32 protein-coding genes (2 of these 32 cut by a window edge) are annotated in these 57,671 nt (G+C 41.9%); 3 read left to right on the top strand and 29 right to left on the bottom strand.

The features are described 5' to 3' along the window. Positions 1 to 734: the 3' portion of a GH36-type glycosyl hydrolase domain-containing protein gene (locus tag DBR40_RS19455; protein WP_124561414.1), read on the top strand. 559 nt of this gene lie to the left of the window's left edge; 734 of the gene's 1,293 nt are visible here — the last part of the coding sequence; the start codon falls outside the window, past its left edge; its stop codon occupies positions 732 to 734. A gap of 165 nt (positions 735 to 899) precedes the next feature. On the opposite strand, the gene DBR40_RS19450 is transcribed toward DBR40_RS19455, so the two are convergent. The 3 genes from DBR40_RS19450 to DBR40_RS19440 all read right to left on the bottom strand — a co-directional run bounded on the left by DBR40_RS19450 (position 900) and on the right by DBR40_RS19440 (position 6,560). Next, entirely contained in the window at positions 900 to 3,242 is a 2,343-nt protein-coding gene (locus DBR40_RS19450) for a GH92 family glycosyl hydrolase (protein WP_124561413.1), read from the bottom strand. A gap of 14 nt (positions 3,243 to 3,256) precedes the next feature. Then, positions 3,257 to 4,660 carry a sugar porter family MFS transporter gene (locus DBR40_RS19445; RefSeq protein ID WP_124561412.1) on the bottom strand — a complete coding sequence of 468 codons (1,404 nt, stop codon included), beginning with the start codon at positions 4,658 to 4,660 and terminating at the stop codon, positions 3,257 to 3,259. A gap of 73 nt (positions 4,661 to 4,733) precedes the next feature. Then, on the bottom strand, positions 4,734 to 6,560 hold the full coding sequence (locus DBR40_RS19440; RefSeq protein ID WP_124561411.1) for a class I mannose-6-phosphate isomerase: 1,827 nt from the start codon (positions 6,558 to 6,560) through the stop codon (positions 4,734 to 4,736). A 230-nt stretch (positions 6,561 to 6,790) separates the two neighbouring features. Here DBR40_RS19440 and DBR40_RS19435 point away from each other — a divergent pair, with 230 nt between their 5' ends. Then, a complete protein-coding gene (locus DBR40_RS19435) occupies positions 6,791 to 7,522 on the top strand; it encodes a GntR family transcriptional regulator (RefSeq protein WP_124561410.1) in 732 nt (243 codons plus the stop codon). A 61-nt stretch (positions 7,523 to 7,583) separates the two neighbouring features. Here the strand turns inward: DBR40_RS19435 and DBR40_RS19430 are convergent, their stop codons facing one another. The 21 genes from DBR40_RS19430 to DBR40_RS19330 all read right to left on the bottom strand — a co-directional run bounded on the left by DBR40_RS19430 (position 7,584) and on the right by DBR40_RS19330 (position 46,273). Continuing rightward, the gene (locus DBR40_RS19430; protein ID WP_124561409.1) at positions 7,584 to 9,749 is read right to left on the bottom strand and encodes an alpha-L-rhamnosidase C-terminal domain-containing protein; all 2,166 of its coding nucleotides are present in this window, start codon (positions 9,747 to 9,749) and stop codon (positions 7,584 to 7,586) included. A 69-nt stretch (positions 9,750 to 9,818) separates the two neighbouring features. Then, positions 9,819 to 11,408 carry a sodium:solute symporter family transporter gene (locus tag DBR40_RS19425; RefSeq protein WP_124561408.1) on the bottom strand — a complete coding sequence of 530 codons (1,590 nt, stop codon included), beginning with the start codon at positions 11,406 to 11,408 and terminating at the stop codon, positions 9,819 to 9,821. 172 nt (positions 11,409 to 11,580) lie between these two features. After that, entirely contained in the window at positions 11,581 to 12,666 is a 1,086-nt protein-coding gene (locus DBR40_RS19420; RefSeq protein WP_124561407.1) for a Gfo/Idh/MocA family protein, read from the bottom strand. Between the two features lie 54 nt (positions 12,667 to 12,720). Beyond that, positions 12,721 to 15,231 (bottom strand): right-handed parallel beta-helix repeat-containing protein, encoded by a 2,511-nt coding sequence (locus DBR40_RS19415; protein WP_124561406.1) that lies wholly within the window; start codon positions 15,229 to 15,231, stop codon positions 12,721 to 12,723. Between the two features lie 10 nt (positions 15,232 to 15,241). Continuing rightward, a complete protein-coding gene (locus DBR40_RS19410; protein WP_124561405.1) occupies positions 15,242 to 16,135 on the bottom strand; it encodes a sugar phosphate isomerase/epimerase family protein in 894 nt (297 codons plus the stop codon). Positions 16,136 to 16,138: 3 nt separating this feature from the next. Beyond that, complete coding sequence (locus tag DBR40_RS19405; protein ID WP_233603941.1) at positions 16,139 to 17,635, bottom strand: DUF4974 domain-containing protein; 1,497 nt, start codon at positions 17,633 to 17,635, stop codon at positions 16,139 to 16,141. Continuing rightward, complete coding sequence (locus tag DBR40_RS19400; protein WP_124561404.1) at positions 17,632 to 18,762, bottom strand: sialidase family protein; 1,131 nt, start codon at positions 18,760 to 18,762, stop codon at positions 17,632 to 17,634. Before DBR40_RS19400 ends, DBR40_RS19405 begins: the two co-directional genes overlap by 4 nt. 127 nt (positions 18,763 to 18,889) lie before the next feature. Then, positions 18,890 to 19,555 (bottom strand): DUF3826 domain-containing protein, encoded by a 666-nt coding sequence (locus DBR40_RS19395; protein WP_124561403.1) that lies wholly within the window; start codon positions 19,553 to 19,555, stop codon positions 18,890 to 18,892. A 254-nt stretch (positions 19,556 to 19,809) separates the two neighbouring features. After that, positions 19,810 to 22,551: an alpha-L-rhamnosidase gene (locus DBR40_RS19390; RefSeq protein WP_124561402.1), complete on the bottom strand. Its 2,742-nt coding sequence runs from the start codon at positions 22,549 to 22,551 to the stop codon at positions 19,810 to 19,812. A 138-nt stretch (positions 22,552 to 22,689) separates the two neighbouring features. Further along, positions 22,690 to 25,464: a glycoside hydrolase family 2 protein gene (locus DBR40_RS19385; RefSeq protein ID WP_124561401.1), complete on the bottom strand. Its 2,775-nt coding sequence runs from the start codon at positions 25,462 to 25,464 to the stop codon at positions 22,690 to 22,692. After that, the gene (locus DBR40_RS19380) at positions 25,464 to 27,026 is read right to left on the bottom strand and encodes a sialate O-acetylesterase (RefSeq protein ID WP_233603940.1); all 1,563 of its coding nucleotides are present in this window, start codon (positions 27,024 to 27,026) and stop codon (positions 25,464 to 25,466) included. The genes DBR40_RS19385 and DBR40_RS19380 overlap by 1 nt, the downstream gene beginning before the upstream one ends. Further along, positions 27,023 to 28,855: a six-hairpin glycosidase gene (locus DBR40_RS19375; RefSeq protein ID WP_124561400.1), complete on the bottom strand. Its 1,833-nt coding sequence runs from the start codon at positions 28,853 to 28,855 to the stop codon at positions 27,023 to 27,025. Before DBR40_RS19375 ends, DBR40_RS19380 begins: the two co-directional genes overlap by 4 nt. 87 nt (positions 28,856 to 28,942) lie before the next feature. Further along, positions 28,943 to 29,875: a glycoside hydrolase family 43 protein gene (locus DBR40_RS19370; RefSeq protein WP_233603939.1), complete on the bottom strand. Its 933-nt coding sequence runs from the start codon at positions 29,873 to 29,875 to the stop codon at positions 28,943 to 28,945. A 115-nt stretch (positions 29,876 to 29,990) separates the two neighbouring features. Further along, entirely contained in the window at positions 29,991 to 31,358 is a 1,368-nt protein-coding gene (locus DBR40_RS19365) for a glycoside hydrolase family 140 protein (protein ID WP_233603938.1), read from the bottom strand. 35 nt (positions 31,359 to 31,393) lie between these two features. Beyond that, positions 31,394 to 34,555 carry a DUF6298 domain-containing protein gene (locus tag DBR40_RS19360; protein WP_124561398.1) on the bottom strand — a complete coding sequence of 1,054 codons (3,162 nt, stop codon included), beginning with the start codon at positions 34,553 to 34,555 and terminating at the stop codon, positions 31,394 to 31,396. A 117-nt stretch (positions 34,556 to 34,672) separates the two neighbouring features. Further along, the gene (locus tag DBR40_RS19355) at positions 34,673 to 36,304 is read right to left on the bottom strand and encodes a polysaccharide lyase family 1 protein (protein WP_124561397.1); all 1,632 of its coding nucleotides are present in this window, start codon (positions 36,302 to 36,304) and stop codon (positions 34,673 to 34,675) included. Between the two features lies 1 nt (position 36,305). After that, positions 36,306 to 37,967 carry a polysaccharide lyase family 1 protein gene (locus DBR40_RS19350; RefSeq protein ID WP_124561396.1) on the bottom strand — a complete coding sequence of 554 codons (1,662 nt, stop codon included), beginning with the start codon at positions 37,965 to 37,967 and terminating at the stop codon, positions 36,306 to 36,308. Positions 37,968 to 38,364: 397 nt separating this feature from the next. Continuing rightward, positions 38,365 to 40,215 carry a RagB/SusD family nutrient uptake outer membrane protein gene (locus DBR40_RS19345; protein WP_124561395.1) on the bottom strand — a complete coding sequence of 617 codons (1,851 nt, stop codon included), beginning with the start codon at positions 40,213 to 40,215 and terminating at the stop codon, positions 38,365 to 38,367. Between the two features lie 11 nt (positions 40,216 to 40,226). Continuing rightward, the gene (locus tag DBR40_RS19340; protein WP_124561394.1) at positions 40,227 to 43,496 is read right to left on the bottom strand and encodes a SusC/RagA family TonB-linked outer membrane protein; all 3,270 of its coding nucleotides are present in this window, start codon (positions 43,494 to 43,496) and stop codon (positions 40,227 to 40,229) included. Positions 43,497 to 43,955: 459 nt separating this feature from the next. Then, the gene (locus DBR40_RS19335; protein ID WP_124561393.1) at positions 43,956 to 44,624 is read right to left on the bottom strand and encodes a DUF3826 domain-containing protein; all 669 of its coding nucleotides are present in this window, start codon (positions 44,622 to 44,624) and stop codon (positions 43,956 to 43,958) included. Positions 44,625 to 44,635: 11 nt separating this feature from the next. Beyond that, complete coding sequence (locus tag DBR40_RS19330; RefSeq protein WP_124561392.1) at positions 44,636 to 46,273, bottom strand: fucose isomerase; 1,638 nt, start codon at positions 46,271 to 46,273, stop codon at positions 44,636 to 44,638. 226 nt (positions 46,274 to 46,499) lie between these two features. Here DBR40_RS19330 and DBR40_RS19325 point away from each other — a divergent pair, with 226 nt between their 5' ends. Then, positions 46,500 to 47,369 (top strand): AraC family transcriptional regulator, encoded by an 870-nt coding sequence (locus DBR40_RS19325; protein ID WP_124561391.1) that lies wholly within the window; start codon positions 46,500 to 46,502, stop codon positions 47,367 to 47,369. A 51-nt stretch (positions 47,370 to 47,420) separates the two neighbouring features. Here DBR40_RS19325 and DBR40_RS19320 read toward each other — a convergent pair whose 3' ends face one another. From DBR40_RS19320 to DBR40_RS19300, 5 genes are all read right to left on the bottom strand, one after another. Next, complete coding sequence (locus tag DBR40_RS19320) at positions 47,421 to 48,353, bottom strand: dihydrodipicolinate synthase family protein (RefSeq protein WP_124561390.1); 933 nt, start codon at positions 48,351 to 48,353, stop codon at positions 47,421 to 47,423. Positions 48,354 to 48,393: 40 nt separating this feature from the next. Next, positions 48,394 to 49,980: a sodium:solute symporter gene (locus DBR40_RS19315; protein ID WP_124561389.1), complete on the bottom strand. Its 1,587-nt coding sequence runs from the start codon at positions 49,978 to 49,980 to the stop codon at positions 48,394 to 48,396. 98 nt (positions 49,981 to 50,078) lie between these two features. Continuing rightward, positions 50,079 to 53,546 (bottom strand): malectin domain-containing carbohydrate-binding protein, encoded by a 3,468-nt coding sequence (locus DBR40_RS19310; protein WP_124561388.1) that lies wholly within the window; start codon positions 53,544 to 53,546, stop codon positions 50,079 to 50,081. 104 nt (positions 53,547 to 53,650) lie between these two features. After that, positions 53,651 to 56,467, bottom strand: a complete 2,817-nt coding sequence (locus tag DBR40_RS19305) for a glycosyl hydrolase family 95 catalytic domain-containing protein (RefSeq protein WP_124561387.1) — start codon at positions 56,465 to 56,467, stop codon at positions 53,651 to 53,653. Position 56,468: 1 nt separating this feature from the next. After that, a protein-coding gene (locus DBR40_RS19300) for a glycoside hydrolase family 28 protein (RefSeq protein WP_124561386.1) crosses the window boundary here: on the bottom strand, positions 56,469 to 57,671 show its 3' portion. 375 nt of this gene lie beyond the right edge of the window; the window shows 1,203 of its 1,578 coding nt (coding positions 376–1,578); its start codon lies off the right edge, out of view — the gene reads right to left on this strand; the stop codon is at positions 56,469 to 56,471.

Genomic DNA, 57,671 nt, shown 5'->3' with positions numbered 1-57,671 from the left:
ATGGCTTGATTTGGGGTGCCACTACTGCCGATTGGGGCGATGTACAACCCGAGCAAGGCTGGGGCGTGGTAATTGACGAGAATACCCATAGGGCGATTGATATTTACGATAATGCCATGTTTTTAATTGCGATAAACGATTTTATTGCGGTTGGCGATTTAAATCCTGCAGAGATTACCAAATGGAAAGGCATTTACAAAAGCGTTCGCCAGAATATCAACAAGTATTTATGGGATGATAAAGCCCAGAAATATATCCCGCATCTTTATTTAAATGGCTCCCCTTTTCCGGCTTCGTTCGATGAATCGAAAGTTTACTATCACGGTGGTACAGCGGTTGCCATTGAAGCGGGTTTGCTAAGCAAAAAACAGGTAAAGGAAGCTTATGAAAAAATGCAGAAAAACGTAAAAGACGCCAATGCTGCAACCATCGGCCTTACACTCTACCCTGTTTACCCGGCCGGTACCTTTCAAAATAAAGTAATGGGGCCATATTCTTACCAAAATGGTGGCGATTGGACCTGGTTTGGAGGCAGAATGGTTACCCAGCTAATCAGGTATAATTTATTGGCAGAAGCCAAGGAAGCACTAGACCCGATGCTGGCCCGTGTAATCAGCAATAATGGATTTTACGAATGGTATACACCCGACAATAAACCAAAAGGTTCATCAAGTTTTAGGGGCGAAGCCGGCGTATTGTGGACCGCAATAACAGCACTGGAGAAAAAGAAGTAGTTTCTAAGTAAAAGCTGAAAAAGGGATAGTAAACCAGGTGTTTGCTATCCCTTTTTTTGAGGGATCGTCATTCCCGCGCAGGCGGGAATCTTAAAACGATTACTAATTGAAATTAAATTGATGCTAATGAATTCTCCCTCGAAATGACGATCCCGGAGTAAAAGATCAATACGTATCTTTTGGTTCTTTACCCAGCTTTACTACTAACTTCCCGCCATTTTGGATATCTTTAAGTTTCATAAATGGAGCTTTTAAAGCATTGCCATTCAGTGTAAAAGACTGTACATACCGGTTTTCGCTATTATTATTAAGGGTTATAATTTCGAAATCTTTACCGCTGAAATATTTCTTATTGCCTTTGATTCTGATCGTATTGAAAACTGGCGCGGAGAGGCCTGTTTCTGGCGAGGCATCGGTAAAGCCCTTTACATCAAAAATACCCATCGAAGCCATTACATACCAGGCACCAAGCTGCCCCTGGTCTTCATCTTGCCCGTATCCGTAACCGTGAATACCTTCGGTGCCATAAAATTCATCCATAATTTTTCTTACCCATTTTTGCGTAAGCGATGGTTTGCCTGAAAAATTAAAGAGCCATGAAGTGTGCAGGTTGGGTTGATTACCGTGGTTGTAAAGCCCTTCAAGTCCCGAAAAAGCATCTAATGTTGTGCCACCTCCAAATTTATTTTTTTCAGATACGGTGAAAATGCTATCCAGTCTGCTGTTAAAATCAGCTTTACCAATGGCTGCAATCAAAGCATCCGGGTTTTGGGGAACGTAAAAAGTATATTGCCATGCATTTCCTTCCTGAAAACCTCTCCAGGCCTGTTTAGGATTGAAGTTGGATATAAAATGGCCATGCTCATCTTTTGGTCTGATGAATTTGGTTGCAGGATCTAAAATGGTTTTCCAGGCATTGGAAAGTGTAGTTAACTTCTGGTAATCGGCTGTTTTATTTAAAAGTTTTGCCCATTGGCCAACTGCGTAGCAGCTGAATGCATACTCTAAGGTATGCGAGGCCGAAAACTGCCAGCGTTCGCTGGCACCACTACCGCTATCCAAATGATTAACGTAACCATATTTCAAAAACCGATCTAAATCGGGCTTTCCTGCACCAAATGGCCGGTTTTGAAACGTTAATTCATTTTTGAGCGCAGCCTGATAAGCAGTTTTGATATCAAAATCGCGGATTCCTGAGTTGTATGCTGCTGCCATCGCTAAGCTCACGAAGTTGGTACCCACGCCTGATACATAGCGGCTATTGGCAATCCCGTCAGATAGCCAGCCCGAATCTTTATACACCAGCAACTGACTTTTAACCCAATCTGAATAATACTCAGGATAAGCTACAGCCCACAGCTGGGTTAAATTCCAGAAAGCGCCCCAAATTGCATCGGTATTGTAATGGTTATGTAGCGGAACATGGTTCTTATCCAGCGGAATCTGACCAATCCCTCCATCATTTTTAGGATAAGCCCCATTTACATCGCTGGCCAAACCACGTCCCGATAAGGCATGGTATAATCCGGTATAAAACTTCGTCAGATCTGCTTTATTTGCCGAAGTTACCCTGATTCTTCCCAGGTAGCTGGCCCATGTATTTAAGGCCTGTGCCTTAGCCTGATCAAAAGAAAGGTTTGAAGCTTCTTTAGCCAGGTTTAGCCTAGCGTTTGCGATTGATGTATACGAAAGCCCGGCTTTTAAGGTAATGCTTTCCTGCTCTTTTGTAGCAAAAGTAAGATATAAGCCAGCTCCTTTGCCACTGGTACTTTTGTTTCCTGTGGTAATTTCGCCACCGTTAAATGTGCCAAATTTTAAAGGCTTTTTACTGGCTACAGCAGAGAAGTACATTTTTACGTCGGCACCGGGCTGATATTTTTGTACATATACCGGCCTCGTAATTACATAACCTTCAATTCTGCCATCACTGGTGAGGTAAACCCTTGCATCACTTACCTCTCCGCTCTCTCCCTGCTGGTGGCCGATATCGAAAAGGATGTGTGCTTCGGTTGATTTTGGAAAAGTATAGCGATGAAAAGCCACCCTTTTAGTAGCCGTTAATTCGGCTTTAATGCCATAATCTTTCAACAACACCGAATAATAGCCGGGTGTGGCAGTTTCGTCTTTATGATCGAAAGCAGAACGGTAACCGGTTTCGGGATGTTCCAAAGCTCCTGCCAGGGTTTGCAGTTTTCCGGTGGATGGTGCAAAAACAACCCCGCCAATCTGAAATTCGTGAAAATTGGCAAAACCTTCGATAGAAGTATGCCTTTGGTCGTATCCTACAGCTTCCCAGCCACTTTTATTGCCATAAGAGCCGTTGGTTGATGGTGCGGCTTTAGCCATCCCAAAGGGAACTGCCCCGGGTGTAAAATAAAACCAGCGGCTGTGCGCTGTACCAATGCGTGGATCGGCATAAGCCAGCAAATCGTGGTCTGACTGTGCTTTAATCGGTTTGTAAAATAAATTAAGCAGCAGTAAAACAGCAAGTTTGTGCTTTAAATTCATAGGTGGAGTTCTTTTTAGTGAAAAAAAACAGGCTTATCGGCTTCCTCTTTCCAGTCATTTTCTATCTCTTCAAGCGATTTACCTTTGGTTTCTGGAAGCAATTTATAAACTGCAATAAAGGCTACGATACAGAAGAAGGCAAAAAACCAGAAAGTACCCGCGCTACCCAGTTCGTTTAGCAAGATTGGTGTAATTTGCCCTACGATGGTATCGGCTACCCACATAACCATAATGCTGATGGCCAATGCCCTTCCGCGGATGGCTCCGGGAAATATCTCAGCCGCAACCACGAATTTTAAGGGGCCAATTGAGCAGGCAAAAAAGGCAAGGAAAGCCAAAACGCATACCAAAAGCCAAATGCTTGAAGTTGCGTTAAAATAAAAGCATATACCGGTTAAGATCAGTGAAATCGCAGCTCCGGCAGTTCCGTATAAATAAAGTGGCCTTCTGCCCCAGCTATCCACTTTCCAGATGGCGAACAGGGTAAAAAGTACGTTGGCCAGACCAAAAATAACCTGGCTGATAAGCGAATTACTTAACGAAATGCCCGCATTACCGAGTATTCTTGGTCCGTAATATATAATGGCATTAATGCCGCTAAACTGCGAAAATAAGGGCAATAAGATGCCGATTAACAAGGCTTTACGCATTGTTGGTGCAAATAATTCTTTATATGAATTTTTAGTGCCGTTGTTTTCAGTTGCAAACTGATTGGGATCAATTTCTGAAGGCGCTTGTCGGTTAATTTTACTGATAATTAAGGTGCCTGCGGCGATATGGCCTTTTTGTATCAGCCAGCGTGGACTCTCCGGAATGAGCAATAATCCAAATAAAAATAAAACAGCAGGCAGCACACCCATACCCAACATACCCCGCCAAGCTTCCTGATTGAAAAGCTTGCTCCAGGCAGAAGTATCAGTGAGAGCCGTCGAAGCACCGCTTAATAAAGCCGCATTACTGAGGTAAGCCACCAGGATACCCAGTGTAACTGCAAACTGATAGTAGGTAACTAAACGGCCTCTAATGTGTGCAGGTGCGATTTCAGAAATGTATAATGGCACTACATTGGAGGCAATGCCGATGCCAATACCGCCTAACAGTCGGAATGCGATAACGCCCGGCAGATTGGGAAGTAATGCACAACCCAGGGCCGATGCAACAAAAAGGATAGCGGTTAAAATCAGCGGTTTTTTCCTTCCAAACCTGTCGCTCAGTTCGCCCGAAAGGGCTACCCCGATGATGCAGCCCAACAAGGCCGAAGATACAAACCATCCTTCCTGAGAGGCACTTAATGCAAACTGCTTTTGTACCAGCGGTAAAACTCCTGATATAACGGCCATATCGAAGCCGAATAAAAAGCCGCCCAGCGATGCTACCAGCGTTATTAAAAAAACACGGCTTCTTTTTTGCTCACTCATAATTTCTATTTTGGTTAAAAATTTAATTCGTTTGACAATGGATTACAAATCCACATCAAATCTGACCGCTGTTTTATAAAGTTACAGCAGTCAGATCATCTTTTACAAATGCTTTAATTACTTTAGCCTTTCCACTCCCCGTATTAATCAGCGTATAACTTTCGGCTGCAGCCGGAACAACAAAAGTTTCGGCATAATGGAATTCACTAAGCTGGCCATCTGTATTTTTTAATTTGATGGTTGTACCTTCCACCAGCATCAAAATATGGCAGGCATTATTGGTTTTTACCGTGATTTCAGTGTCAAACTCCATGCGGTGAATATCATAAAAATGTTCGCGGTGTGTTGGCAGATGGATCAACTCCCAATCCTCTCCTTTTTCAATTACCGATGGTTTCGAAATCAGCTCGTTGGTTACCACCTTCCCTTTTCTGTTAAAGTCAAGGTTTTTAAAAGCATGTTCAATGTTAATTGGCCGGGGCTGACCATCCAGACCTAAACGAACCCAATCGTACATTTTAAAGGTAAAAATATACGGTGTTGCACTGATTTCGAGTACCATGTTGTTGGCACCGGCACTGTGCACCGTACGGTTTGGAATTAAAAAAAGATCATGTTTCTGCGCATCGTGTACCTGCACAAAATCTTCAATGTTTATTTCTTGTCTTAGCTGCTGACTTTTAACTAAAGCCTGATTAAATTCGATTGGATTGATATCTTCCTGAAAACCCAGGTAAACTTTCGCATCCTCCTTACATTCAAGAATATAATAAGTTTCATCCTGCGTAATGTTTTCGCCAAATTCTTCGCGGATGTATTTCAATGAAGGGTGACATTGGATGGAAAGATTTCCACCACTCATCGTATCGAGAAAATCAAACCTGATCGGAAATTCGGTGCCAAAAACCGAAGCATGTTTGCCCAATACAGCCTGATTTTCGCTAAACATCAGAAAATCAAAAGCAACCTCTAACAGGTTCCCGTTACTTTCGAATACTATGCCGTTTTCGGGAACAATCATTTCGAAAGACCAGGCATAATTTACTTCATCTTTATTTAAACCTTTAATGTTTTCCTGCAACCAGTGACCGCCCCATGCGCCTGCTTCGAACCATGGCCTAACCCGAAATACCGACTGGCTGATGTGTTTTAAGCCTTTCTTCAGTTCATTTGCCGCGATCCACTTTACCGATGATTTGTGCTGGGCATCTGCAACGATACTAATGCGGTTTAAAATTTCCGCTTTGTGTTTATTCAGCACTTCCCAATCTACAAAATAAAAGCGCTTATACATTTCGAAAGCACTCGCAGTAGTAGTAGCTCCCAGGTTAGTTACCGAGCCCGCACGCATGCGGTACTGGATTTCATTTTTAGGGATATCGAGGTAAATGATAGGTGCATCCCAATTCACTAATGAGGCACCCATTCCAATTACAATATTTATTTCACAAGCAGTATCGGGTTGGCTTTGGGTGAATCCGGGTTCGAAAAAATCGGCAAGCTTAAGCGTAGTTTTTTTACCCCAAACACTTTTAGCTTCGCCCAGAAAAGGATTTACCGATTCTTGTACCACATCTGCACTTTTCATTTGGCTTGTTGTACGCAGCCAGTTAACTTTTAGATTCTTATTGGTAAAGATTTGTTGTAAAGCCAGTTCTGTTTCGCGCCAGAAAACACCAACATAACCATCTATAATTACTGTTCTTTTTTCAATAATCCACGAGGCCAATGCAGCATAACCATCAAATATTTTTCCCTCACCCAAAGCATGTACCGGGTACAGGTTATAACCATCTGCAGGCTGATTGAAATGATTGATATTTTCTGGTAAAATCTTTTCTCCACTTTGTCTCCATTGTTCAGTGGTGCGTGTTTCCTGAGGATTATTTTTTACTTCCATAAACGGGCTACTATCTTATTAAAGAACAAATGTATGTATGTATGTACATTTATCCTAATGTTTTATTCAATTTCTTTTATCCAGATTGAATAATAACCTTTTAACTACCATCAGTTACTTTAAATGGAAATAAGGATGCATACATGTGTTGTTGTTTGTACATGCTTTTTCTATCTTTGTTTCAACAGCATAAGCATAATTGTAGTACTTAAAGCATTGCTGCATAAAAAATGAAATTTTCAATCGATCATAAAAGCCCTGTGCCTTTGCACATTCAGGCAGAAGAATTATTGCGGAATCTGATTAAAGATCCTGAATATGCCACTAAATTTCTGCCTAATGAAGTGGATATGGCTAAGCAGCTGGCCATATCGAGAACAACGCTGCGCCAGGCCTTAAACAAATTGGTTTATGAAGGCTTGCTGATCCGTAAAAAAGGTATAGGTACTAAGGTTGCTGAGGTTTCGGTTAGTTCGAAAGCGAGTAACTGGTTAAGTTTTTCGCAAGAAATGCAGGCAAGAGGCATTCCGATTAAAAATTTCGAACTTCACATCAGCTGGGTATATGCAGATGAGAAACTGGCCCATTTCTTTGATATTGGTACGGATAAAAAGGTTCTTAAACTGGAGCGTTTAAGGGGAAAAGAGGAAGGCCCTTTTGTTTATTTCATCTCTTACTTTCACCCCAGGATTGGCCTAACGGGTGATGAAGATTTTAAACGCCCTTTGTATGAAATCCTGGAAAGAGACCATTCGATAATTGCGAATTTATCGAAAGAGGAAATTAGCGCCAAAGCTGCTGATAAATTTATGGCCTCTAAACTGGATGTTGAGGTTGGGAGTCCCCTGCTTTTTAGAAAACGTTATGTTTTTGATCAGGGAGAACGGCCAATTGAATATAATTTAGGCTATTACCATGCCGATAGTTTTGTGTACACTGTAGAAAGCAGACGGGATAGTTAAGCTGATATTAACCGGGAACGATCAACATCAATTGATGGTTCCCGGTAATTTTAAATGCACACTAGTAATTGTAGCGAACGCTATAGTTTCTACCCTTTTCTATTGTGATTTCGTACAAGTTATTTCCTATTGATTTAATTTCTGCTCCACTTGCCACAGGTTTAGACTTGCTTTTAACCCTTAACTTTCCGGTACCAACAGCAGCATTTACCCTGATTTCCTTTTTGTTCATGTAAACCGCGATATCGCCATTTGCAGTAGGTACTTTGCCTTCCATCCAAGCCAAACCGCCTAAGTTGGGCTCGATGGTGTAGGTTTTGTAACCTGGTGAATCAGGACTAACGCCTAGATAATATTTGCCCAGTAAATAAATCGGGCTTGCACCCCAGGCATGACAAAGGCTTTTTCCGAAAGGCCGGCCATACATGGCCAAATGCTCGGTTCCTTTCTTGTTGGGATCGTATTCTTCCCAGAAAGAAGTAGCACCCAGTTTAAGCATGCCACCCCAATAGTTTTTCATCTCTTTTAATACGTATGATTGTTCGCCCATTGCACAAAGTGCTTCCAGCTCGTAAAAACGCATGTATGGCGTGGTAATTTTATTGATGCTGTCGTTCAGCAAAACATGTTCTTTTACCGCCAGCTTTTGTTCAGGCGTATAATAATCGAAAAAGATGCCGAACATATTGGCGTAACGGGTCACATTTTCTGTCGGTTTACCTGCCACCCTGCTGTGTACCAAAGCGTGTTTGTTCTGGTTCCAGTACAAATCAAATATTTTGGCTTTCAGTACTTTGGCCTGTTCTTCATATCTGGCTGCACTTTCGGTATCGTTGGCGAGTTTCGCGCATATTGCCATGGTTTCTAAGCTACGGGCATAAAGCAGTTGTTCGAAACTTACTTCGCCATCTTTACTCAACTTATCGGCCCAATCAATGAAAATCCAGTCGCCCGGCATCCATTCCAATAAGCCATTTTTGTTTTTCCGCCCATCGATGTAGGTCATTAAGGATTGCATCCTGGGATAAATGTCCTGCACAAATTTTTTGTCGCCAGTAAATTTATAGTAATCGTAAATGCCCAAAAACCAATAGAAAGAGTAATCCATAATGGTATTGATATGTGCTGTAACCGGATCTTTGCCACGTTGGGCCAAAAGGGTTCTTTTTACCGTTGGTGCATCAAAAAACGAGTAATAGTTCATCAGGTAACTCTGGTAGGCATCGCCGCTCCACACCCATCTGTCGCGTTTAATCCCGTCGATAAAAAACTCGCGGGTATTGAGGTGGAAGGTATATTTGGCAACATCGTAAATCTTGTTCAGCTCCGCATCTGAGGATTTAAAACTTCCTCTTTCGCTAACCGGCGCATACTCATAAAGCATAGAAATAGAATCTGCAGAAACACCGCTACCGGGCTGAAAGTTAACATAGCGGAAGGCTTTGGAGAGCGGCATTACCGAATCTTTTTTACTGGCCAGATCAATATCCAGGTAATCGAGCGTTTCGCATTTATCGGTTGATAAAGCTTCTTCTTTCGATTCGCCATAATAGATACTGAGTTTGCCTTTACCTTTTAAACCGTGTATTTTTATAAAGCCAAAGGTTTCTTTGCCAAAATCGGCTACATAACCGGCTCCGGCTTTATCCGTTTTTACGGAAGCTTGTGCAACAACAGGTAATTTAAACGCAGATGGTAAGCTTTTAGGGTCGGTTAAGCCCCATGAACCCGCCGAAACAAAGGTAGTACCCGATTTATCGGAAGTTTTCCCGCTCGCATCAATCCATTCTTTATCTTCGAAAGTGGCTAGCCAGCTTTCATCTGATACAACAGTTTTACCCTGCACAAAAATGGCGGGTACTGTAGCCTGACTATATACTTTCAGGCTAAGTTTATGCTTCCCGGCAGGAATCTGGATGGATTTAGGGAAACCGGTAATGGCCTGTCCGTCTATTTTAACGTTATAAGTGCCTTCTACAAAGAGTTTAACCTCCTCGGGTTGGCTAAGTGTAAATTCTTTATGGAAATCGACCAGCACATAATGGCTATCCATTTTCCAGAATACAGGAAAAAACGAACCACGTTCTGTTCGCCGGTTCTGCATCACATTGCTCATGTAAATATCAAAATCGCCTGGATACCAGATCCACGATGCTTTTTGCGCAAAAGCCGGCATTACCATTGCCTGGAGCAAGGTAATGAAGAGTATTTTTTTTAGGTTTTTCATATTTTTTATTTTGGTTCGTCATCTCGACTGAAGCGCAGCGAAATGGAGAGATCTATGCTAGTTAGATTTCTAGTGCCCGTTAAAGAAAATATATAGTGCAAGCATTACAACGGCCAGGGCAATCCACGAAATCCAAACCATTCGGTCGGGTTTTTCGATATTGGCTTCGTGTGCTTCGTTAGCCGTATAAACGCTGGGTGTTCTATCTAAAAGTGAAATCAATATGGCGATAACCAATAAGCCTGCAAAAATCAGGAAAGACAACATCAGGTAATGCGGCCAGAAAGTGTATTCGCTGGGTGGTAAAACCCATAAATAAACAATTCCGGTGCTCAGACTCAGTATTGAACCGATTGATAGCGTAAAATTTACAGCCTTACGGGTAGTGCGTTTCCAGAATACAGTCAACAGAAAAACCACCGAAAGTGGAGGTGCTATGAAACCCAGTACGGATTGGAATACATCGAAGAGGTTTAATCCCTTGATGTTATCGATGGCCAGCACTACGATTACAGCGAAAATACAGCCTGCAACCACCGTTAAGCGGCCTATATTGATAATCTGCTTATTAGTGGCCTGAGGGTTAATTTTCTTTACATACACATCCATGGTGAAAACGGTACTCAAAGAGTTTAATGAAGAGCCGATGGTACCAACCAAAACCGCAATCAGTACCACAATCACTAAACCATTCATGCCCGGAGGGAAAAGATTGGTTACCATGGTCATGTAGGCTTCGTTAGGATCTTTCAGGTTAGGAAAAAGTACATAACACAATATGCCAGTTACGATGAATAAAGGCAGTGAAAGGATTTTTAACCAGCCGATAAAGCTTACACCTAATTGTCCTTGCTTAAGGTTTTTAGCGCCCAGAACCGACTGCACCATGGATTGATCGGTACAGAAAAAAGCTACGGCAGCTACCGGATAACCTAAAAGTATGGCATACCAGGGATATTTTGGATCGCTTGCAGGTTGTATCAGATTCCAGAAATGGCCGGGAGTTTTACTGTACAAAGCCGAGATGCCTCCAACCTTGTGCAGGCCTAAAAGGGTAAGTGAAAGAGATACAGCAATGAGTAAAATCATCTGGAAAACGTTAACCTTGGCAATGGCTTTTAAGCCTCCAAAAAAGGTAAACAGTCCGGCAAAAGCAACCAAAACAGTAACCGATTGCCACATGGGGATGCCTAAAATCTGCCGTACCAAAAAACCGCCTGCAAACAGGCCTAATGATAGCCAGGAGATTAAAATCTTAACCAGGGCATACCAGGCCAGTATATTTTGGGTCGAATCGCCGTAACGGTTCCCCATAAACTCGGGCATGGTGCTTACCCGCGCAGCCAGGTATTTTGGTGCGAAAACGATAGCAAGCAGAAATAAGAAGATGAAGGCATACCAGTCAAAATTGACGGCCACAATACCTGTGGTGTAGCCTATACTGGCAAAGGCCAGCAACATGGATGGACCTACATTTGTACCCCACATGTTGAAACCTATACTTGCCCAGCCTAACGATTTATTGGCTAAAAATAAGGTTTCATCTTCGCTTTTTTTCTTCGAAAAACTGGCGTGGTACCCAATCACCATGAGGATGATGAGGTAGGCCATTACGATGATGTAATCTAAACTGGTTAAACGTTCTACAATGTTGTGCATTTGGTTAGTTTGTTTTTTTATTTGTTTGCCACGGAATTACTTCTTTATCCGCCCGCGATACATGCCCTTTAATTTGTCGTCATTGCGAGGAACGAAGCAATCTTAATGCGGTTATCTTACATAGCCTAAGTAGTAAGATTGCTTCGTCGTTCCTCCTCGCAATGACGAATTTCTATAGTCCTATCGATTCTCTCGTAATGTTATAACTGGTTAATATTTCATCAATTTTTACGGGTAATCCTGTTTCCAGCGATCTATCCATGGCCTGTAAAAGGGCTATGGTACCTATTCCCTCTTTTAAATCGGGATAAGCAGTAAACTTGTTGTTAATGCTATCGGCAAAATAATCCAGGTAATTCTGGTACTCGCCGGCATGGTGACTTTGCCCTTCGAAACGGAAATAATGCTTTAAAGTGGCATCGCCCCAGGTAATGATTTTCTCTTCACCGGTTTTGGTAGTAACCGAATAACGCAGTTCGTGGTAATCGGCCTGACTTGCGCCTTCTGTTCCACGTAAGATACAGCTCATGCCGCTATCGCGGCTTGCCGGCTGGGTTGGTCCGGTATAGGCACCACTAACACGCGCAATTCTGCCGTCTTTGGCCTTGAAAATGAAGTGCATGGTGTCCTGGTTTTTTAAGCCTGCTTTTTGGCCATTGCTGCTCAGCATACCATAACCCATTACCTCTTCAATATCGGGCATGTACCAGCGAATAAAATCTACAGGGTGACTTAAACCACCATACAACCATTTAAACGATTGTTTTAAGGACCAGCCTTTTTCTAAAAACCAGCGGTGATCGGCATGGTAATGACTTTCGATGGTGATTAACTCGCCGATTAAACCTTTGTCAAAATCTTTTCGCTGCCGCATGGCTGGTTCGAAAAAACGTGAGCTCTGGCCTACAAAAATTTTCTTTTTCGTTTTTTTACTGAGTGCCAAGAGTTCGTTTGCCTGCGAAAGGTCGTCGATAAAAGGCTTGGTGCAAACCACATGTTTATCGTGCTCCAAAGCCAGCTTAATGTGCTCAAAATGCAAATGATCGGGGGTGTAAATCGCAATCATATCAATTTTGTCGCTTTTCAGCATGTCGTCGTAATTGGTGGTCCAGTTCTGAAAATCGAACTCCAGTGCGCGTTCTTCGCACAGTTTTTTATTGGCATCACAAATTTGAATCAGTTTAAATTTGGTGCTTGCCAGTGAGGCAGAAATGGTGCTTCTACCCTCGCCTAATCCTAATATTCCTAATCTTAACATATTTTAATAAGTATTATTTATTTCCTCCCCCTGCCCCCTCCAAAGGGGGACGGATCAGTCTATAGGTTTAAAGAAAACCCAAACCTCGCCGGGTTTGGTGCCTGCTATTCCTTCCTGGTATTTTTTCATTAATGCATTCCATTCATCAACTTTAGGGTTGTTTTCGGTTGTTTTAGGGTTCAGTTTATTTAAATCTGCACCTTTGGGTATGCTGATAATCAACATCAGCTGACGGTCTTTTTTAAAGATAACCAGGCGTTGAAAATCGGCATTGCAAAAACCTTTTGATATTTCGGGCCATTTCTCGAATTGTGTTTTGTGGTAATCGAGGTATTCTTTTTGCAGCTTTTCGTCATTAATCAGATTGGCCGATAGAATAATATTGTCCCATTCTTTTACCGGTGCTGTTCCACATTGCTGTTTCCGGTCGAAATCGTAAAACATATTCTCGTACAACTTAATCTCAGTGGCATTGAGCCTTTTTAAAGTTTGCTGTAAACTTTCTGTTTTTAAGTTTGAAGTGTAAACCACCAAACGGTTTTCCCAGCTGTAAATGGATGATCTTAAAAGGTTATTTTCGCGGGCAAATGCTGTCAGGGTTTTATCGTTGGGTACGGCTCCAGCTTTAAAAATCAGCTCAAAAACAACGGGCTTATCTATTGCGTTATTTATTTTTCGGGTGGCAGAAATAGGTGATTTATCTTTAAGCAGGTACTGGTATGGAGGTGTTAGTCCTGCATTTTGCTTGATTTTTTGGGGAACCTCCGGCCCGTTATTCTCCCATGAATTATCGGGTCCGTTGGCATTTTGCAGGTATTTTTCGCTTGGTGTCCAGTTATCTTTAATGGTAAGGAACGAAGATCCCTCATCTGTGTACAGGTAAAACCAGTGGTCGGGAAGGTGTGCATACCTGGCTGTGTAAATGCTATCGATCACATTTTCGGTAATAAAAGAGTTCGGCTGGGCTGATAAAGTGTAAATGCCGGCCACATCGTACATGTGTTTGCCGTAATGATGGATTTTATTGCCGCTGATGGTGTTATCCTTCATTGCGTTTTTGGTTTTTGTCCAGCCCCAACCCATGCTAATTCCGGAGTAAGAAACATCGCTGATTTCGTTATGGATGATTTTCAGCGCACGCACGTAACCCGCACCAATACCAACCGCACCCCAGTCTTCGTTGGTTACATCGGTAATCAGATTGTTTTCGATCAGGTTGTTAGCCGAAATTTCGCGCTCATCTGAAGGTTGGTAAGGCAAATGTACCTCAGTAGCTTCATCCGAAAAAGTACCAATGAGTATACCCGATCCGCCAATATCTTTAAACAAGTTGCCTTTAATCTGGTTGTTAGTCGTTCCTTTTTGGTAATCTATACCGGTTGAAGCATGGTGTTCGAATCTGCAACCTTCAAAATCGATGTGATTGGCGTAGCTGATTTCGATAGCCGAAGCTGGCCGGCCAACCCAGGCCTGATTCTCTAATGTCGGTTTATCGGCAGTTCCCGGTTGGTCTAACTTATAGGCATCGAGCATGTACATGCCTGCCTGATGCGGTACGTGGCCTTGCTTGGATGGCAATAACCATGATGCATGCTGAAAAGATATGTCCTTAAACGAAATGTACGACACCGGATGATCAACTGTTCCGGCCGCCTTTACCAGGCTTTCTAAAGCCGGCGCAACCACATCTGCCTGAAGCATATTTTGCGCGGATGTGGGCCAGTAATATACTTTATGCTGCTGTAGGTCTTCGAACCATTCGCCTGGTTCATCTAAAAACTGAATGGCATTGGTAAGATAGTAAGCAGAGTTTCCGGTTTTGTCAGAAATCCATGGCGCTGGCCAGGGATGCTCAGATTGTATGCGGCTTTCTGGCTGTAAAAAGGAAAGCTCAGCAGCATTGTTTTGATTTTTTACCGATTTTACCCGCAAATTGGCAATGGCCCACCATTGATGTATCACCATTTCGATACCTTTTGCCTTACTCAGGTTGATGTTTTTGTTTAAGGGGATTTTGCAGGTTTGAGATTGTGCATCCCAGGATAAAATCCTGTTCATGACATCGCCATTGGCATCTTTAGCCCGAACAGCCTTATTGCCATTTACCCAGAGCTGCCTGAACTGCAAAGTATTATCAGCAAACATAGGGGCATCAGCCACCCAAACTTTACCTGTGGCCTTTTTAGGTAAACCTGCAAGGGATGTGGTTAATTTCTTCCAGCCCTTAATTTTTATACCGCCACTAAAAATAACGCTTGCGCCGGGAGTAGCCATAATCTGTGTCGGATTATCTTTTGTGCCTGAATCTTCCGGTCGAAGGACAATGGTTTCGTCTAAAGTGTAATAACCATTTTCAATGATGATATTAATCCCGCCTTTAATCGAATTATCGTTTAAGCGCCGCAACTCCCTCGCCTTCCGGATGGCAAAATGTAAGGACGCTAATGGTTTTTCCTTTGTACCACTATTGCGATCTGAACCGATTTTAGAGACATAAATATCAGCCGCATTTAATTGCGAGCACATTAAATTTAAAATCAACAAAATGGTTAGGTAAATTCTCATAACAAAATGGTTATCCGGCTTGGAAAATGGACTTCAGGTATTTGGTGTTGGCGGTAAAGTTGTATTTCACATTAGTAGGCTGTTTGGCATCACGACTGCGTTCAATGACGAGCCAACCGATCCAGCCCATTTCATCTAAAGTTTGTTTTACCTTTTTGAGGTCAATTTTGGGGTCGTTTTCGAGCCAAACCCCATCTTCGTTGGTGGCATGAATTTGTATGATGTTTTTGCGTCCCAATATTCTTAGCTCCTCGTGTAAATCGCGGCCATTTTTGATCGCATTAGAAAAATTGAAATAGCTTCTGATGTTTTTACAGTTGATTTCCTTCAGCAACTGTAATTCGCCTTTGGCATCCAGTGCGGTTTCGATACCAATCACTACACCTGCCTTTCGAGCCATTTTACCTGCTATTTTTAAACGTTCAACAATGGGTACCCTCAATTCAGGATTTTTAACCAGATCGCCCTGTATGCCCAATGGTAAAAAGACTATCTTAATTTGCATGGCTTTAGCGGTATCTAAACAATCCTGCACCATTTTTTGGTAGGTAGGACGTTTGGCAAAAGACTGTGCATAAAAACCGGTCATGGCCAATGCACAAAATTCGAGGTTAAGCGCTTTTGCTTTTTCTATGTATTGCTGGCGGATGCCCGGATCTGCCAGTTTATTGTCGAAGGTTTCCCGGTCGCCCAGCCCGCCCATATCGATTTCCAATCCATCGGCTCCAATTTCACTGGCCAGGTCTAATGCGCTTAATTTCTGACGTTTGAGTATCATCAAATCAATTACAGCTACTTTGTATCTGCTTTTTAGGGGAGCCGCCTGCAAAATATTGGGCAGCATTAAGCCACCGCTAATTAATGCGAGATGGTGAATAAAAGTTCTTCTGTTCTGGTGTTCCATAATTTAATTCAGGCTTTGTGGAAACATTTTTTGCAGGTTCTCAAAACCCATAACAGCGTTTTTGGGTAATTTTTCTCCCTTATCGCCAAAAACATACAAGGCATTTTCTTTTTCGATGGTTACTTTGCTTTCGTCGTATTTTCCGGATTTGTCTTTTACCGCATTACCGTTAAGCTTGAAATATTTAATCAGAAAGTCGTAAAGGGCAATGCGCTTATTTGGTCCGAAATCATGCTTTTCGTCGGGTAAATGCACATTTTCAACTTTATCTTTTACGCCATAATAGCCATACATTTTTTGCAGGTATGGAAAATCGTGTTCAGGCGTATGCGCAGTCCAGTCGCTGCCATCCGATACGAGTAATTGTGGTCTTGGTGCAGCCATTGCAGCCAGTTCTACATTATCGGTTCCGCCAGCGCATTGGTGAATGGGCATACCGCTTTCGCAAGGGCAACCACCATAAAAGTATGATGACATGGCCACCACCGGTGCGCTGAGCTTAATACGGTTATCCATGGCAGTCATTAAAATCGAGTGACTGCCAGCTCCCGAACCACCACTAATGGCTACCCTGTTGGTATCGGTTTCCTTTAATTTGGTGAAATAATCCAAAATACGGATTCCACCCAATGTTTGCACGGTTTGCGCCAGGCTTTTTCGGTGATCTTCATACTTAAACTGCAACATCGATTCGCCCCAGGCAAAAAGGTCGTAACTGAAAGCCATTGCGCCCATTCTGGCCAGCATGGCACAACGAATCTGACAATCAGCACGGTAGCGCTGTTTTTCCCAATGTCCATCAGGACTTAAGATAAGTGGTGTTTTGCCTTTGATATTTAATGGTTTATAAAGTGATCCGTTAATCCAAACGCCGGGTAAAATCTCCAGCGCTATGTTTTCTACCGAATAGCCGTCGAAAATTCTTTTAGCGGTTATAATGGGCTTCGCATCTGGTTTAGCTGGTAAAGGCGATAGTTGCAAGGCTTCAAAAAGCTGAGGTTTTATTAAGGCTTTCCGTTTTTCCCAGCTCGCTTTATCTGTATATTTTGAAGCCAAGCTATCCAAATAAGCCCAACCATCTTGTACCTCCCAACGGTAATATTCGTATTCTTTAAGTTTGTAAACCCCTGGTTTCTCTTTGTTAACTTTCATGTCCAGCGGCGTAAGCACGTTGGCTAAGGTTTCGTCAACATTTGCCCGAAAACGCCATGTGGCATAATTTACCCACTTATCTTTTACCTGTGGTTCAGCATATTTAATCTTTACGTTATAGCGGGTTTCAATGGCTTTAAGTACCTCTATTAAAGGTTTTTTGTAGGCGTTATCTGAATTTTGAGTTTGGGCAGAAACGGCTTCGATAGAAAGAACCCAAACTATTACAATGGCAAGTAGTTTTGTCACCCTCCCCTTCAAAGGGTGATAGCATGGAGCCAAAGACAACTTCAGACGCATTAAGATTGCTTCGTTCCTCGCAATGACGTATCGGTTTAGATTTCTCATGGCTCCTCGTTTTTGGTTTCTGTAATTACCGGTGCGGCATATCCGTTCAGTTTTGGCCAAATGCCATTTTCAATTTTCTTCAATTTTAGCTTTGAGGGGTCTACTACTACATGTTTGATCTTTTCCCTTCTCCAGGTATAAATGAAATGTAGCATGCCATCAGCCGTTTGGATTACAGCCGGATAAGAATACTGGCTAATGGGCGAATCTTCTAAAATCAGTGCTGCGTACCAGGTTTTACCATCTTTAGAAACAGAAACATTTAACGGTGTGCGTGCTCCTTTCGCTAAATCGCCCGGAGGCAGCACATGGTTGTAAACCAATACCTGGCGGCCATCTTTCAGCGTAACGGCATCGGTACCCGAGTTGTTGTTGGGCAATGTAGTTTTGGTAAGCGGTGTCCAGGTTTCGCCATTATCAGCCGACCATGACTCGGCAACTGCCCGGTTGGCGGTACGTGCTAAAATTTGCAGTTTACCCTTTCCGTATTGCAGAATGCTGGGTTGAATGGCTTTAAGCCCATTTTCTTGTAATGGGCCTACGGTACGCCAGGTTTTGCCATTATCTTTAGTTACCTCGAAATGTACTTTCCAGCCATCACCCTCCCGGCTCGATGACGCGAACAGGTTTCCGTTGCTTAGCAGTACGGGCTTATTTTTAACCGGACCGATGTTCCCCGCAGGCAATTTCGTAGCTTCCGACCAGGTTTTACCACCATCTTTTGAGGTTCGCATCATACCCCACCATTCTGAAGGCTTAGGTCCGATTTTGTAGAATAACAATAAATCGCCGCCGGGTACCTGATACAATACCGGGTTCCAGGTAGGTAATCGTTTACCATCGGCCATAATACCATTCGCTACCGAAACCGGTGCCAGCCATTTTCCATCAACAAAGCGGCTGATGTAAATCTCCACATCTGGATTTCTTTCTTTGGTACCTCCAAAAAATGAAGCCACCAGGCCTGTTGGCGTTTCGGCAATAGTAGCCGAGTGACAAGACGGAAACGGTGCCTTTTCGTATAAAAACTCCTGCTTAACTATACCGGTTTGCCATTTTTCTACCTGAGCATTGGCGGTTAAAGCGAATGCTACTGCGGCTATGGTTAAAGTTCTTTTGAATATCATATTCTTTAATTAATTATGAACGGTCGTCATTCTCAGCTCGACTGGGAATCTTAATGGATTCGCTATGCATTTCTTTTGCTTTAAGATTCCCGCGTTTGCGGGAATGACGATGAGACTAAACTAAATGCTACTGTTTTGCTTTTGCTGCTTTTTCTTCTTTAATTTTTTTGGTGTAAGCACTGTAAAGCGCTCTCCAGCTACGGCCGTTGTTATTGAGCAATTGCTCCGATTTGGTTTTGTAGATCTCAAAAATGGCCGAAATCTGCTTCATGTTTTTATAATCAACAGCCTGCTCCCTCGCCTGTTTTAAGTAAGCCAGTATTTTAGCTTCTTCATCGGCAGTTAAATCGGGCACTATGGCTTTGTAGCCTTTCATGGTAAAAGCCACCTTTCCGATGGTATATTTATCGAGGATCAATTCTACCTGATCGGCTGTTAGGTTTTGGTTTAAGCCGTCCATCAGGGCTTTGTGCACAGCAGCAGGCATGGCCGAATCGGCGATAATCTGTTTGTCTAAGTCGCTTAATTTGGTACCGGTTACCGGATTTATCCCATCGGGAACTGTGGATGAAGGATGGTCGTTATGCCAGTCTCTGATGGTTGTTAAATGCACTGCGATGATGTGCTCAACCGCTGTTTTTTTGCTTGCATCGGTTAAATTTAAAGCTGAAACCCATTCTTTGGCTTTGCTGGTAATTTCCTCAGGTGCAACAATTTCTTTTGTTTGACTGAATATATTTACTGAAATCATCAGTAGGCTGATCAGCATAAAGAATCTTAAAATCTTTCTCATAATATTATTTTATATTGGTTTTAAAAATTTTGTTTAGTGTGCAAATGCGCGTCATCTTGGCTGTTTTAAACTCTGCTATGAGGTTGACAGTGTCCAATAGAAGAATCGTCATTTCGACTGGAGCCAGCTGTTTTTCACCAGCGGCGCAACGGAGAAATCTATATGAGCAGATTTCTCGACTACGTTGTACTCCGCTCGAAATGACGAGCTCTATGGTGAGATGCTGAAACAAGTTCAGCATGACGGTACAGGAGTTATTTCTGCTCCACCACAAACTCATAATCTCCCGACCCTACTTCATAAATGGCCCTGTCTTTTTCTAATTTTATAAATTTTAAATCTCTTATTGAACCTAAGCTTTCTGTAACTGCATTTTTGTTTTTAGCAGGAATGTAAAGCGTAGCTGTTGTATTGGCCGGAATGCTAATTTTCCAGTTAAACTTATTATCTGTTTTGCTATAACTGCTTTTAATCAGGCCATAAGCGGAATGATAACCCGCAGTTACCTGGTCCAAACCGTTAATCATTTCGGGTTTCATGGTAATTTTTTTAAACGCCGGACTTTCGGCCTTAATACCCGCCAGATTTTCGTAATACCAGATTAGCAAATCGCCCAGCATCATTACATGGTTTTGCGAATTCATTTTCGGATCAGCAGTATTTCCGTTCCAGAGCTCCCAGATGGTGGTTGCACCGTTATCGATCATGTAACCCCAACCCGGGTAAGTTTTTTGCGTGGCAATGGTGTAGGCCAAATCTGACCGGCCGTAATCGTTTAAGCAGCGCATTAGCCACTGTACCCCAACCAAACCATTACTTAAATGCCCTTTATTGGTTACTTCAACCGTGTACACGATGTTTTTGAAAACCTGATTAATATTCGCTTCAGGTACCATTCCGAAATACAGCGGAATAATGTTATCTGTTAAGTTGTTGCTGGCATAAAAGCCTTTTTCATTGTAGAATTTCTGATTAAAGGCTGCTTTAATTTTATCGCCTAATGCTTTAAATTCTTTGTAATCATTATCATTTCCGCTTATCTGGCTAAACTGCATCATCAGTTGTGTAAAGTGGTAGTAATAAGCCGTCGAAATCAATTCGGAAGGATATTTTTTATCTGCGCTTTTACCTCTGCCCGTTTCAATGGTTACAGGTGGCATGCACCAATCGCCATAACTGTCTTTGGTGAGGATGTAATCCTTCATGTACCGCTCCTGCATGTAGCGAAGCCACTTTTTGATGGCAGGATAATTATCGGTTACCGCATTTACATCGCCGGTTTGTTTGTAGAGCATTTCGGTAATAAGTACAATAGAACCTGGCCAGCTCATGTTATCGCTGTAATAGCGCCAAAAAGCAGGTGCAACATCGGGGATGGCACCATCTTCTTTTTGTGCATTTCTGATATCCTGCAGCCACTTGGCGTAAAATTTTCCATTATCGAACAGGAAATTTTCGCCGTGTGCTACAGCACCTCTGTCGCCTAACCAGGGCATGCGTTCGTTGCGTTGCGGGCAGTCGATCGGGATGCCCTTATAGTTACCGGCAATTCCCCACCAGGCATTTTTAAAAATCTGATTGGTTAGCGCATTTGAAGTTTCGAAAGTACCTACGGTGTTCATTTTGTCGTAGATCATTTTTCCGGTAAAATCATTCAGGCTGGGGGTATAATTCAGTCCAGATATTTCTACATACCTAAAACCCCGGTAAGCAAAAGTGGGTTCCCAAGATTCTGCTTCGTTTCCTTTAAAAGTATATAAATCAGTGCATTTGGCATTGCGCAGGTTTGCGGTAAACAGCTCGCCATTTTCCTGTAGTGATTCGGCAAAGCGCAATTTAACCTGTTTGCCTTTCTGCCCCTTTACTTTAATCTGTAGCCAGCCAACCATGTTCTGTCCCATATCCAGCAGGTATCTGCCACCCGGGATTGTCTTAACTGAAAGGGGGTTGAGCGTATTCATCACCCGCATATTTTCGTTCATCTGGGCCTCGATGGTTCCCAAAGGTTCCTGAACAAACTCTGCTTTCAGCCATTTGCTGTCGTCAAAACCTGCCTTATTCCAGCCAATCGCTTCTTTTGTTGCGTCGTATTCTTCGCCGTCGTATTCGTTATTGGCCCTGATAGGTCCATCGGCAGTGCCTTTCCAGCTGTCATCAGTATCGATATTGGCCGTACTGCCATCACTGTAAACGATACGGATGTTCAGCAGCATTTTAGGAAAACCAAAGGTTTTAATTTTGTAGGGTTTTTCGTTTTGCCGCATGGCGAAGAAACGACCATTGCCTAAAACAGCACCTACCGCATTTTTTCCTTCCTGCAAATACGAGGTAACATCGTAAGTATTGTACTTTACGTTTTTATTGTAATCGGTTGGTGAAGGTGTGAGTACCTCCTCGCCTACTTTTTTGCCATTCAGGTAAAGCTGGTACAAGCCCAGACCAATAATGGAGGCCGTGGCATATTTTACTTTTTTAGTGTTTTGAAATTCCTTCCTGAAATAACGTACGGATAAGCGGGAATCGGTTTTGGTATTATCCCAGGGAAAAGCCCTGTCGAAACCAATCCAGCCTTTCGGCCAGTCTTTGTAGTTGAGTAAGCCCATCGTCCACGAATTGGGTGCTGACCATTCGCTTTCGCCGGCAGTAGTCCAGGTTTTTACCTTCCAGTAACAGCGCATTCTGCTGGTCAGTGCTTGTCCATTGTATTTAACGTGGATCGACTCTTCGTTATTTACCTTTCCCGAATTCCAGAGATCGCCTTCATTTTGTGCCAGTTTTTCGGCGGTTGAAGCCACCAGAACCTGATAAGCTTTTTGTATAACATTACGTTTTGAAGAAATGATTTCCCAGCTCAACCGGGGTTGTGTTACATCAATACCTAATGGATTAACCAACATCTCGCATTTCAGGTTTTGCAGACTCACCTGGGCCACCACTTTCTGGAATGGCAGCAACAGCAGCAGTATGATTATCGATATGTAGGTTTTAATGTTCATTTTTTTGTGGTGATTACACTGATTTCGTTAATTATTTTTTGCCACAGATGCACACAAATAAACACTGATCTTTTCTGCAATAATCCAATAGTGTAATTAAAAGTATTTTTTATCTGTGTTTATCCAATTCATCTGTGGTTAATTCTTAGGTGAAAAATCAAAATACAAGGTCATATCCAATGCTCTCGCCGGTTCTTTTTCAAAATCGTAAAAAACATGCTTCATGCCCATCGGGCCGGTTGTTTCTGGTTTTTGTGTTTTGGTACCAATAGCAGATATTCCATTCATGAAAGAAATATCCCCATTAGGAAAAGTTGGGCTCATGTTATCATATTCTGTGTCTTTCGATTTTTTTGGGGTAAATAACCTCAGGAAAACATCTTCCCGATCGGTTACTACTTTAAAAGATTGTTGCCTGCCCACAAATTCGCACCAGTACATATTCGAGTAGTAGCCCTTAAATTCAGGGTACTGCCAGGCTGGTTCTCCGGTGGCGGAATCGTTGTAATCTTTTTTCCAAATACCCAGCTGCGTGCCTTTCATTCGGTTTTTCCAAACCCGGTAAGGACCGTTTCCTTTATAAGTTACGCCTTTAATTTCGGTTTCGGGGTAAGAAAAGTTTAAACCCACTAAAGTGGTAAAATAAGCGGCAGGGAAATATTTTACCTGCATTTTTAACCAGCCCGATGGATAAATGGTCCACTCTAAGGTATTGTAACTCTCCTTGCGGTCAAAAGTAGAAGCAATAACCAGGTTTTGCCCGTCCATTCTGCTTGTGAAATTTTTGAAGTTATTTACACCTTCCTGTAAAACAGGTCCGTTGTTAAAAGGGATAATTCCTTTGGTATTTTCGGCTTTCTGCAACAGGCCGGTGGTTTTATCGAAAGTGAGTTGGATGCCATTGGCCGAAACCTGAAAAAGCGTCGCCGATTCTTTCAGGTTCACTTTCGATGGACCAGTAGTTACTACTAGCTTAGCGGCATCATCTTTCGGCAGGCTGATTGGGAAGCTCCAGGTAAATAATTCCTGACCATAAACATCTTTTGCAGTTAAATATAAGGCATCGAAATTCTTCCAGCCGGCCGGAAGGTTAATTTGTAGTTTTCCTTTCTGAAAGGGTTTAATATCGGGCGCATCAGCTTTGCCTGCTTTGAAATACGCTTCGGTACCATCGTTTTTCAGGCTTTTCAGTTTCCATTCAAAGCTGCATTGATTCAGATTAGTAAAAGCATATCTGTTCTCCAGGCGCAACGCTCCGTCAAATGCTGGTGTGATTTCTCTTTTTTCGACAAACACAGGACTCCAAACTTCCTTGATTGTAAAAAAACTACCTTCTTTTTCGTGGTAAGGGCCAACAATACCATCTGGGCCATGATTGCCATCGGTATCTAAAATGCCGTTTTTATCGGTGCGTACTACAGCCTGGTCGGCAAAGTCCCAGAGAAAGCCTCCGGCCGAAAGCGGATTGTTCCACATCGCGTTCCAGTAATCCTCAATACCCGCACCGTGGCCACCATCCCACATGCCATGAAGGAACTCAGTAGGCATTAAAATGTTATGGCCATGATCGTAATTGCCAATGCCATAATTAAATTCGCGGTAATGCGTGGTTTCAAAACCGCCAAAAACTTCCCAGGGATGGATTAATGGTCTTTTTTGAATGTCGTTTTCGGGGAAAAGGTGATCGAGTTCGCGGTTATGGCCACCTTCGTTTCCATTGGCCCAAAATATAATAGACGGATGGTTTTCATCATTAGCCATCATTTCTTTAAATAATTTGGTGCCGGTTGGGGTATCGTATGTGCCGTGCCAGCCTGCCAGTTCATCCATCACAAATAAGCCCAATGAATCGCAAACATCTAAAAAGTGGCCGTCAGGCGGGTAATGCGACATGCGAACAGCATTCATGTTCATTTCTTTCATTAACTTCACATCGGCAATGCTGATTTTCTTACTGGTGGTACGGCCAGATGATGGGTAAAAGGAATGTCGGTTTACCCCTTTGAATTTCATTTTTACGCCGTTAACATACACGCCATCGCGCTCGCGTAGTTCTACCGTTCTGAAACCTATTTTTTTGGTAAGCGTATGGAGCATTTTTCCATTCTTGCTTAGCTTAAAAGTAGCGGTATATAAATTCGGGAACTCCGACGACCAAAGCGCGGGGTTTTTAAACGCCTGGTTGATCCTCGTGCTAGCCCCTGTAATTTTAAAAGCGGTATTACTACCTAATTTATTTCCTTTTACATCGGTTAATTGAACCAAAATTTGATCAGCATCACCAGTGGTTAAAATATTTGCAGCCAATATTCCATTAGCTTGTGCATTGATTTGTACGCTGTTGATGTGGGTTTGGGGTAAAGCTTCCAGATAAACCGGACGGAAAATACCACCAAAAATCCAGAAATCAGCATTGCGTTCTGCATTGTTAACCGATTCATTGGCAGAATGTTTAGCTACTTTTACTTCAAGTAAATTATCGCTTCCAAATTTAATCAGTTTGGAAATGTTGTATTTAAAAACATAAAATGAACCCTGGTGGATCTCTCCCGCCAGCTGACCATTAATTTTGACTTCAGTATCGGTCATCGAGCCTTCAAAAACGATATTGATTTCCTTATTTTTCCAGACAGTGGGAACATTGAAATTATACTTGTAAAGGCCTTGCTCCTTACCTTTATTTTCTTCTTTGTTGAAACCGTAATTGTATTTGCCAAAGCCCTGCAGCTCCCAGTTTGAAGGAACAGGGATGGTTGTCCATTTGCCCGAATTCATGCCTTCTGTACAAAAGAATTCCCAGTTTACCGTATTGTCGTTACCCGTACCCGATAGATATAATTTCTCTGTTTGTTGTGCCTTTGCCAGGCAAAACAGTAAAGTAAAGCAAAGAAATAGTGATGCTCGTTTTAACATTAATTGGTTTTAAATTGCTGGTTTAATGGATTATCGGTTCGAAAAGGTAAAGCGGGTAAACCGTGGTTGTAAAAATTTCCGGTGGGATTTTCTGTCCAGTTATAGCGCACCGCTTTAGGCAGCGCTACATCTTTAGCAGAAACCCATACCTTGCCGGCTTTGATAACTGCATTGGCTGGTACAAATTTGCCATCAGCACCTGCCAGTGTAAAGCCGGTAACAGTACCAGAAGCGTTTGCATTTAAATATTCGAAATCGAGTACGGCTTTATCGCCTTTAAAGGCGACTGTTTTATAAACAGGACCAGAAAAGTCTGTTTTTTGCTTGTAAGTTTTGGCTAAAGCCCAAAGTGCTAAACGCCTGCCTACCTCCCATTTATAAGTTGGATGTAAATCGCCACCGTTATCGTTTAAATCGGAGGTTGAAACCATTCCGGTATTGGGCAAGCGTAAGATCTGTTCTTGTGCTTCCCAAAAAGCAGGCTCTGTATCAGCGGTCAATACCACTTTATCGCTTTTTTGCTTGCTGTAATCGAAAGGGGCAATCTGCACATAATAAAAAGGCAGATTACTTTCGCCCCATGCTTTGCGCCAGAGGTTTATCAGCGTTTTCATTTTATAACTGTAGCTGATCGTTTCGCTTAAAAAGCAATTGGTTTCTCCCTGATACCATAAAAAGCCAGCGATTTTAAATTTGGAAAGCGGTTCAATCATTGGTGTATAAAACTTGCCCGGATCGTTACCCACTTTTTCGTTTTTGAAATAAGGTTCTGTAGCAAATGCTTCCTGACTAATCCAGGGCTCGATGGCGCTGCCGGGTACAGCGGAAGAAATTAACCCCACCGGAACGCCGAGCTTTTGCTGTAGTTCCTTCGCAAAGAAATAACCTACAGCCGAAAAAGCCCGCAAGGCTGAATCCTGGGCTACACTCCAGCTTTTATGAATAGAATCGGGTTTAATCAACGTTTTTCTATTCACCAGGAAAATTCTGATCTGTTTATTTTTCGCCTGTGCAACTTCATCAGCCGGGAAACCCAGTTTGTCGTTTTTTGGTTTCGGGATTTTGGCAAGTTTACGCATGGCATATTCCATGTTCGACTGGCCGGAGCAAAGCCATACCTCACCAATCAGGATATTGCTGAGTTCGATTGTATTAGCACCAGAAATGATCATGCTTTGTGGCTCTGCCGATGTTTTTAATGGATTTAATACCACTGCCCAGCTTCCGTTTTGGCCGGCAATCGCTTCTTTTTTCTGGCCTGCAAAGGTAACCGTTACTTTTTCGCCAACAGCTGCGAAGCCCCAGATCGTGATGGGTTTATCGCGTTGCAAAACCATATTGCTGGATAAGATTTGCGGCAACAGGATTTTGGCATTGGTGGTAAGCGAAAAAAACGATAAGAGCGTAATGATTATCGTCATTTCGAGCGAAGTGCAACGTAGCCGAGAAATCTTAATAGTTTGCTTAAAAGATTCCTTCGCTACAGTCGGAATGACGAAGCGCTTTAAGCGCAATGAAGGGAAAACTGCAAACTCCGAACTGTAAACTGTCAACTGCCTCATAATCCCTCCGTTTTTAAATATTTAATCAGGTAAACAGCTTCTTTTTTCTCGGCTTCGCCCGCATTTTTTAAATCGTAGGTCTGATCGGCAGGTGTATCAACATCCGGGAAACGGCGAACATCTCCGGTGCGGAACACAATGCGCGAAACATTGGCTAGAGGTTGAAAGGCCAGGCTGGTGAGCACATCTTTGCCGTTAACCGTTATGGTGTAAAAACGATTCGCGGTGGTTAGTTTTAGTTTAATATCGTAAGTTTCGCCAGCTTTATATTTTAGGAAGTTTTTGTAACGTGCACCTGCTTTTGCACTTAACACGCCTGCAGTATCGAAAGTTAAACGAACGGTAGCCATGCCTTTCTCGTCTTGCAGCTCAATTTCCAATAAGCCAAAATTATCCTGTTTCGGAGTGACTGAGAAAGAAGCACTTAGCTTAGCCGATGCAGGAAATACGCGTTCAGCTTTGGCATAATCAAAGGGATCTTTGTCTTTTAAAACCAGATTACCGTTTTCAACCTTTACAGGTGCCCACATCGGACTGTAAATATTCCAAAATGCTAAAGCCTGTTCGGCCGGCATTTTACTAAAATCATCGTTTACATGCGTTTTTACCGTGGTGCTTACCGGTACCGGAATACCAGAAACCCAGATATCTTCTTTATTCATGCTGTAGGTTACCCAAAGTTTCCCGTCGGCAGGTTTTCCGTTGCCTTCTTCTATGCCGCGCACATATTGTGGACCATAGGATTTGTAATTGCCGCCATAGCGCATCGGAGAGATTTCGCCGTTAACTAAGGACAGGTCAGTATAGTCTAAGCCATTTTTGCTGGTAGAGATGGCAAGTGGCCAGCGGTATTCGGATGGATTATATACTGTTGCATAATTACCATCGCTTGTTTTCTGTCCCCATATTTTGGCGTTGCTGTTTACAAAACCGGGTGCACGGAAAGCACTTTCAGGCCAGCTTTTACCATTGTCGGTACTGATAGCCGTTAGTGCATTTTTCCATAAGCCTACTACGCGGCCATCAGGCAAATGGTAATAGCTAAACGCTTTGTATTGCTTCTGCAAGGTGATAAGCGGATCTTTTCGGTCTGCCTCTTCGTTCCATTGCTGGGTCATTAATTTATTGGTCAACAACTCCTTACAAGCTTCAACAAAAGCTTTGCTTTTACTTTTTGTATAATAAGGATATCGGGTGTTTTTTTCTGAATAACCTGGATTGTAGTGAATGAAATAAATCGGTCCGTATTTGCCGTCTGCCTGAATTTCGCGCACCGCCCGGCCAATGCCATGCCCATCGTTCGGATCATCTTTGGCATCGAAACTAATGGCATAAAAGCCCAAAACCAGGAATACGTTTTTGGTGGATACATAAAAACCCATCCGTTGGTGCATCACCGCATCGAGATCTTTAGCTACATCTGTGCGCCCTTCTTTTGTAGTGCCATCAGGAATACGGTAAACCGGAAAAATTACATCGGGTTTGGTCCAGGTATAACCATCTTTCGACGATTGTAGTAAAGTTTGTCCCGGCGGGATGCTTTCTCCTACTTTATCGCTTAAATATTCTACATAAAAACGGTTATTCCAGTAAGCCAGCATGGGTGCGTGGTTATAAGTCCAACCAAAGTTTTCGGCCAGTTCAGGGTGTTCCCTGTTCGCCCTGAAAGTTTGAATATTGTGCACGCCCACTACCGGTGTTAGCTGGCCATGATGATAATCGGCATTAACCAGTGTTTTGCCTGTGTAACGCACGGTATCTTGCGCTTGCGCGTTTGATATCGCCAATGCAAACAACAGGACTAAACTAATTATTTTAAATATTTTCATTTTTAATGTTTTAACTACTAAGGCACAAAGGCACTGAGTTCTTATTTAAACCTTACAGGTTCTTAAAACCTGCAAGGTTTGTACGAGTTATCTACTCTTTAATAAATCCTGAATTACTTTATTTTTCACTTTTATAATTGTTCCGTGTTTATGCCCTTCGGGTATTGAAACTTCGGAAGTCACATCTTTAAAGGATTTAAAATCAGTTGTTTTATAGGCCGAATAAATCTTTTGTCCATAGGCATCAAAATAAATCAGCCAATCTTTTCCGGTTTTTACAACCGTAGGGCCTTCGGTTAATTTCGGGCTAAAAGTTTCAGACACATTTTTGTAAGGCCCCAAAGCTGACCTGGCAAAAGCTACCTTTAAATTGCGGTTCGGACGGGTATTGTCTTTCAGTACCAGTACATAATCTTTAGTTGCGCGTTTCACAATCACGGCATCAATAACACTAAAACCGGGATCAAGAAATAATTTCGGCTGAGAAAAAGTTATAAAGTCTTTAGTTGTAACCGAATACATGCGGTGGTTATTTTCCTCTTCTTCTATCCCTTTGGCAAAGCGGAATGGTATGGTTGATGCCCAAATAATTACAAATTCTTTTTTTTCATCATCGTAAAAAATTTCGGGAGCCCAAACATTAACGGTTTTAGGTTCGTTTTCCATTACTGGTAAAAATTGCTGAGCACTCCAGTGGATGAGATCTTTGGAGCTGGCATAACCAAAACCTTTATCGCCTTTCCAGCTGCAGGTCCAAACTAAATGGAAAGTGCCATCCGGACCCTGAACAATTGATGGATCACGCAATACTTTCTGCGTGCCAACTGCCGGTTTTAAGACCGTTTTGTTTAAATCGGTCCAGTGGTAAGCATCATAACTATACAACAGGCGCAAACCTTCTGTAGCCGGTTCGTGGAACGAAGTAAATAAGTAAGCCTGTTTGGAGCAGGAAGTTAACCCACAGCAAAGCAAACCAATTATAGCTAACCGAAATGATGATATTAACTTTGATTTTAACACGTTTTTTTTTGTTATTTCTTTACTTCCCTGATCGTCGTTCCCGCGCAGGCGGGAATCTCACATCCTTTAAATAGATTTCTCCATTCCGCTTCACTCCAGTCGAAATGACGATTATCTATATATTATCTAAAATCAACACCCAATCGTTACCATTTGCAGGTGTTCCCGGAGGATCAAACTCGTGGATCCCTTTGTTTTCAAATTCGCCAATTGGTGTGATTTTTCCTGTTCTTGGGTCAAACCACGATGCCTTTACATCATCACCATCAATTTTACCCATTTGTACTTTGAAATTTTGGCCTGTATAGGTATAAAAGAAGGCATAATCTTCGCCTCTTGTAGCGAGTACACGCTCGTACCTTTCTCCGTTTTTACCGGCAACCAGCGTCTGATCGGGTACGCGATCGAAATAATTATGCGATAACATCAGCTGTTTTAAATATTGCATTTGCGTTGCCCCTTTAGCATTCAGGGCGGTAATCCACTGGTCTTTTGGACCGTAAGCAGGTTTTTTATCCGTAAACTTGTACATCTGCATTACCGAATTATGGCCGTATGTGTAGCCAAAAGCCCCCGCAAAAACCGACCAGTAACCATACCTTCTCACATCAGCATCTTGCCAGCGTGGTTGGGTAGTATCGTGCAAACCCTGGGGAATATCTTCATACGAGGGTTCGCCATCGATAGTAGGTTTAACAGGCTTTAGCTTATAATCGGTTTCAATGTATTTCCAGTTGTCTTCGCCGTAGTGTAATTTTTCGTTTTTAGAAGTATCCTGTTCGTAACGGCGATGGCCCGATTGTACCATATCGAAATTGCTCCACGGCGAATTGTGGAACCATTGCGAAGAGGCTGTTCTGCCTCTTGGGTGAAAAGTAATTAGGTGATTCGGATCGTTGGCCCTTAGTGTCTGGCCGATTGCATTCCACACTTTCAAGCCGTCAGAACCTTTAATGTCGCCACCATTTAGCCAGATGATATTCCATCTGTCACGGTATCTTTTAGCTAAGAATTCGGCATATTTTTTGGCTTGCGCTTCTTTTACTTTTCCGGTTTTAACATTGGTTCCCCAAACGGGTACCAAGGCCATGTAAAGCCCTTTTTCGGCCGCCTTGTCTACAATGTAATCTACATGGTCCCAATAATCGTAAGCAACAGAATCTTTGGGGTTATTGCCTGGCGTAACCATTGGCCTGGACACATCAGCATGCACTACCGACGAATCTAAATACACATTGCGCGAGGGCACATCGTGCAAAACCATTACCTGGATTACATTAAAGCCTTTTTGCTTTCTATCTTCGAGGTAGGTATTGGCCTCTTCGCGCGTTAGCCTGCCAAACAGTAACCAGCCGGTATCGCCCAGCCAGAAAAAAGGTTTTCCGTCGCCGGTAGTTAAATATCTGCCATTTTCGGAAACCAGTAAGCTATTATCGCCAAAATACGGCTTTTTCTTACAGCCAAAGGCGAGTAAGGATATCATTGATAAAAGAAATATTTTAGATTTAAGCGTCATAACTAAATTTTATTGATGATAATTACCTCGTCGCCTGCACCGGTTTTACTGATTTTGGCAACTGTATTTCCGTTTATTTTCTCTTCTTTCAGTACTTTTCCGGTTTTAGGATTCAATACTTTCAAACTGAATTTCCCGCTGGTTTTAGTCAGGTCTACACTTATGGCTTCGGTGGTGGCGTTGTATAGAACATAGGTTTTTCCTGCGTTTTCCAAACCATATTGCTTTGTATTTTTTCCTACCGGAAGAAAGGCCTTGGTACCTGCAATGAGGTTAAGTGTAGCTTTATCGATATGATCTACGTTAGAAAGTGAACCGCCTGCCATCAAAATGGCCCATCCGAAATTATCGTAGCTATCGCCCGAATAGATTACCGCTTTTTCAGGGAATTTGGTTTTATACTCAGAAACAGCATGATAAACCTCTTCAAAAGATGTTTTCTTAGGTTTTAATAAGCGTGCGTGCTGACGTGGGGCAAGGCTTAAACCTCCTTGCGGTGCATAGGCAGTGCCATCGGCCTGATAGTGCCAATAGCGGATATCGATTAAATCGATTACGTTTGCGCGTTCCGGATCAGCTAAAATGGCATCCTGCACGTCTTTCGTTACGCTTAGCCCAATAATCGGGTGTTTACCGGTTTCCTTTTCCCATTCTTTAATGGTGTCGATCCAGAATTGTACAAAATGCAGAGGGCCTGTAAACTCAGCACCGATAAGCTGGATTACACCAGAGTTTCCGTCGAAATTTTCCAGGCATTTTCGGATATAAGCTTTATGGATTGCTCTGTGATGTGCATTGCTGATATCGTAAAACTGCTCTGCCATAAAAATGCGTTTATCGCCTGCATAAGGAACGGGCTCAGGGAAACCTGTACTGTTGATGTTATTTGCGGTACGCCATGGGAAATCGGCATAGTGTGCACCGGCTTCAATAATGTTATGCTGAAAATAGTTTTCGTGAATGAGTACCAAACCTTTCTGATCGGCCAGGTTAGCAAAAGTTTTTAAACGGTCCCAATACCAGAGGTTGTATTTGGTGATATCGTATTTACTCAAACCATCCCAGGCTTTATCCTGTCCGCTACGGGCAAAAGGAAGTTCGTAAAATGGTGCCCAAACTTCTCCGTCCATACGGCGGATACGCTCGTGGTCGTCTCTTCTCCTATCATACCAAAGGCCATAATTGTGATCAAGGATTTTAACCTGGCCATTTTTCATCGAATCGGTTATTTCCTCTAAATTATCGGTTAAGCCATTTCCTTCGCGGCCCGGTACAAAACGGGTAATGTGGAATTTCGTGTTTTTTAAGCCATGCGGACGGGCGCTGCCATTCCACCAGGGAACTTCCTGCCTGTCGCCAAGCACAATTTCGTTGCCACGGGCAATCCAGCCATTTTTTATGCTCATTATACCAGCTGTTTGCACGGTGCTGCTGCTGTGAAATCCTGAGCTGGTAACGGATTTAGCCTGACCTTTATCGGTTGGGATTTTATTCCTTTCTGCTGCCGAATCGATATATTCGGATAAGGTTAATGCAGGTTTATAAGCCAGTTTGGTGAGTTTAAGGGCAACATCAACAGGCGGACTGCTCGATGCTTCGGTTTCAACCGGAAGTACAAAGGTTCGGGCATCAACGCTGTTGCCTAACCTGTCTTTTAACTGGGCATAATACAAACTACGGGGCTGGATTTGCTCATTCGACATGTCCCAGTAACCGTTACCTGCAAATTGCGACCAGGTGCCAAAAGCCCAGTTTTGAGCAGTGGGTGGCTGGTAATTGTCGACTCTTGCTGCACTACACTGCCAAAAAACACTGTTTGCAGCACTCCAGCCTGCTCCCTGGCCATCCTGACCACGGTTCAGATAACTTAATGCCTGCCCGTCAATATTTACGATATCGAATAACACTCCCGAAGCCCAGCTATCGTAAGCGCCACTAAAACTAAATGGTAAATACGATTGGCATTGTACAAAAACATTAGGTCCGGGTGCGCAGAAACCAACCGCGAAATCGTGGTAGCCATATTCTGAATACAACCTTTGGAAAAGCGTTTGCTGGCCTGTGGTTAAAAAGGTATTGCGTCGTTCGCCACCAATTTCAGAAACCGGGGCTAAGGATTTACAATCCTCAACTGTAATTCTTTTGGCTGTAGCCAGAACATTCACTGCAGAACCTGCAAAATGCTCGAAAACAATCTGCCGTACCCAGGCATCTTCTGCGTTTTCGATGCAGATAGCTGTCCAACGATGATATTCGTCTTTAATATTGTCTTTGTGGTAATCTGATTCGAGTTTTAGGTTCTCAATACCAACCTTTGCAATGCGGCCATCCCATTTGTATTTAGCAACAGTTGCACCACCAATTTTGGCGTCGAGTGCGGTAGTAATGGGCGCATCGAAAGTTATGGTTGATCCGCTGATGGCGGTAATTTTACGGTCCCAGAAAATATCCCTTGTACCTGGTTTCCAGCCGAGCGCACTTTCGCCACCGCCAAACTCAACTGTTTTTAGTGTTTCAATCCACTCTTTTGTGGATGGACGTTGTATGGTGATTCTATCACCCACTTTAAATCCACTTGCATCGGCCAGCGTAAGTTGCATGGCATTAACAGGCACATACGTATCGTTAATGGCAACTGCCGCTTGTTGAATTTTGTTGTTTTTGCCCAAAATCCTGATTAGGCCGATACGATCTAAACCGGTAGCGAAAATCCTGGTGCCATTCTCTCCCATTCCGCTCCCCCTGATGATGACACCAGAAGCCGAAATTTTTAAGATTCCGGCAACCTGATAAGTTCCTTTTTCTAATAAAACTGCACCACGTAAACCATCCTTGCCCGGTTGCAGCGCAGAAACCATATCAATAGCACGCTGAATATACGGGGTCGCATCGCCCTCAACCACCGGAACCACAATTTTAACTGTAGCTGTGGGAATAGCTTTTTCGCCAGCCATGTAACCAGCATAAGAAAAATCGGGAATGCGGTTTCCCTGGGCATCAGCAGTGTACGCCATTTTACCATCTTTACCCTTAAATATGGGCTTAGGTGGCTCAACTGGTTTGGTTTTCTGACCAAAGGATACCTGGCTCACAAAAAACGCAATCACCAGAATGGAGATAGTTTTAAGTGATGGTGACTTTAATATGTGGTTAGTTTTTGGCATTTATGTTTTTGTTAATCAACTTAATTCAAATACGCGTCACCCTGAATTTATTTCAGGGTCGCTGTTAAAGAGATGCTGAAATAAATTCAGCATGACGATCGCGGATTGTATTTAAGCTTAAGGTCTCACTTTACTGATATCTACCAGGCTATTCAAATACACTTCAATATTCGCATAACCCGATTTTGTAATGCTTGCGGCATCTTTTCCATCTTTCGGGTTGAGGCCATGCTTAGTTTCCCAGGCATCCGGAATACCATCCTGATCGGTATCTAAGTAAGGTTTTCCATTGTATTCAGGATAGCCGCCAACCTGCGCAATATCCGAAATGATGCCTTGTTTATACGAATCGGCTGGTAAGCGTCGTTTAACATAACTTTGTTTAGCCGGCAGTTTCCCATCTTCTACGTGTTCTATTTTGCCTGTGCTAACCTGTTTTACAATGCGTTGATCAACAGCATCACGAACCGGCAAACTTGCCCCGGCATTAGCCAGTACATAATCGTAAGCTTTTTTGGTATCGATGATCGAAATTTTTGCCATTGGCAAAGGTTTATCTACACGCATCGAATCGAGCAGTTTTTGTTTATCGCGTTTGGTTTCTGGTTGTACGCCACCATCCCAGTTGTTTTGGGTTACTTTTGGATTGCCCTCAGTAATATTTCCGGTAACGTAAGCTTTACCAAATTCGTTGGCAAATTTTTTGTCTCTCCCCGATTCTGGCTTTAAGATACGATAAGAAATCGGTTCGCCGGCAGGTGTAATAGGTCCTGGTTTGTAGTAGTTGTTAACGAAACTATAAAAAGAAGCATTATCTCCGCCATCTGCACTGCGGTTCCACCAGTTGAAGATTACATTATTGGCAAAGCCGAAATCGCCATACATACCAACTGATGGATTACGGCTGATATTGGATGCCCACAAATTACGCATAAAAGTACTGTTCAAGCCGCCGATGGTACTGCCAAAAGCATGGTTGTAAGTATCTAAAGCCTCCGAAAAAATAGAGTTCTGAATGGTTACGTTCACAGTTGGTAGCTTTTCGGGCTTAGAACCATCTTTTTTATCATAAACATGGCGGTAAATCGACATGTTTTCATCCAGTCCCCAGCTTGCCGAAACGTGGTCGATGATGATATTTCCAACCGGATTGCCGCCAATGGCATCATCTCTGCGGGTTACATCAGTAGCGCCTCTGCGGAAACGCATGTAACGGATTACTACATCATGGGTATTGATCCAAACCGATTCGCCGGCAATACAAACGCCATCACCCGGGGCACTCTGGCCTGCAATGGTAATGTACGGTGCGCGGATAATCAGTGGTGTTTTAAGTTTGATGATTCCCGAAACATTAAATACAATAATCCTGGAACCACCCTGTTCGCAGGCTTCGCGCAGGCTGCCCTTGCCCGAATCGTTTAAGTTGTTTACCACGTAAACTTTACCCCCGCGACCGCCAAAAGAATAAGCGCCACCACCCTCGGCGCCCGGAAAGGCTACCAGTTTGGATTGAGGTAAGTCGCTGGGTTTGGCTGCCCATGGAATATAGGGTTTGCCATGTTTGGCCTCCTCATCGATAATGGATTTTACCTTCAGAAACTGAAGTTCCGATTTCTCTTCTATACTGTTTAAAAGCGAATCGGCTTTCTTTTCCATCGCCTCAGGTATAACCGGATATTGTGCAAATGCTACATTTCCTACGGCACAAAGGACCAGTACGCTAAAAATTGAGCTCCAGGTGCGCATATTATTTAGTGTTAGGTTTTACAATTGAAACCGGAACTACGCTGTTTAAATAAACTTCTATGTTTGAATAACCACTTTTGGTGATTTTAACCGCATCAGTAGCATCCTTAGGGTTCAAGCCGTTTTTGATTTCGTAAGTATCTGGCATACCATCATCATCAGTATCTTTGTAAGGTGTTCCTTTATATTCAGGATAACCACCTACCTGTGAAATTTCGGTAATAATGCCATGTTTGTAAGAATCTTTAGCTAAACGGCGGTGTTCGAACTGAAAAGCTGAAGGTTTGGCATCGGGATGAACTTCGATTTTGCCTGTAGCCACCTGTTTAATTACACGGGTATCAACCGGATCGCGTTTAGGTAAAGTAGCACCAGCGTTGGCCAGTACATAATCTTTAGCCTGTAGTGTTGGGATAATACTGATTTTAGGCATTGGGAAAGGTTTTTGTGCTTTCATGGCCGGGAAATATTTACTTGCCGTTTCGAAAGACATTAAGCCTCCTTTTTTATCTTCCATTTGTACACCGCCATTCCAGTTATCGCGGGTTACTTTTTCGTTTCCTTCGATGATGTTGCCATTAACATAAGCCCTGCCAAATACCACATAAGGTAATTTACTACGGCCCGATTCTGGCTTTAAAATGCGATAGCTGATTGGATCGCCAAGTTCGGTAACTGGACCTGGTTTATAAAAGTTGTTGATGATATTATATTGTGCAGTATAATCGCCACCATCAGTTGAGCGGTTGTTCCAGTTAAATACCACATTATTGGCGAAGTTGAAAATACCGTTCCAGCCGATTGAAGGGTTACGCGCACCGTTATCGGCCCAAAGGTTACGAACAAAGGCACAGTTCTCGCCACCTAAAGTGCTACCAAAAGCATGGTTCCAGTAATCTAGTGCTTCAGAAAAGATCGAGTTTTGAATGGTGATATTTACCGTGCCCAGTTTTTCTTCGGTTTTACCGGTACTATCATTGTACATATGGCGGTACATCGACATGTTCTCGTCTAAACCCCAGCTGGCCGAAACGTGGTCGATCATGATGTTACCCACCGGGTTGCCACCTATGGCATCATCCCTGCGGCCCACAAAAGTTTCGCCCCTTCTGAAACGCATGAAGCGTACAATTACGTCGTGTGTATTTAACCAAACCGATTCGCCGGCAACACAAACGCCATCACCAGGTGCAGTTTGACCGGCAATTGTAATATAAGGTGCACGAATAATCAGCGGTGTTTTTAAGCGGATGATACCTGCTACATTGAAAACTACAATGCGGGCACCTCCCTGTTCGCAGGCATCGCGCAAAGAACCAGGACCCTTATCGTTTAAATTTTTTACCACAATAACCCTACCGCCGTGACCGCCAAAACTATAAGCACCACCACCTTCAGCACCTGGGAAAGCCAAAAGTTCTGATTGTGGTAAATCATTAGGGCGGCCTGCCCACGGAATATAAGGTTTGCCCATTTTGGCCTCTTTCTCCATAATTGGCTTAGCTTTTTCCCAGGCAATATCCGATTGGTGATAAGCCTCTTTCATCATAGAATCGGATGATTTTTTAATGTCGGCCGGGATGTTTGGATATTGCGCAAATGCATAATTTACCGGGAGCGTTAATGCTGTTGCAAGCAACAGATTTAAAAGGTTCTTTTTCATTTGTGTTTTGCTTGTTTGGGAAGCGAAAGAATTTACGCAAATATTTTTGGTTAGCAGGAATGCCTGAACAAATTTATTAAAAATTGCGGCTCATTTCTTTGTTTATCCTTTGTTAGTATTTTGGTTAGAAAGTATATTATATTTCAAAGTTGCATGCAAATTGGGGTGGTTTACTGTATAATTTTGGCTATGTTTTGTATAATATTACCAATTGATAATATTAGCTGTAACAAATCAAATTCATTCTCTCAACCCTGTTACAAGATATAAATAAAATTCATATATAAATGTAACATTCTTAAATGAAAAAAGGAAACAAATTAATGTTTCCTTTTCCAAACCAATTATAAAAAAACCGGGGCGATGAGCAAACCGCCCCAAAAAATTATTAAAGCATCTATTGAAGCGGATCAAAGGGACCGCCCCAGGTATTATTTTGCTGTAAATTAAGGTTATTGTTTATTGCCGCTGTTGGAATACCATAGAAATAATTACCTGCCTGGAAATTAATGTTCTGGGTATCCAATGCTTTTAAACTTAATGTAAAACTAGAAGCGTACAAGGCATCTAATGAAGTTATGGCAGATGCTTCCCTGGTAGAAGCAATATAGTCGGTTGCTAACGTACCACTTCTGTTTAACTGAATTACAAGTGCATTTCTTTTCATTCCGTTGAGGGTCGATTCAAGCAGCTTTCTCCTTCGTAGATCAAAAAATCTTTTACCTTCAAATGCGAATTCTATCTGTCTTTCTTTCATAATAGCAGCGACTAAATCAATGCGTGACATGCCAGCACTTAAACCATACAAACCGTCGGCACCAGCCTCAATTCCAGCCCGTTTTCTTATCGCGATCAAATTTGCATAGGGTTCATCTGCTGCACCCAATTTATTCAATTCTGCTGCACTTTCTGCTAAATTCAGGAGCACTTCAGCGTAACGGATTTCAATCCAATCGGTTCCGATAAATGTACTTGGAGATGCCTTTGTCTCATCTACCCCCTTGCGTAAATAAAAACCGGTATTGCTCGCTGCCGTTGCTTCTGTTGTTTTATTTGTTGTACCTGAAGCTGCACTGTAATAATAGTATGTCCATAAACGGGTACCATTCATTACACTACCCCAGGTTGCTCCATTGTAGGCAATAGTTGCATTAAATCTTGGGTCTCTATTTTTATAGAATGTAGACATTGTATACGGATACTTTGTGGATGCTCCGGTTCCGGTAGCTGGCTTGCCATCCAACATTGGAAAAGCTAAAGTCATTTCGTAACTAGGCGTATATGAACCGCTTCCAGAAACAGATCTAGGTCTGGCCCCATTATCGAATGTGTTGTTATTCATATTAATATCTACCGAAGAAGTATTATATCCGGTTACGAGTACGGCTTCTGGATTTAATGGAGCACCAGTAGACGTTCCTCCTTCGGTTGTCCACATGGTATAGTCGAACTTTGAATAAAGTCCAAAACCGTTTGCAGATAAAAGTGTTACTGCAGTTTTATTTGCATCATAAGCAGCTTGCCATCTTGTTACATCGTTACTTGGATTAAACTCGGGGCTGGCATAGGTTAGCAATACCCTACCCATAAAAGCAGCAGCTGCGCCTGAAGTAATCCGACCATAATCGGCTTGTTTAGGCCATTTTGCAGGTAAGTACTTTACACAAGAATCCAAATCCTTTTTAATTTGAGCAAATACTTCACTGGTTTTAGCGCGAGGTGTTAAAGCCAATTGTTTTGCTTCATCACCAACGGCGTTAAGTGGCACTAAGATTAATGGTACCCCTCCGTACAGCTTAGCTAATTCAAAGTATCTGAATGCTCTCCAAAAATAGGCCTGAGCGGCAAATCTACGTTTCATGGCTATATCCAGGTTGCCTGCGTTTAAATCTCTTAAGAAAGTATTGATTGTCCTGATTTTTCCATAGCTATTATTATTCGCGTTAGCAACCCCTAAATCAGTAACACTTTCTATTGTTGCAGTACCTAAAACAAAAACATTACTTCCTTGACTTTCTTCTGTTAAATTATATGTTCCGGCAGAGTGAATAGAACCGCCTGTACTACCGAACCAATTAGGCTGATTTTGACTATATAAATAATCTACATTCAATTTTACCGTGGTTGAATCATTAAATACTTGCTCAGCAGTAAAATTTCCTACGTCTGATTTTTCTAAAACTTTTTTGCAATTTGTTAGCGAAATTACAGCTAAACTTAATGCAGTTATAACGAATATCTTTTTCATTTTTATACGTATTAAAAGCCAATATTTAAACCAAACGACCAAGTTTTTAGTGTTGGGTAACTATATAAAGCTGTTTGCAAATCTCTGTATTTACCAGGGAATGGGTTAATAAATTGAATTGGATTGGTAGCGACCGTAAAAATTCTGGCACTAGCCATACCTACTTTATTAGCAATTTTAGTTGGTATGTTGTAGCTTAAATTCAAACTTGTTATGTTAAAACTTGTCGCCTTAACTAACCAAAAGTCAGACGTTACTTCAAAATTGGTTCTAAAGAACGGATTAGGGTATGTGGCGTCTGTGTTTGTTGGTGTCCAGTGATCAACCCAATAAGCCGCTCTGTTATCATAAATAGATGCACCTGTTGCAGCACTAGATTGATTTGCTGGCTTTAAACCATCAATTGTTGTCCAGCCGCCCCATGAAACGCCCATAATTACATTTAACACCAATCCTTTATAGCCAACATTCCAGTTCAAACCCAAAGCATTATGATTATTTTGTCTGCTTTTGATGAATGCCTGATCTTTCTTATCGGTACTAATCACCCCATCACCATTCACATCTTCGTAATTGATCATGCCAGGTTGCAAGGCTTGTCCAAATATTTTAACATTGGCAGATCCACCTGCAGCTGTTGCTCTTTGTGCTATAATTGCATCAGCCTCAGCTTGAGTTCTGATAATACCTAATGATTTGTAACCAAATACACCTAAATCAGAAGATCTTCCGGTAACATCTTCAACTGTACCAACAATTGCTGCAGATTGATCTACCTTTAACATTTTATTGTCCATCCAGGTGTAGAACGGACTAAAACTGTAAGTGAAATCTTTTCCAATGTTATCTTTCCAGGTTGCAGAGAACTCCCAACCAAATGTGTTTGCATTGGTATAGTTTTCAGTTGGTGTGCTTGCTCCAATTGTAGCAGGAACTGATGAGCTTAATGATGTTAAAATATCTGTACCGTGATTCCAATAGTATTCTCCGGTAAATGATAGCCGATTTTTTAAGAAAGCCATATCAACACCATAAGAGGTTTTGAACTCTTTATTCCAGGTTACATCTGCGTTTGGAATCGCTAAATTTGGCTTAATCGCAATTGTTCTGTTATCGTTTCCATTAAATACAGCTCCTCCAGCGCTACCAGTACCTAAGTTATAATTGGCCAGATATTGATAAGCTTTTGTATTATCCACACCAGACAAACCAAATGAGGCTCTGAATTTTAACATATCTAACCACTTAAAATTATCAGCAATAAAAGATTCTTTTGATGCTACCCAGCCAACCGATGCAGCTGGAAAATTACCCCAGTTATTGCCCGGTGCAAATCGTGAGCTTCCATCTCTTCTAAAAATCGCTTGAAACAAGTATTTCTGATCGTAATCATAATTTAATCTCGAGATAATAGATTGGAAACCAAAAAGACTTACTGCTGATGATTGATTAGAGCTTGATGTACCTACTGCAAATGATTGGTAATCCAAGGCACCCGCCACTAAGCCTGTTGCCTCGGCATTAACACTCTCACTGTATTGTTCACGTTGCTCAAATAAAGCCAATGCAGAAATACTATGCTTTCCAAAGGTGCGATTGTAGGTTAAACCACCATTTATCTGGTAGCTATCAGCAAATGTTGGTGTTAAACGAACTTTATCCCCGTTTAACACATTAAAAGTACCTGTTAAATTTCCTCCCGGAATGTGGTTGTTTGCGCCTAACCCAGCGTATTTATAATAAACAAATGTGGTACCGAATTGCTTATTGTTAGCTGCATTTAAGTTTTTATTAAATGTTGCTGTAGCCATTAAGCCTTTAATTCCTGGAATTTCATAAGTTACTTTGGCTAAAATATTTGTTGATGTATTTGTACCGCCGGTATAGTTATTTGAATTTTGGATTTGGAAAAAATTGATGTTATCATTACCACCAGTATTACTTCCTCCAATAATTACCGGATTACCATTGATAAAATATTCTTGCCATGGCTGAACATTTTGTAACGATGCCGCGTCATTATCTAAATTCTCTGAGGTACTCGTTAATTTATACCAGTAACTTCTTGAATAACCAATATTTGCATTTAATGATAATGAAGTTACAAGACCTTTAGCAGGTTTTGCTTCTACTGAAGCCCTTAAACCATATTTATGCGAATTAATTCCTTTAAAGTTACTGTTCTGATTTACGAAATCGCCACCAATAAAATAAGTTACTTTATCTGTTCCGCCACTAATATTTGCTGCTGTTCTCCAAACGTAAGCTGGACCAAAAGCATCATTGAAGTAATCATGACTGTTATTAGCAAAATATTCTAACTCATCTGGAGTATACCAGGCAGCCGTTCTGGAACTTGCAGGCACGCCTGCTGTTACTAAATAACCGTCAGCATTAATGAATTTGTCTACTGGTACACCTGGTACAGTTTGAATATATGCTGATGCATTTGTATAATCATTTGAAAACGTTCCTAATTGCGAAGAATTCATCAATTTAGGCATAATGGTAGCGGTAGAAACCCCTAATGAATTGCTAATATTAAATTTTGGTGCTCCGATTCTTCCTTTTTTAGTTCTAATCATAATTACACCATTCGCACCTTGAATACCAAAAATGGCTGCTTCTGCGTCTTTCAGCACTGTTACACTCTCTACCTCATTAATATCAAGATTATCAAAGTCGGCTTGTGTCCTTATGATATCATCAATTACGAATAACGGATTGGTTCCTTGTCCGCCATCTTTAGCAAATACCACCGGATTACGAATAGTAATGGTAGTTCCTTGCCCTGGTCTTTGTGCTCCGCCAGAAACACTTAAACCTGGTGTAGTACCTTTTAAAGCCGATGTAATGTTTAAGGCAGGTATATCTTCTACAGTTTTTAAATCTGGTGTAGAAACGGAACCTGTTAAAGAGATTTTCTTCCGGGTACCATAACCCACCACCACCACGTCTTCGAGGTTTTTATTATCTGGAAGAAGTTTTACATTGATATTGTTTTGGGTACCCACCGTGATTTGCTGCCTTATATATCCGATATAAGAAAATACCAATACATCTGTGTTGTTTTTTACCTGGATGGTGTAAACGCCGTCTGCATTTGTGCTTACGTTACTGGGAATACCTTTGATGCTTACATTCACCCCGGGAATACCACTCCCGTCGGATTGATCAACAACCTTACCGGTAACCTTTCGGTCTTGGGCAAAGAGAATTGTACTTGCCATAAGCATAAGCAGCAAAGGCAAAGAAATTTTGCGTAAAAATTTTAAGTTCATCTTATTATTTGGTTAGTTTTTAACATGGTTTTGGAAGGCTTAGTCCTTCCATTTAATGCTCTGGTATTTATAATTTTGTCTTTATTATTATAAAGTTGCAATTGATTATCAGTAATAAGGAGATCAATGCTTTTTTCCTATATAAAAAAAAAATATAACGTCAAATCAACGTTTATTAAAAATGATACAAAAAAATAGAGGTAATTTGGCTCATTATATTTCAATCTCTGTTAATCCTTTGGTTAGAAAGTATATTATAATTTAAATTGTAATTAAAACATGGATATAGCTAGAATTGTAGTTAAATATTGCCTTATTTTTGTTCTGATAAAATAAAGTAAATACTCATTTATCCCTTTTCTTAATTGACAATACAATGTAGTGATAAATTCATATATAAATGAAATATTCTTAAATAAAAAATGATAAAAAATTTTCAGGTACCCGGCTTGATTATAATTAGTTTCCCTGAGCCTTTAATTTACGCCTTTTTTCCCATTCAATACCTTCTTTTTTAAGGTCGTAACCTGCGGCCGAAAGGTAATTATTAATGCGGCCTTTGTACTTTCCGAACCAGGCATGTTTTTTATCTGACGATTCTGCATCCATGGCGCGCTCGCGGGCTTCGGTTAACCAAACCAGAATTTGTTTTTTCTGATCTTCGGTTAAGGTTAAAATCTCTTCCTGGTAAGCTTTGTAGGTAAGTGGTAGTACGCCATAGGTCATTCCATTTTTAACACCTTCAATTTGCTCGCTGTTTAATTGTGCAGACAGTTTGCTGATGTATTTTTTATGAAGTTTGGCCAACGATGCCTCTACAGCACGGTCTTGTTTGGCCAAAGCCGAATCTCTCAATACTTTATTGTCTTTGTTCTTTTCTTTAATTTCTTTAACCTCAAGATCTCTCGCTGTGTAAATATCGTTCAGGTTACTGTATTGATCTCTGATGATTCCTGTAACTTTCTCTGCTTTTTTAGTATCGGTAATACCCAGGGGTACTACAATTTTAGCAGCACGCTCGGTAATGGTTTTGGTATAGGCGGCCTTATCGGCAACTGCATTATTTTGAGCAAAAACCGTGGTTGCAGCTGAGCACGTTAACAACAGGGCTAAAATCTGTGATTTCATTTTTTATATTTTTAATTAGAATTTCTTTTCTTACCAAGGTTTATATCTCCACAAAAATGCACTTTTATGCCCAGTTCGTCCATAGCAGCAGCTTTAATTCTACAGGCTTCGTGTGCACCGGCCTCATAATTGGTATATACTACCTGTATGTGGTTGGCTTTGTGGCGCACCATTAACTGGTCGCGGCTTACACCTTTTAAAATGGCTTGCATTATTGGCCATTCTGGTGTGGTTCCCTCCCATCTTCTTTTCGTTTCGGCTTCTGGTAATGATACCACTTCGCCTACACCTAAATCGCAATGTAATTCATTATCCTTTATATATACGCGGCTCCATACAATAAAGCCGGGTTTGCTAATGCCTTTTAACGAGCCGCCACCCAAACGGAAATACATGGCCGGTTGCCTCTCGCTGCTTGCGCCGGCATAACCATTTATAAAATGTGCAGGCGGTGCTGCGCCCGAAATCAGAAACAGCCATACGAAGCCATCAATTTCGCCATCTTTGTAATATTCACCCCAACGGATATCGTGCAGGGTATTTTCGCCGGTCATACCCAGTTCTTGCCAAAGCTGGTAGGTTAGCAAAGCATCTAGGCCGGCACATTCATCTACTTCATTAAAATGAGGCAAAGCCTTTTTGGCATAAAGTTCTTTGCCGTTTAACGCATATACAGGCGGACGGTCTTCATTGTTTAATAATCCTTCAACCAGGTCGCTTGAAACAGTTAAATCTTTTAATCCCTGCTGGTATTGTATGCCAATCGTATCGCAACTAAATTCATCAGCAATGCGTAGGGCTGCAATATACATGCGGCATTGTTCGAGGGTTTGCCTTTTGGTTAACTGTGTGGCTTCTTCAGTGCCCCAGTTAAAAGTCATTCCTTTTTGCAAAAGCCAGTTTAAAACATCTTCAGCTTCCTGGTCAGTAACCTGAAGCATAGCCGCGTATAATGCCGACTGACTAAGGCGTTCTTTAAAGAAACCAGTGCGGTGTAGCAGTTCATCAGGAATGATAGCATTGTACATACCCATACATCCTTCATCAAACACACCCATAATTACTTTTCGTTCTTTCAGGTTTTTGGCAAAATCGCGACCTTTTTTATCATCGCTTGATGGAATTTTATTTAGCGCAAAACTTTTAACGTGACTTTGGTCATAACTAACTTTTCCGGTAGTGAGCCATTCCTGTAAACCGTCGTTAAAAAAATCATCGGTAAAATTTTCGCTCCATAAAGTGCTGTACGGAATTTGTGCTTTGGTTAAGCAGCCGTTCAGGTTTAGCATACCCACCAGTCCCGGCCATTGTCCGCTCCAATTGGCAACCGTTAATATCGGGCCGCGATGAGTAGTTAAGCCGGCCAATACATGGTGTGAGTATTGCCAAACGCTTTCTGCAACGATTAAAGGCTGCTCAGGATCTATTTTCCGGAAGATATCCATGCCCATTCTTTGCGAATCGATAAAGCCGTGTTTTTTATCCGGATCGTAAGGGTGTGCACGTTTAACCGTCCAACCAAATTTCTCAATTGCGGCAGTTAATTTTTGCTCCATTTCGGCTTGCGCTTCCCAGCAACTCTGGTTTGCCGAAAGGCGTAAGTCTCCGCTGGAAACGATAAGAATTTCGCTTGGTTTATCTGGTCTCATATTTTATTAATGAACATAAAATTTATAGGAAAATAATTTGTTCGTTTGTAATTTGGTTATGACATTGTGCCTCTATACAAAACTCAGCAATGAAATACAGCATTTTATAATGTTTTTTATCAAATTAATATAGGATATTATCATTTATCTCCCTAAATTAGGCTCTTGCAATTGGTGTACGCACAAACATCAAACGCAGACCTAACCAAATGTTTTAATTAAAATCATGAAACCTCATTTTCATAAAGTTCCCATTACCCTGCAAAGTTCTTTCAGTATCCGTCACGATATTAAACCCGATTTCGGCAACATCTGGCATTACCATCCGGAGCTGGAATTACACTATGTGATTAAGGGTGAAGGTGTGCGTTTTATCGGCGATAACATCAGTAATTTTGTGCCTGATGAAATGGTATTGCTAGGTGAAAACCTACCCCACACCTGGCGCTGCAAGGATGAGTATTTTCAGAACAACCCCGATTTAACTACTGAGGCAATGGTGATCCACTTTCTCCCCGATTGTTTGGGCAAGTACATGCTCACTTTACCAGAGGCTTACCTGATTCCGAAACTATTTGAAAAGGCAAAAAGCGGAATGGTAATTAAAGGGAAGGCGAAGGATAAACTGATTGATTTAATGCGCGCCGCAGTAGATGCTACTAATCTTGACCGGATTATTATCCTGTTATCGATTTTAAAAACATTGGCCGAAACTGATGAGTATTCGACCATTGTAACGAGTAAAAATACTTTTTACCAGAGCAATGAGTCTGAAACATTGCGCATTAATAAGATTTGCAATTATACCTTGAGTAATTATAAAAAGGATATCACTTTAGAAGAAGTGGCTTCCTTAAGCAATTTGAGCGTGACTTCTTTTTGTCGTTACTTCAAGCTGATGACTAAAAAGACTTTCTACGATTTTCTGATCGAAATCAGGGTGAGTCATGCCTGCCGCTTCTTAATCGAAAATAAATTGCCAACTGAGATGATTTGCTTCGATTGCGGTTTCAATAATGTTTCTAATTTTTACAGGCACTTTAAAAAAGTAACCGGAATGACCCCACTCGATTATAAAAGGAAGTATTTGAATTAAAATTTTTAAACCTTACAGGTTTTTAAAACCTGTAAGGTTTAACTATTCCTTTTATATGAACACCTCAATATTTAAATCACATCTTAAGGCAGTATAATCATCAAACAATTTTTCTACTTCTTTAACCACATTTGGTGTAAAGGTGCCTACGTTTCTACGGGTAAATGTAGAGATGTTTAAGCCACGTTTTTGCAGGAAATATTTAGAAACTACCGGATAAACGTTGTGCATCACATCCATGTTATCAATTAAAAACTGTTGTACTTTTTGTACTTCATCTTTAACGGCTTCATCGTTATAGTGATCGCAAAGCCACACAATCAACTCTGGGAAATAATTGCCCTGAATACAAGATAAACCAGCAGAACCTGCCTTTAAAGATGCTACGGCATGTACCACATAAGCATCATAAAGTCCAAAAGCGTTACCGTCGGTCAGTTTTATTTTTTGCTTAATGGCTTCAATATCGAGCGAAGTATCTTTATGGTAAATTACACGGCCTGTAGCAACAAAATCAGCAAGTTGTTCGGGTTTTATTACTCTTTTGTAAGGCACTGGACATTCGTAAAAACCCAAAGGGATATCGTTGGTTTGTTTTAACAGATCGAAAACACGATCGTTAAAAATGGTATCGTTTTCGTTTTCATCGGCCAGTAAACTAGTTATGGCAATAACTGCTTCAACGCCGGTGTCGCTCACTTCTTTTACAAAATCCGCTTGTTTGGAAATGGGGCCACCAAAGGTGCCGGTAGCCACCACCGGTACCGCACCATTAACCACTTTTACGACATGTTTTATTGCCTGAATACGCTCCTTATCTGTTAATTCGAACATTTCGCTCGAAAGGCAATTGGCAAATAAACCCGACGACCCAGCCTGCAAATAAATTTCTGTAAGCTGGGTAAGTGCCGGATAATCGATATTTCCGTTGCTTAAAAAAGGCGTAAGCATAACCGGGATGAACCCTTTTTGTGAGTTTTCCATTGTATTCTGATGGGATAAAATTGTTCTAAATAATTGCCGGTTAGACCTTAACCGGGGCCTGGCTGGCCGTTTTAATTTTTCTGTTTTTAATTTTCGTCAGGAAAAGCCCTGTTAAAAAAATGGTTAAAGTACCGGTTACGATAATCATGTTTTTATGCAGCGGATTTCTAAAAGCTTCATATTCCGGAGGAAGAAGTGAAGAAAATGTCATCCATATAATTACGGCTATGCCGATAATGGTTGCGGTTATGGCCTCATGGTTTTTGGTTTGCCTGCTGATAATACCCAGTAAAAACAAGCCCAGCATACCGGCAGCAAATATGCCAGATAGCTCCCACCACACATCCAGTATGCTTTTTACCCCAATCATGGCAATACCGGCAATCATGCCCAGCAAGCCAAAAGCTACTGTTGCGATGTGTAAAAGCGATAAGTTTTGCTTTTCGCTAATTGCAGGTTTAAAATACCTTTTATAAATATCGACAGAAAATACCGTTGCCGAAGCATTCATGCCCGAACTGATGGTACTCATGGCTGCCGATAAAATGGCCGAAACAATTAAGCCCACTAAACCTACAGGTATTTTAGTTACCATAAAATGCGGCATAATTTTATCCCCGTAATCTGCAGGCTGTAATGCATTTTGTACTTTCAATATTTCAGCTGCAGAAGCATGTAAGGACAAGCGTTCTACCGCTACCTGGTGTTTAATGGATTGAACCAACTCCGGGTTAATTTCGTAATAGGCGAATAAGCAAGATCCTATAATAAAGAATAATAAGGATGCCGGAATATATAACCACACACACAACCAGATTGATTTCGATGCCGCCTTGCTTGATGAAGCGGTATGGTAGCGTTGAATGTAGTTCTGGTCCATACCGAAATTGTTCAAGTTAATGAAAAAACCATAAAGCAGTACCACCCAAAACGACGAACTGATAAAATCGGGTTTGAAACTACCCAGACTAAATTTGTTGGCCGTTTTTCCAATCTCTACAATTTTAGCTACCCCGCCTGGCATATTGCTGATGATCAGATAAAGGATGAGCAGCGCGCCAAATGTTTTCACAATGGCTTGTACTACTTCTGTCCATATTACCGCTTCAATTCCTCCTAAAACGGTATAAACAATGATACAGATCCCCATTACAATCATAATCAGCTGCATCGAGTAGCCGGTTAAAGCCTGTAAACTCAGTGCAATACCGAAAAAAATGGAGCCCATCCGTGCCAGTTGCGTCAACAGGAAGCATACTACTGCATATACTCTCGCCCAGGCACCAAAGCGCTTTTCGAGGTGGGTATAAGCCGATATTTCTCCTGTATTTCTGTAAAAGGGTACAAAATATTTGGAGGCTACCCATGCGGCCAGGGGCATAGAAATGCTAAATACAAAAGCATTCCAGTTACCGCCAAAAGCTTTTCCGGGTACTCCTAAAAAGGTGTTGCTGCTTAAAAACGTTGCATAAATAGATAAACCTATTGCCCATCCGGGAATGAGGCCCGAAGCTTTTGTAAATTGCTCGGCATTTTTATTTTTCCTCGAAAAATAAACACCAACTAATATCATTCCAACCAGATAAATGGCGATAATCGCAAGATCGAATATAGGTAGACCCTTCATTATTGGTTGGCTCGTTTATTAATTTGGTTAAAACAAATATGCGTGTCTAAATAGCTGTATTCATATAAGATTTTGGCTACATATTGTACCATCTTATCTTATTGAACATCTAAAGCGTCGATACTGAGCCCTTTGGTTTCGGTAGCAACAATTCTCAATTGATAGGCGCCCGCATTAATCATACTGCCGATATTGGTACTGTAATAGTTCCATTTACCAGCCTTGGTTGGTGCAAATTCTACCTGTTCTGTTTTCATTAAAGTTCCATCTGCCGATAAAAATTTGAGTTTTGCTTTCAGCACCTGTTCAAACGGATTGTGGTATTTAATGGTTAAAGAGTAAGTATCGGCAACACCTACAGCAATATGCCAGGTTAAAACGGCATCAGTATTGGCTTTAAAAGTTACCCGTTCTTTGCCCATCAGTTCTTCTTTTGCAATGTTGCTACCTTTTAATGCGGCATCAGTTGCTTTGTAGGTTGTGGTGCTTTTTAAATCGTAAGCGGGTTGTAAATGGGTAACAGGTAAAACGAAAACAGTTGCTGTGCGGCTATCAAAAATAATTCGTTCCCGTGGATTAAGCCTTTTGCGATACAGTTGGTAGGTTTCTGCCTTACTATTGGTTAATGCGGTTTTGATATCTTCGAAACCTTGCGGCACACTGCTGTTGCGGTTCAATGCCACAAAAGTGTCTACCGTATCTGTTGCGGTAAATTCGATACTCTCCTGTCCACGAGAAGCTTTAAGCCATTCGGCACCAAACAAATTGGATGGCAAATTGGTAAAACCTGTATTTTCTCCGATAAACTGCTCCTCGCCTATATCGAGCCAGTTATGCAGCTCTGCGTTTTTTATTTTAGTTAAAAGCGATGGGCTTGCTGGCGCAGGCTTAATGTTCGGGTTTAAGCTGGCAATGGCTATAGCCGAAATAACTGCCTGCCCAACTTTTACCTCCGGAAAATTGATAGTTAGTGCGCCACCCTTAACTGTAGTTTTGATAGTTTTCTTCAACAAAGCATTGCTGCCGGCTTCTTTCCAAATGTCTAAATCCTGTATTACCGTTTTACCGTTTAAAGCTACATCGAATAAGCGCATTCCTTTCGCATCTAAGCCTCCGCCAATGCCTAACCAGGGTTCTACAAAGTAAAGTTCGACAAAATATTCGCCATCAGGCAATGGGAAGTAATATTTCAGCCGATCGCGGCCATATCTGAAAGTTTGAAATAATTTCCAGTCGGATGTACCGGCTATGGGTTGAAAAGTACGGCGCTGACTGGCAAAAAAAGTGGGTACACCCGGGAAATCTTTTGTCCAGGAGCTTGATCCAAAACAGTTGTTCGCCGTTAAATTCCTGTCGGCCGACCATTTATTGCCATTAGTGTCGATATAATCATCGCCACCACAATTCATTCGGTAAACATAATGATAGTTTTTTTCTGGTCTTGTAATTTGCTTCTCGCTAACCAGCAAGTTGAAATTCGGGCTTTGGGGTAAATTCTGCAAAACGATCTGATCTTTAGCTACTGCTTTCCCGTTAACATACCCCACAGCGTATAACACATTGTATTGAACATCAGGCTTATCCCATTGGAAATGCATACCTATGGCACCACGTTTTCTTTTGCCTAGTGAATGGCCGTTAATGTCGTTAAAAAGCTCAACTTCATCACAGTTCGAGTATGCCACTACACTATCTTTTACACCGGCTTTGCTCCAGCGGTTTGGCCAGGTATGCGATACAATGTAAGCCATTGGTTGTGTTGCTTTTGGCGCATAATTAGCCCTAAACATGTAAAAAACATCGGTAGGTTCTTCCCAGGGGGTAAACATGCCTTTGTAATTTACCGGACCAATCCGATCTAAATCGCGAAGCCCCTCGCCACCCTGAACCCGTCCCGGATTATCGTGAGAACTGTACAACCAGAAAAAATGACCAGCTGTTTTATCTTTCACCGACTCGGCAAGGCGTACTTTGGTTTCCATTAAATCTGTCATTTTGTTTTCGGTATAACCTTTACCAGCCGCATCAACATCATGCAGATCAATGGTTCGCCAGGCACCATACTCGCCTACTAAAACCTGTCTTTGCAAATCTTCGTCATAAGTTAAAGGATTGCCGCCATAAGTGCCTGTCCAGTTTTGGGGCACATCCCAATCGGTGCCTTTACCGCCATTGCAGGTGGTTACCTTTCTTTGCGATGAAGCTGTTGGATCGAGTTTGCGGATTAATTCGGTGCACTCGCGGGCAAAATCTTCGGGCAAGGTACTTTCGTTTTCCAATCCCCATAAAACCACTGCCGGACTGTTCCGTCTTTCTTTTACCCAATCGGTTAAGAGTGTTTTGAAATTTTTTCTAAACTCAGGCGTATCGTACCATATATGAGCTGCCATTTGTGTCCAGCACAAAATCCCTTCCTTATCCCAGTAATCTGAGTACAGTAAATTGTGCGGCTGGTGCGCATCGCGGAAAGCATTAAAACCGGCCGCTTTAATCTGCATCACCCGCGAACGGATCTGCTCAAGGCTAAAAGCATGGCTCTGACCAATTAAATGCTCATATTCGGCAATTCCATTGATAAAAACAGGCTTTCCGTTTAATAGAAATACCTTTTGACTGGCCTGTTCGCCTATAGGCCAGCTAACCCAACGAATGCCATAAGGCGTTAATTGTTCATCGAGTATCTTGCCATTTTCAATAATTATTGTTTTTAAAGTATAGCGATAGGGATTTTCAAGCGACCACAGTTTAGGGTTAACAATGGTAGCGGTTTTTTGCGCCACATCTATTTCCTTTCCTGCCACGAGATTAACATTGCGTCTTAATACCTGTACCACTTTTCCGGAGGCATCAAGCAAGGTGTTGGAAACTGTGACGAACCTGTTTTTGGAACTGTAATTTTTTAAGGTAGTGGTGAAGTTTAAAACAGCCGCTTTTTCCGAAACTTGATTGTCGTTCCAGATGTGTACGCCAAAAGGCATTACACGCACTTCGTTGGTAACAATCAAATGTACCGGCCTAAAAATGCCCATGGGTTGCGAGCCTTCTGAAAAGCCACGTTCGGTAGAACAACCACCATCAACCCAGGGTAAATCCTGGATATTGGCTGGATGATCGGCTCTTACTGCCAATATATTTTCACTGTTATTGAGTTTAATTGCCGCCGTAACATCGAGCGTAAATGTTGTTCTGCCTCCAGCATGGTAGCCTACTTTTTGACCATTAAGCCAAACTGTTGCATAAGAACCCACACCCTCAAAATATAAAAAGAACCGCTTACCTTGTTTAATTTCATTAGTTTTGAATGTTTTGCGGTACCAGGCATAGCCATGCTTGTTGCCATGCAGTTTGCGTTGGTAGCCTTCGTACTGATCCCAGGTATGCGGCACATTAACTTTTTTCCAGTTTCTAGTTTGATAGGTAAACGCCTGAAAGCCATCAAAAGCAGTGCTGCTTTTCTCGTCGGCAACCGTAAGCCAATTGGTGTTTAAGGAAATATCTTTGCGGATTTGGGCTTTAGCAAAGTTTATATTCCATAAGATCAATAAAATGAAGAAATGTTTCGACATATTGATTTTAGGTTCGTGTAGACATGAACCAGGGCCTCGGAAGTATCTATTACAGGAGATTGCTTCGTCGTTCCTCCTCGCAATGACGATTTTATTATTCATGTTTACAGCAGTTTCAAATCTCCGTTCAGTTTATAGGTTTCGCCTGCTTTGGTATGCAGTTGCACAACCTGGTTTTTGTAATGCAGCGTGCAATCTCCACCGGTTTTAGATTTAAGCATGAATGAAGTTAATGTGCCGTTCTCCCAGCTCAAATCCACCTCAAAACCACCTCTGGCTTGTAAGCCTTTAATGCTGCCCGTAGGTATAGCTGTTGGTAAGGCCGGCAAAATATCCAGATAACCCTGATGACTTTGTAAAATCATTTCAGCTATGCCTGCAGCGCCGCCAAAATTGCCATCGATCTGAAATGGCGGGTGTGCATCGAAAAGGTTTACATACGACCCCGCACCGTTGTTGGCCGGTTTCATTAGCATTTTTACGAGTTTCATGGCGTGGTCGCCATCTTTAAACCGGGCCCAAAAGTTTATTTTCCAGGCCAAACTCCAGCCTGTAGCATCGTCTCCGCGATATAACAGCGATTGCTTTGCCGCCTGCATCATTTTGGTATCACTATCCCAGGTAATGTCGTTACCTGGATAAACACCCCATAAATGCGAAACGTGGCGATGCTTGTTGGTGGTATCGTCTTTATCTTCAAGCCATTCCTGTAACTGGCTATATTTGCCAATCTGGTTGGGAGCCAGCTGTTTTAGTTTTTCCTCCAATGTTTTTTTAAAATCGGCATCGGTATGAAGCACATCGGCAGCTGCGATACAGTTTTTAAAGAGCGATCTGATAAGCTGATGATCCATGGTTGGTCCTGCTACTAAACCACCATTTTCAGGAGAATTGGAAGGCGTGCTGATTAACCAGCCAGTTTTAGGGTCCTTCACCAGAAAATCTACAAAAAACAAAGCCGCCTGTTTCATCGCAGGATAAGCTTCTGTTTCCAGGAATTTGCGATCCTGACTAAACTGGTAATGTTCCCATAAATGCTGACTTAACCATGCCCCGCCTGTCATCCAGATACCGTGGTTAGAAGCGTTTATAGCCGCGGTTCCGTTCCATAAATCGGTGTTGTGGTGTAAAACCCAACCACGCGCGTTGTAATATTGTTTGGCCGTTTCGCTACCTGTTTTGGTTAATCCTTTAATTTTTTGGAATAAGGGCTCGTTTAAAGCAGAAAGGTTGAGTATTTCTGTTGGCCAATAATTCATTTCCAGGTTAATGTTGGTGGTATATTTACTGCCCCATGGCGGGGTTAATAAATCGTTCCATATTCCCTGAAGATTAGCAGGCTGTGTACCTGGTCGTGAACTTGAAATTAACAAATACCTCCCATACTGCATGTACAAAGCCGCAAATGCAGCATCATTTGAACTTGCAAATTTGGCCAGGCGCTCATCCGTTGGCAACTGCTCATTTTCTGAACGTCCAAAACTCACCTCAAATTTGTTGTAGTACTGCTGGTATTCTTTAAGGTGGTTTTGTTTAATTTCAGCATAGGTTTTTACTTTCAGGCTGTTTAATGCTTTAATATTGGCAGTAGCAGGCAAACCTGAAACATCCTGTGCATTAATAAAATTGGTGCCAGCCGTTAAATAGAGCGTTACTTCATCGGCCTGATTGATGCTGATCTTGTTGTTAACGATTTTTAAAGTTCCCTTTTTAACGATGGTCGTTAGCCGGCTCTCCCCTTTCAAGGCTCCATCTTTTACTTGTACGCTTAAAGACAGTGTTTGCTTATCAAGCATCTTTACCGACGATTTACGGTGCGGACTTGATAGCACCGCATCAAAGCTAATGGCTTTGGGTTTATCGGCCGTTAAATGAATTACAATGGCCTGGTTAGGCTGACTAGCCAGATATTCGCGCTGATAATTTACACCATCAATCGTAAAAGTGGTTTTAGCAATCGCCATACTCACATCAAGCGAGCGTTTATAATGGCTAACCGGCGATTTGCTTTGCCTGAAGTATAAATTTAAATCGCCAAAAGGCTGATAACTTGCCTGATATTGCGGTATAGCAGGCGGATTTTCGTCCTGTATTTTATATTTCCATTCCTTTTCCAGCGAAACGCCTTGCGAAATGTCAGCGCCAACGGGATAAATTCCAATATTTTTGCTGGTATCTTTATAACCTACCAATCCGCCTTTATCGGCATAATTGAGTACCTGGATGGCGATTATATTTTTGCCTTTTTTGACCAGTTTTGCTGGAATGGTATATTTTCTGGGCTCGGTGTTATCGGTGTTGCCCACCAACTGACCATTGATATAAGTGAAATCCTGATCACGAACACGGTTGAGGTCAAGTACGAGGTCTTTTCCTATCCAATTCTCCGGAACATCAAAACTTGTTCTAAACCAAACTGCTCCGTCTAAATTGGCTAATCCCACAGTCTCCCAGCCATCAAAGGCAGGCACTTTAATGCTTTTCCAAAGCTTATCATCAAAACTGGTTAATGCAGGGTTTCCCTCAATGCCCTTCCCCGCTTTCATCTGACTTACCCAGGTATTCCTGTCGCCTGATTCGCTCTGCCGGCCCATAAATTCTGCCTGAGCAAGAGTTTCGGCTTCTTTTTGCTTCCCTTTAAAAAGCAGTTCTCTAATGTCGTTTAAATATTTATAGGCTCCCTTGCGGTTGTAATCTCTTGGCTTGCCGGTCCACAGGGTTTCTTCGTTAAACTGGATGTGATCTTCAGCTGTTCCGGCAAAAAGCATAGCGCCTAAGCGGCCATTACCAATTGGTAAGGCATCGGTCCATTTTTCTGCAGGTTTGTTGTACCATAAAGTATGGTTATTTTCCTGTGTCCAGCCATTCGATTGAACGGTTACCGCTAAAATTAAAGTGCCCAGTAAAAATTTAAATTTCATGTTATTGTACTTTGTCGCCAGATATAATTTCGATGGTAGCCGTTACTTCTTTTTCCTTTTTAACCGGCGTTTTTATCCTTCTGAAATTATTGTTGCCTAAAAATATGTTTTTGGTTTCAGCGCCACTCAACTTTAGGTAATTATTTATTTCGGCTGAAGGAAAGGCATTGTATAAAAACAAATCCGAAACATTGGTAAGATCTACTACAGCGGCATTTGCAGATATTTTATTGCTTTTTAAGCCATCAATAATGAGGTTATTTACTTTTAAGGCTTTTACAGCAGCACCAATTTGTGTATTTACGGATACATTATGCAGTTCAATATCAGCGGCGTTGCTGATCGAAAAACCGCTTTTGGCTTCGAGGTTAATGTCGTTAAAAGTGATATTGCTGATGGGCATTTCCTCCAAGCCGTTTAAATAGGCAGCCTGATTTACCTGCCCCGTAATATTGGCGAAATGGATATTCCTGAATATCGGTGTACGCTCTGAAACAGGCTCGGGATTGGTTTTGGCATATTGCATATCCAGTACAATGGCCTGCTCTCTGATGTTTTTCATGATAATGTTGCTTACCCTGATCTCCTCAACCACACCTCCTCTGCCACGGGCAGTTTTAATGCGGATGCCCCGGTCGGTTCCGTCAAACACACAATTGGAGATGGTGATTTTGCGCACATCGCCCGACATTTCACTGCCGATTACAACTCCGCCATGGCCTGATAGCATGGTGCAATTGGTAATCACATAATTCTCGGCAGGAACAGCCATCTTTCTGCCCGGAGCGTCTTTGCCCGATTTGATGGTGATACAATCATCGCCTACGCTGATGTGGCAATCTGAAATGTGTACATTTTTACACGATTCGGGGTTGATACCGTCGGTATTGGGTGAATGGGGATTGTTGATGGTTACCGCATGAACCTTAACGTTTTCGCAAAACTCAGGATTTACGGTCCAAAATGGCGAATTACGAATGGTTATGCCATCTATCAATACGTTTTTGCAAAACATGGGTTGTATAAACGGCGGACGCAAAAAGCCGCGTTTCATTTGTTTGGGGTCGTCGGGTAGTATAATGTCTTTATTGAGGCTGGCAAAGGTGGTTTGCCATTTCGAGATCGGCTGACCTTCTTTATAACCTTCTACAAAATCCCACCATTTTTTGCCATGCCCGTCTATAATACCGCGACCAATTATAGA

The sequence above is a fragment of the Pedobacter sp. KBW01 genome (genome assembly GCF_003852395.1).
Lineage (GTDB): Bacteria > Bacteroidota > Bacteroidia > Sphingobacteriales > Sphingobacteriaceae > Pedobacter.
This window is presented reverse-complemented; position numbering and strand designations above follow the sequence as displayed.

Coding starts and splice junctions, on each gene's coding strand:
- DBR40_RS19420 (WP_124561407.1), bottom strand. CDS start 12,666: ATGTTAAGATTAGGAATATTAGGATTAGGCGAGGGTAGAAGCACCATT.
- DBR40_RS19415 (WP_124561406.1), bottom strand. CDS start 15,231: ATGAGAATTTACCTAACCATTTTGTTGATTTTAAATTTAATGTGCTCG.
- DBR40_RS19345 (WP_124561395.1), bottom strand. CDS start 40,215: ATGAAAAAGATATTCGTTATAACTGCATTAAGTTTAGCTGTAATTTCG.
- DBR40_RS19365 (WP_233603938.1), bottom strand. CDS start 31,358: ATGATATCCTTACTCGCCTTTGGCTGTAAGAAAAAGCCGTATTTTGGC.
- DBR40_RS19410 (WP_124561405.1), bottom strand. CDS start 16,135: ATGGAACACCAGAACAGAAGAACTTTTATTCACCATCTCGCATTAATT.
- DBR40_RS19385 (WP_124561401.1), bottom strand. CDS start 25,464: ATGTTAAAACGAGCATCACTATTTCTTTGCTTTACTTTACTGTTTTGC.
- DBR40_RS19355 (WP_124561397.1), bottom strand. CDS start 36,304: ATGCGCACCTGGAGCTCAATTTTTAGCGTACTGGTCCTTTGTGCCGTA.
- DBR40_RS19340 (WP_124561394.1), bottom strand. CDS start 43,496: ATGAACTTAAAATTTTTACGCAAAATTTCTTTGCCTTTGCTGCTTATG.
- DBR40_RS19400 (WP_124561404.1), bottom strand. CDS start 18,762: ATGATATTCAAAAGAACTTTAACCATAGCCGCAGTAGCATTCGCTTTA.
- DBR40_RS19430 (WP_124561409.1), bottom strand. CDS start 9,749: ATGAAAAACCTAAAAAAAATACTCTTCATTACCTTGCTCCAGGCAATG.
- DBR40_RS19305 (WP_124561387.1), bottom strand. CDS start 56,467: ATGAAATTTAAATTTTTACTGGGCACTTTAATTTTAGCGGTAACCGTT.
- DBR40_RS19360 (WP_124561398.1), bottom strand. CDS start 34,555: ATGCCAAAAACTAACCACATATTAAAGTCACCATCACTTAAAACTATC.
- DBR40_RS19445 (WP_124561412.1), bottom strand. CDS start 4,660: ATGAGTGAGCAAAAAAGAAGCCGTGTTTTTTTAATAACGCTGGTAGCA.
- DBR40_RS19315 (WP_124561389.1), bottom strand. CDS start 49,980: ATGAAGGGTCTACCTATATTCGATCTTGCGATTATCGCCATTTATCTG.
- DBR40_RS19395 (WP_124561403.1), bottom strand. CDS start 19,555: ATGAGAAAGATTTTAAGATTCTTTATGCTGATCAGCCTACTGATGATT.
- DBR40_RS19310 (WP_124561388.1), bottom strand. CDS start 53,546: ATGTCGAAACATTTCTTCATTTTATTGATCTTATGGAATATAAACTTT.
- DBR40_RS19350 (WP_124561396.1), bottom strand. CDS start 37,967: ATGAAAAAGAACCTTTTAAATCTGTTGCTTGCAACAGCATTAACGCTC.
- DBR40_RS19325 (WP_124561391.1), top strand. CDS start 46,500: ATGAAACCTCATTTTCATAAAGTTCCCATTACCCTGCAAAGTTCTTTC.
- DBR40_RS19450 (WP_124561413.1), bottom strand. CDS start 3,242: ATGAATTTAAAGCACAAACTTGCTGTTTTACTGCTGCTTAATTTATTT.
- DBR40_RS19375 (WP_124561400.1), bottom strand. CDS start 28,855: ATGAAAATATTTAAAATAATTAGTTTAGTCCTGTTGTTTGCATTGGCG.
- DBR40_RS19330 (WP_124561392.1), bottom strand. CDS start 46,273: ATGAGACCAGATAAACCAAGCGAAATTCTTATCGTTTCCAGCGGAGAC.
- DBR40_RS19405 (WP_233603941.1), bottom strand. CDS start 17,635: ATGAGAAATCTAAACCGATACGTCATTGCGAGGAACGAAGCAATCTTA.
- DBR40_RS19440 (WP_124561411.1), bottom strand. CDS start 6,560: ATGGAAGTAAAAAATAATCCTCAGGAAACACGCACCACTGAACAATGG.
- DBR40_RS19435 (WP_124561410.1), top strand. CDS start 6,791: ATGAAATTTTCAATCGATCATAAAAGCCCTGTGCCTTTGCACATTCAG.
- DBR40_RS19335 (WP_124561393.1), bottom strand. CDS start 44,624: ATGAAATCACAGATTTTAGCCCTGTTGTTAACGTGCTCAGCTGCAACC.
- DBR40_RS19380 (WP_233603940.1), bottom strand. CDS start 27,026: ATGAGGCAGTTGACAGTTTACAGTTCGGAGTTTGCAGTTTTCCCTTCA.
- DBR40_RS19425 (WP_124561408.1), bottom strand. CDS start 11,408: ATGCACAACATTGTAGAACGTTTAACCAGTTTAGATTACATCATCGTA.
- DBR40_RS19390 (WP_124561402.1), bottom strand. CDS start 22,551: ATGAACATTAAAACCTACATATCGATAATCATACTGCTGCTGTTGCTG.
- DBR40_RS19320 (WP_124561390.1), bottom strand. CDS start 48,353: ATGGAAAACTCACAAAAAGGGTTCATCCCGGTTATGCTTACGCCTTTT.